The organism is Methylobacterium sp. W2, from assembly GCF_020662345.1.
GTDB lineage: Bacteria > Pseudomonadota > Alphaproteobacteria > Rhizobiales > Beijerinckiaceae > Methylobacterium.
In genome coordinates this window covers 1-54,830 of record NZ_VMOA01000026.1, presented here as the reverse complement: position 1 = coordinate 54,830, position 54,830 = coordinate 1, and the positions used below count along the sequence as shown (strand labels likewise).

Annotated in this window: 59 protein-coding genes and 1 tRNA gene (1 of these 60 running past the window's edge); 34 read left to right on the top strand and 26 right to left on the bottom strand. The window is 65.0% G+C overall.

The window, feature by feature from the left end; translation table 11 throughout:
• From FPV16_RS15505 to FPV16_RS15490, 4 genes are all read right to left on the bottom strand, one after another.
• A protein-coding gene (locus FPV16_RS15505) for a type II and III secretion system protein family protein (RefSeq protein ID WP_227439292.1) crosses the window boundary here: on the bottom strand, window positions 1–847 show its 5' portion. It extends 632 nt beyond the left edge of the window; the window shows 847 of its 1,479 coding nt (coding positions 1–847); the start codon lies at window positions 845–847; the stop codon falls past the left edge of the window.
• A 34-nt stretch (window positions 848–881) separates the two neighbouring features.
• Entirely contained in the window at window positions 882–1,688 is an 807-nt protein-coding gene (gene cpaB / locus FPV16_RS15500) for a Flp pilus assembly protein CpaB (protein WP_227439291.1), read from the bottom strand.
• A 194-nt stretch (window positions 1,689–1,882) separates the two neighbouring features.
• A complete protein-coding gene (locus FPV16_RS15495) occupies window positions 1,883–2,389 on the bottom strand; it encodes a prepilin peptidase (protein WP_227439290.1) in 507 nt (168 codons plus the stop codon).
• Window positions 2,390–2,661: 272 nt separating this feature from the next.
• The gene (locus tag FPV16_RS15490; RefSeq protein ID WP_227439289.1) at window positions 2,662–2,829 is read right to left on the bottom strand and encodes a Flp family type IVb pilin; all 168 of its coding nucleotides are present in this window, start codon (window positions 2,827–2,829) and stop codon (window positions 2,662–2,664) included.
• Between the two features lie 443 nt (window positions 2,830–3,272).
• Here FPV16_RS15490 and FPV16_RS15485 point away from each other — a divergent pair, with 443 nt between their 5' ends.
• Window positions 3,273–3,785 (top strand): pilus assembly protein N-terminal domain-containing protein, encoded by a 513-nt coding sequence (locus tag FPV16_RS15485; protein ID WP_413629307.1) that lies wholly within the window; start codon window positions 3,273–3,275, stop codon window positions 3,783–3,785.
• A 23-nt stretch (window positions 3,786–3,808) separates the two neighbouring features.
• Here the strand turns inward: FPV16_RS15485 and FPV16_RS15480 are convergent, their stop codons facing one another.
• On the bottom strand, window positions 3,809–4,348 hold the full coding sequence (locus FPV16_RS15480; protein WP_227439287.1) for a TIGR02281 family clan AA aspartic protease: 540 nt from the start codon (window positions 4,346–4,348) through the stop codon (window positions 3,809–3,811).
• A 322-nt stretch (window positions 4,349–4,670) separates the two neighbouring features.
• Here FPV16_RS15480 and FPV16_RS15475 point away from each other — a divergent pair, with 322 nt between their 5' ends.
• The 6 genes from FPV16_RS15475 to FPV16_RS15450 all read left to right on the top strand — a co-directional run bounded on the left by FPV16_RS15475 (window position 4,671) and on the right by FPV16_RS15450 (window position 9,542).
• The gene (locus FPV16_RS15475; RefSeq protein ID WP_227439286.1) at window positions 4,671–5,366 is read left to right on the top strand and encodes a 50S ribosomal protein L25/general stress protein Ctc; all 696 of its coding nucleotides are present in this window, start codon (window positions 4,671–4,673) and stop codon (window positions 5,364–5,366) included.
• Window positions 5,367–5,491: 125 nt separating this feature from the next.
• On the top strand, window positions 5,492–6,112 hold the full coding sequence (pth, locus tag FPV16_RS15470) for an aminoacyl-tRNA hydrolase (RefSeq protein WP_227439285.1): 621 nt from the start codon (window positions 5,492–5,494) through the stop codon (window positions 6,110–6,112).
• Between the two features lie 264 nt (window positions 6,113–6,376).
• Entirely contained in the window at window positions 6,377–6,823 is a 447-nt protein-coding gene (locus FPV16_RS15465) for a PIN domain-containing protein (protein ID WP_227439284.1), read from the top strand.
• 13 nt (window positions 6,824–6,836) lie between these two features.
• Window positions 6,837–7,934: a redox-regulated ATPase YchF gene (gene ychF, locus FPV16_RS15460; RefSeq protein ID WP_227439283.1), complete on the top strand. Its 1,098-nt coding sequence runs from the start codon at window positions 6,837–6,839 to the stop codon at window positions 7,932–7,934.
• A gap of 297 nt (window positions 7,935–8,231) precedes the next feature.
• On the top strand, window positions 8,232–9,227 hold the full coding sequence (locus FPV16_RS15455) for a MaoC family dehydratase (RefSeq protein WP_227439282.1): 996 nt from the start codon (window positions 8,232–8,234) through the stop codon (window positions 9,225–9,227).
• A gap of 42 nt (window positions 9,228–9,269) precedes the next feature.
• Window positions 9,270–9,542, top strand: a complete 273-nt coding sequence (locus FPV16_RS15450) for an antitoxin MazE family protein (protein ID WP_319802246.1) — start codon at window positions 9,270–9,272, stop codon at window positions 9,540–9,542.
• Between the two features lie 66 nt (window positions 9,543–9,608).
• Here FPV16_RS15450 and mtnA read toward each other — a convergent pair whose 3' ends face one another.
• The 4 genes from mtnA to trmD all read right to left on the bottom strand — a co-directional run bounded on the left by mtnA (window position 9,609) and on the right by trmD (window position 14,924).
• Window positions 9,609–10,706 carry an S-methyl-5-thioribose-1-phosphate isomerase gene (mtnA, locus tag FPV16_RS15445; RefSeq protein WP_227439281.1) on the bottom strand — a complete coding sequence of 366 codons (1,098 nt, stop codon included), beginning with the start codon at window positions 10,704–10,706 and terminating at the stop codon, window positions 9,609–9,611.
• A 360-nt stretch (window positions 10,707–11,066) separates the two neighbouring features.
• Window positions 11,067–12,659, bottom strand: coding sequence for a phosphoglycerate dehydrogenase (gene serA / locus FPV16_RS15440; RefSeq protein ID WP_227439280.1), 1,593 nt, complete (start codon window positions 12,657–12,659; stop codon window positions 11,067–11,069).
• Between the two features lie 222 nt (window positions 12,660–12,881).
• Complete coding sequence (locus FPV16_RS15435) at window positions 12,882–14,048, bottom strand: phosphoserine transaminase (protein WP_227439279.1); 1,167 nt, start codon at window positions 14,046–14,048, stop codon at window positions 12,882–12,884.
• 144 nt (window positions 14,049–14,192) lie between these two features.
• Window positions 14,193–14,924, bottom strand: a complete 732-nt coding sequence (trmD, locus tag FPV16_RS15430) for a tRNA (guanosine(37)-N1)-methyltransferase TrmD (protein WP_227439278.1) — start codon at window positions 14,922–14,924, stop codon at window positions 14,193–14,195.
• A 138-nt stretch (window positions 14,925–15,062) separates the two neighbouring features.
• Between trmD and FPV16_RS15425 the strand changes: the two genes are divergently transcribed.
• Together FPV16_RS15425 and FPV16_RS15420 are read left to right on the top strand one after the other, a co-directional pair.
• Window positions 15,063–15,803, top strand: coding sequence for a class I SAM-dependent methyltransferase (locus tag FPV16_RS15425; protein ID WP_227439277.1), 741 nt, complete (start codon window positions 15,063–15,065; stop codon window positions 15,801–15,803).
• Between the two features lie 79 nt (window positions 15,804–15,882).
• Window positions 15,883–16,674, top strand: coding sequence for a DUF4239 domain-containing protein (locus FPV16_RS15420; protein ID WP_227439276.1), 792 nt, complete (start codon window positions 15,883–15,885; stop codon window positions 16,672–16,674).
• 28 nt (window positions 16,675–16,702) lie between these two features.
• Here FPV16_RS15420 and rimM read toward each other — a convergent pair whose 3' ends face one another.
• The 4 genes from rimM to FPV16_RS15400 form a co-directional block, all read right to left on the bottom strand.
• On the bottom strand, window positions 16,703–17,389 hold the full coding sequence (gene rimM / locus FPV16_RS15415) for a ribosome maturation factor RimM (protein WP_227439275.1): 687 nt from the start codon (window positions 17,387–17,389) through the stop codon (window positions 16,703–16,705).
• Between the two features lie 12 nt (window positions 17,390–17,401).
• Window positions 17,402–17,764, bottom strand: a complete 363-nt coding sequence (gene rpsP / locus FPV16_RS15410; RefSeq protein WP_227439274.1) for a 30S ribosomal protein S16 — start codon at window positions 17,762–17,764, stop codon at window positions 17,402–17,404.
• Window positions 17,765–17,875: 111 nt separating this feature from the next.
• Window positions 17,876–19,438, bottom strand: coding sequence for a signal recognition particle protein (ffh, locus tag FPV16_RS15405; RefSeq protein ID WP_227439273.1), 1,563 nt, complete (start codon window positions 19,436–19,438; stop codon window positions 17,876–17,878).
• A 17-nt stretch (window positions 19,439–19,455) separates the two neighbouring features.
• Window positions 19,456–19,674: a glutathione S-transferase gene (locus FPV16_RS15400; protein WP_227439306.1), complete on the bottom strand. Its 219-nt coding sequence runs from the start codon at window positions 19,672–19,674 to the stop codon at window positions 19,456–19,458.
• A gap of 498 nt (window positions 19,675–20,172) precedes the next feature.
• Between FPV16_RS15400 and FPV16_RS15395 the strand changes: the two genes are divergently transcribed.
• The gene (locus FPV16_RS15395; protein ID WP_227439272.1) at window positions 20,173–20,418 is read left to right on the top strand and encodes an RNA-binding protein; all 246 of its coding nucleotides are present in this window, start codon (window positions 20,173–20,175) and stop codon (window positions 20,416–20,418) included.
• Here FPV16_RS15395 and FPV16_RS15390 read toward each other — a convergent pair.
• From FPV16_RS15390 to FPV16_RS15380, 3 genes are read right to left on the bottom strand one after another with little or no spacing between them, the layout of a single operon-like run.
• Window positions 20,406–20,792 (bottom strand): hypothetical protein, encoded by a 387-nt coding sequence (locus tag FPV16_RS15390; RefSeq protein ID WP_227439271.1) that lies wholly within the window; start codon window positions 20,790–20,792, stop codon window positions 20,406–20,408. The genes FPV16_RS15395 and FPV16_RS15390 overlap by 13 nt on opposite strands.
• Before the next feature lie 2 nt (window positions 20,793–20,794).
• Window positions 20,795–21,199, bottom strand: a complete 405-nt coding sequence (locus FPV16_RS15385; protein WP_227439270.1) for a helix-turn-helix domain-containing protein — start codon at window positions 21,197–21,199, stop codon at window positions 20,795–20,797.
• Complete coding sequence (locus FPV16_RS15380; protein ID WP_227439269.1) at window positions 21,177–21,614, bottom strand: hypothetical protein; 438 nt, start codon at window positions 21,612–21,614, stop codon at window positions 21,177–21,179. The genes FPV16_RS15385 and FPV16_RS15380 overlap by 23 nt, the downstream gene beginning before the upstream one ends.
• A gap of 171 nt (window positions 21,615–21,785) precedes the next feature.
• Here FPV16_RS15380 and FPV16_RS15375 point away from each other — a divergent pair, with 171 nt between their 5' ends.
• Window positions 21,786–22,661 (top strand): IS1 family transposase, encoded by an 876-nt coding sequence (locus tag FPV16_RS15375; protein WP_227439268.1) that lies wholly within the window; start codon window positions 21,786–21,788, stop codon window positions 22,659–22,661.
• Between the two features lie 723 nt (window positions 22,662–23,384).
• Here FPV16_RS15375 and FPV16_RS26115 read toward each other — a convergent pair.
• The 3 genes from FPV16_RS26115 to FPV16_RS15365 all read right to left on the bottom strand — a co-directional run bounded on the left by FPV16_RS26115 (window position 23,385) and on the right by FPV16_RS15365 (window position 25,426).
• Window positions 23,385–23,519, bottom strand: a complete 135-nt coding sequence (locus tag FPV16_RS26115) for a hypothetical protein (RefSeq protein ID WP_264483871.1) — start codon at window positions 23,517–23,519, stop codon at window positions 23,385–23,387.
• 440 nt (window positions 23,520–23,959) lie between these two features.
• Window positions 23,960–24,328, bottom strand: a complete 369-nt coding sequence (locus tag FPV16_RS15370; RefSeq protein ID WP_227439267.1) for a hypothetical protein — start codon at window positions 24,326–24,328, stop codon at window positions 23,960–23,962.
• Window positions 24,329–24,403: 75 nt separating this feature from the next.
• The gene (locus FPV16_RS15365; RefSeq protein ID WP_227439266.1) at window positions 24,404–25,426 is read right to left on the bottom strand and encodes an LLM class flavin-dependent oxidoreductase; all 1,023 of its coding nucleotides are present in this window, start codon (window positions 25,424–25,426) and stop codon (window positions 24,404–24,406) included.
• Window positions 25,427–25,611: 185 nt separating this feature from the next.
• On the opposite strand from FPV16_RS15365, the gene FPV16_RS15360 reads away from it, so the two are divergent.
• Window positions 25,612–26,541 carry an MBL fold metallo-hydrolase gene (locus tag FPV16_RS15360; RefSeq protein ID WP_227439265.1) on the top strand — a complete coding sequence of 310 codons (930 nt, stop codon included), beginning with the start codon at window positions 25,612–25,614 and terminating at the stop codon, window positions 26,539–26,541.
• Between the two features lie 16 nt (window positions 26,542–26,557).
• On the opposite strand, the gene FPV16_RS15355 is transcribed toward FPV16_RS15360, so the two are convergent.
• Window positions 26,558–27,259, bottom strand: coding sequence for a glutathione binding-like protein (locus FPV16_RS15355; protein WP_227439264.1), 702 nt, complete (start codon window positions 27,257–27,259; stop codon window positions 26,558–26,560).
• A 180-nt stretch (window positions 27,260–27,439) separates the two neighbouring features.
• Between FPV16_RS15355 and FPV16_RS15350 the strand changes: the two genes are divergently transcribed.
• From FPV16_RS15350 to FPV16_RS15310, 9 genes are all read left to right on the top strand, one after another.
• Window positions 27,440–27,673, top strand: a complete 234-nt coding sequence (locus FPV16_RS15350; protein ID WP_227439263.1) for a hypothetical protein — start codon at window positions 27,440–27,442, stop codon at window positions 27,671–27,673.
• Between the two features lie 156 nt (window positions 27,674–27,829).
• Window positions 27,830–28,024, top strand: a complete 195-nt coding sequence (locus tag FPV16_RS15345; protein ID WP_227439262.1) for a hypothetical protein — start codon at window positions 27,830–27,832, stop codon at window positions 28,022–28,024.
• 73 nt (window positions 28,025–28,097) lie between these two features.
• Window positions 28,098–28,349: a pilus assembly protein PilZ gene (locus FPV16_RS15340; protein ID WP_227439261.1), complete on the top strand. Its 252-nt coding sequence runs from the start codon at window positions 28,098–28,100 to the stop codon at window positions 28,347–28,349.
• Between the two features lie 130 nt (window positions 28,350–28,479).
• Window positions 28,480–28,556, top strand: a tRNA-Pro gene (locus tag FPV16_RS15335).
• Window positions 28,557–28,605: 49 nt separating this feature from the next.
• Window positions 28,606–28,917, top strand: coding sequence for an ETC complex I subunit (locus FPV16_RS15330; protein ID WP_227439260.1), 312 nt, complete (start codon window positions 28,606–28,608; stop codon window positions 28,915–28,917).
• A 526-nt stretch (window positions 28,918–29,443) separates the two neighbouring features.
• Window positions 29,444–30,940 carry a glycosyltransferase family 61 protein gene (locus tag FPV16_RS15325; RefSeq protein WP_227439259.1) on the top strand — a complete coding sequence of 499 codons (1,497 nt, stop codon included), beginning with the start codon at window positions 29,444–29,446 and terminating at the stop codon, window positions 30,938–30,940.
• A 46-nt stretch (window positions 30,941–30,986) separates the two neighbouring features.
• Window positions 30,987–31,760, top strand: a complete 774-nt coding sequence (gene rfbF, locus FPV16_RS15320; protein WP_227439258.1) for a glucose-1-phosphate cytidylyltransferase — start codon at window positions 30,987–30,989, stop codon at window positions 31,758–31,760.
• Entirely contained in the window at window positions 31,757–32,860 is a 1,104-nt protein-coding gene (gene rfbG / locus FPV16_RS15315; protein WP_227439257.1) for a CDP-glucose 4,6-dehydratase, read from the top strand. The genes rfbF and rfbG overlap by 4 nt, the downstream gene beginning before the upstream one ends.
• A 57-nt stretch (window positions 32,861–32,917) precedes the next feature.
• The gene (locus FPV16_RS15310) at window positions 32,918–33,790 is read left to right on the top strand and encodes an NAD-dependent epimerase/dehydratase family protein (protein ID WP_227439256.1); all 873 of its coding nucleotides are present in this window, start codon (window positions 32,918–32,920) and stop codon (window positions 33,788–33,790) included.
• Window positions 33,791–33,894: 104 nt separating this feature from the next.
• Here FPV16_RS15310 and FPV16_RS15305 read toward each other — a convergent pair whose 3' ends face one another.
• Complete coding sequence (locus FPV16_RS15305; protein WP_227439255.1) at window positions 33,895–34,650, bottom strand: SHOCT domain-containing protein; 756 nt, start codon at window positions 34,648–34,650, stop codon at window positions 33,895–33,897.
• Between the two features lie 211 nt (window positions 34,651–34,861).
• On the opposite strand from FPV16_RS15305, the gene glgX reads away from it, so the two are divergent.
• From glgX to FPV16_RS15290, 3 genes are all read left to right on the top strand, one after another.
• Entirely contained in the window at window positions 34,862–37,138 is a 2,277-nt protein-coding gene (glgX, locus tag FPV16_RS15300; protein WP_227439254.1) for a glycogen debranching protein GlgX, read from the top strand.
• Window positions 37,139–37,276: 138 nt separating this feature from the next.
• Entirely contained in the window at window positions 37,277–38,899 is a 1,623-nt protein-coding gene (locus FPV16_RS15295) for a histidine kinase famiy protein (RefSeq protein WP_227439305.1), read from the top strand.
• Window positions 38,900–38,934: 35 nt separating this feature from the next.
• Window positions 38,935–39,258, top strand: a complete 324-nt coding sequence (locus FPV16_RS15290) for a plasmid stabilization protein (protein ID WP_227439253.1) — start codon at window positions 38,935–38,937, stop codon at window positions 39,256–39,258.
• 287 nt (window positions 39,259–39,545) lie between these two features.
• Here the strand turns inward: FPV16_RS15290 and FPV16_RS15285 are convergent, their stop codons facing one another.
• Window positions 39,546–40,757 (bottom strand): NADP-dependent isocitrate dehydrogenase, encoded by a 1,212-nt coding sequence (locus FPV16_RS15285; protein WP_227439252.1) that lies wholly within the window; start codon window positions 40,755–40,757, stop codon window positions 39,546–39,548.
• A gap of 205 nt (window positions 40,758–40,962) precedes the next feature.
• Between FPV16_RS15285 and FPV16_RS15280 the strand changes: the two genes are divergently transcribed.
• The 3 genes from FPV16_RS15280 (at window position 40,963) to FPV16_RS15270 (ending at window position 44,745) form a co-directional block, all read left to right on the top strand.
• Window positions 40,963–41,511: a formaldehyde-activating enzyme gene (locus FPV16_RS15280; RefSeq protein ID WP_227439251.1), complete on the top strand. Its 549-nt coding sequence runs from the start codon at window positions 40,963–40,965 to the stop codon at window positions 41,509–41,511.
• A 100-nt stretch (window positions 41,512–41,611) separates the two neighbouring features.
• A complete protein-coding gene (locus FPV16_RS15275; RefSeq protein WP_227439250.1) occupies window positions 41,612–42,334 on the top strand; it encodes an RNA methyltransferase in 723 nt (240 codons plus the stop codon).
• A gap of 65 nt (window positions 42,335–42,399) precedes the next feature.
• Window positions 42,400–44,745, top strand: a complete 2,346-nt coding sequence (locus FPV16_RS15270; RefSeq protein WP_227439249.1) for a putative bifunctional diguanylate cyclase/phosphodiesterase — start codon at window positions 42,400–42,402, stop codon at window positions 44,743–44,745.
• Here FPV16_RS15270 and FPV16_RS15265 read toward each other — a convergent pair whose 3' ends face one another.
• The 3 genes from FPV16_RS15265 to FPV16_RS15255 all read right to left on the bottom strand — a co-directional run bounded on the left by FPV16_RS15265 (window position 44,746) and on the right by FPV16_RS15255 (window position 47,865).
• Entirely contained in the window at window positions 44,746–46,044 is a 1,299-nt protein-coding gene (locus FPV16_RS15265) for an O-acetylhomoserine aminocarboxypropyltransferase/cysteine synthase family protein (protein WP_227439248.1), read from the bottom strand. It lies immediately after the preceding gene.
• A gap of 32 nt (window positions 46,045–46,076) precedes the next feature.
• Window positions 46,077–46,475, bottom strand: a complete 399-nt coding sequence (locus FPV16_RS15260) for a response regulator (RefSeq protein ID WP_227439247.1) — start codon at window positions 46,473–46,475, stop codon at window positions 46,077–46,079.
• Between the two features lie 109 nt (window positions 46,476–46,584).
• The gene (locus FPV16_RS15255) at window positions 46,585–47,865 is read right to left on the bottom strand and encodes an O-acetylhomoserine aminocarboxypropyltransferase (protein WP_227439246.1); all 1,281 of its coding nucleotides are present in this window, start codon (window positions 47,863–47,865) and stop codon (window positions 46,585–46,587) included.
• 362 nt (window positions 47,866–48,227) lie between these two features.
• Here FPV16_RS15255 and FPV16_RS15250 point away from each other — a divergent pair, with 362 nt between their 5' ends.
• From FPV16_RS15250 to FPV16_RS15240, 3 genes are all read left to right on the top strand, one after another.
• Window positions 48,228–49,535, top strand: a complete 1,308-nt coding sequence (locus FPV16_RS15250) for an MFS transporter (protein ID WP_227439245.1) — start codon at window positions 48,228–48,230, stop codon at window positions 49,533–49,535.
• A 173-nt stretch (window positions 49,536–49,708) separates the two neighbouring features.
• The gene (locus tag FPV16_RS15245) at window positions 49,709–50,692 is read left to right on the top strand and encodes a hypothetical protein (RefSeq protein ID WP_227439244.1); all 984 of its coding nucleotides are present in this window, start codon (window positions 49,709–49,711) and stop codon (window positions 50,690–50,692) included.
• Window positions 50,659–51,264: an NADAR family protein gene (locus FPV16_RS15240; RefSeq protein WP_319802245.1), complete on the top strand. Its 606-nt coding sequence runs from the start codon at window positions 50,659–50,661 to the stop codon at window positions 51,262–51,264. The genes FPV16_RS15245 and FPV16_RS15240 overlap by 34 nt, the downstream gene beginning before the upstream one ends.
• 48 nt (window positions 51,265–51,312) lie before the next feature.
• Here FPV16_RS15240 and FPV16_RS15235 read toward each other — a convergent pair whose 3' ends face one another.
• The gene (locus FPV16_RS15235) at window positions 51,313–51,870 is read right to left on the bottom strand and encodes a CoA-binding protein (protein WP_227439242.1); all 558 of its coding nucleotides are present in this window, start codon (window positions 51,868–51,870) and stop codon (window positions 51,313–51,315) included.
• A 65-nt stretch (window positions 51,871–51,935) separates the two neighbouring features.
• Between FPV16_RS15235 and FPV16_RS15230 the strand changes: the two genes are divergently transcribed.
• The 4 genes from FPV16_RS15230 to FPV16_RS15215 all read left to right on the top strand — a co-directional run bounded on the left by FPV16_RS15230 (window position 51,936) and on the right by FPV16_RS15215 (window position 54,663).
• Window positions 51,936–52,364, top strand: coding sequence for a PaaI family thioesterase (locus FPV16_RS15230; protein ID WP_227439241.1), 429 nt, complete (start codon window positions 51,936–51,938; stop codon window positions 52,362–52,364).
• A 1,021-nt stretch (window positions 52,365–53,385) separates the two neighbouring features.
• Complete coding sequence (gene rplM, locus FPV16_RS15225) at window positions 53,386–53,847, top strand: 50S ribosomal protein L13 (protein WP_018042797.1); 462 nt, start codon at window positions 53,386–53,388, stop codon at window positions 53,845–53,847.
• A gap of 2 nt (window positions 53,848–53,849) precedes the next feature.
• Window positions 53,850–54,329: a 30S ribosomal protein S9 gene (gene rpsI / locus FPV16_RS15220; protein WP_027174194.1), complete on the top strand. Its 480-nt coding sequence runs from the start codon at window positions 53,850–53,852 to the stop codon at window positions 54,327–54,329.
• An 82-nt stretch (window positions 54,330–54,411) separates the two neighbouring features.
• Window positions 54,412–54,663 (top strand): hypothetical protein, encoded by a 252-nt coding sequence (locus tag FPV16_RS15215; protein ID WP_227439240.1) that lies wholly within the window; start codon window positions 54,412–54,414, stop codon window positions 54,661–54,663.
• Window positions 54,664–54,830: the final 167 nt, after the last annotated feature.

The window sequence follows — 54,830 nt, the reverse complement described above, 5'->3', positions numbered from 1 at the left end:
GCTCGGCGAGAATGCGTGAGACGCCGGCCTGCTCGAAGGCCCGCAAGGTGGCCGAGATACTCGCCCCGCCGCCTCCGTTGATCGTCGCCTTGATCTCGTTCCCAGTCGGGAATTGACCGCCATTGAGACCGAAGGGCGCGACGTTCGCGAGGTTGAGGCCGGACCAGTTGCCGCTGAGATTGACGCCGAACTGCTTCAGTACGGTCCGGGCCACTTCGACGACGGTGACGCGGAGCATCACCTGATCCTTGCCCCGGATGGTGAGGTTGTTGATGACGGCGCCCCTGCCGCCTGCTCCGCCGGCGGCACCGGCGGCTTGGCCGACGAAGGCGGTCGCGATGTCCATGGCCTGGGCCGCCTCGGCCGCGGAGCCGACAAAGCCCGACAGGATCAGCGAGTCGCCGGCGGTCCGGATGTCGAAGCGCCCGCCCGCGATGCTCTGGAGCAGGATCTGCCGCAGGGTCCCGAGCTTGAGGTCCCGCGCCACGGTGACGTCGAGGGCGGTGATCTGGCGGCCTTCGGCGTCCATGATGAAGATCGAGGTCGCACCGTCCTCCATGCCGATGACGAAGACCTTGCGGGTCGAGCGCACGACGGCGTTGGCCACCTTCGGATTGGCGACGAAGACCTCCTTGGCGTCGCGCGGCAGGTCGATCACGATGGACCGCCCCGTCGTCAACTCGAGACGGCGCGAGGTACCGGATTCGTTGCCGCCGACATCGACGATCGGGGCGGCGGTGAAACCGTCCCTCGGCGCCGCCACGGCGGAGGTGGCGGCCAGCACCAGACCGGCAAGGGCCGCGAACACGGACAGGCTGCCCACGCGGACCCGGTGTCTCGTGGTCATCGGAAAATCTTTCATCATCGCGCGGTTCGGCATCTCAGCGACGCGGTTGTTGTTTGGCGACACCGAAGCGGACGACCGTCAGGGCCGTGTCCTGCTGCGTCTCCGGCGGGGCATCCACGGTCCGGCCGGCATCCATGAGGCTGCGCAGGGAGAGGGAGAGCTGTCCCACCTTCTGGGCCAGGGTGACGGTTTCGGCTTGGGCGGGTGTCAGAGCGAGGGTGGCGGTCTCGCCGGTGACGACGTTGGTCCCGTTCCGCTCCTGAACGATCTGGCCGACCGCGAGCACGCGGATGTCGGTGAGCAAGGTCTCTGAAATCTGGACCTCGCTGCCCCCGGAGCGCGTGGATTCCTCGTCGCGATAGGTGCGGATGAGGTCCACATGATCGTTGGGAAGGATGAAGCCACCGGCCGAACTCGACCCGCGCGTATCGGTGACGATGGCGACGGCGCGCATGCCGGCGGGCAGGATCGCCGCCATGAAGCCGCCGTCGGACCGGGCGAGTTTCTGCGGCCGGATCGGCTCGCCCGCCAGGAAGGCGCTGCGGGTGATCGAGCCGATGATGGTGTCCATGCCGTTCGGCGAGGCCGTGCGCGTCATGTAGCCGACGGTGATGGCCTGGTCGGGCCAGGGCTGCCAGCGAAGGTCGGCGGCCTGGATGTTCTGCCCCATCGGCAGATCGGCGGCGGCCACCAGCACATCCGTGACCGGCAGCGGGGGAGGAGGGGGCGCCTCGACCACGGCCTGGACCGGCGGCGGCGCATCGCTGCCACTCATCAGAAAGGCGGCGCCCGAACCGGCGGCGAGCGCGATGGCGATGACGGCAAGGCGGGCTGGTTTCATCGCCGTGTTCGAACCTGACAGGACGGCCTGCTGCCGTCGCCGTTCAGGCTTCGCCGGGATTCCTCAAATTACGGTTAACGAAAACTAACTCATGCGAATTCTGGACGACCCGCGATAGGTCAGCTCGATAAAGCACCGGGTTCGACAAGCTTCGGGCCGAGCCCGGCAAGTTCAGCTCTTACGTGTATCTGGCCTCACGATGCCATCATTCTTGCCCAGGTCATCGTTTCCGGGATCACGATCAGCGCTCCGAGGGAGAGGGCGATGCCGTAGGGTACGCCGGTCTTGGAGTCGTGAAGGTGCAGGGCAAAGGGCAGGCGGCCTAGGAGACGCGGCAGGGGATGCGCCCGCGCGACGAGGATTGCCAATGTGAGCGCGCCGCCGGCAAGCGACGCGACGACCAGGTACTCGCCCAATCGGTCGAACCCGATCCACACCGCGGTGGCGGCGGCGAGCTTGGCATCGCCTCCGCCGATGATGCGAAAGGCAAAGAGGCTGAACGTCACGACCAGCGTCGCCGCTCCCGCCCCGAGATGGCCGACGAGATCCCAGCCCCACATTCCGGTCGCGCCGGCGAAGATCGCGAAGCCAAGCAGCAGCAGCAGGGACACCGCGTTCGGGATCGTCATCGTCAGCAGATCCCGAGCGGCCGCGTAGGCCATCAGGAACGGGAAGACGATCAGGAGCGTGACACTCGCCATCGGGGACGTCTCGGTCTGAAATCGGAACTCGGATCGTCACCCGGTAAAACACCCTCGCCGCAGGGTGCTCGATCGCGGCGGCAAAGGCGGTTGTCGGGAGCTCGACGGACCGTGGGGTCACCGTCCGCATGAAGCGGGAGGGATTGGACAAGCTCTGCCGGACGATCGGGTCGGACCGTCCGGCGAGGTGATCGATCCACGCACGACCTTGCGTGGATCACCGGTCGCGCAAGAGAAGGGAAACAGTCCGGATCAGGACTGTTCGAACCGGCTTACTTGCCGAGGCCGCCAGCAACCTTGCCCAGGGTCGTGTTGAGGTTGGTACCGACGGTGGTGAGGATGGTGATGACGGCGACGGCGATGAGCGACGCGATGAGGCCGTATTCGATCGCCGTTGCACCCGACTCGTCGGCGGCAAAACGCTTGAAGAGGTTCGACATATTCGTATTCCTTGAGGGTTCGTCTTGCGGAGTTGCCGTCGAGGAGCGGTGTATTTCGACCGGCGACTAAGGATGAAGATGGCCGGTTTCGTCTTGAAATTGCGTTAAGCCGGGGCTGGAAACGGCTTCAGACGCTAATCGATTGCCGTGTGGTAAAAAAACATTAAATGAAAGATAGATACTTCTTCAGTAATACCTACGCAGAGATACCTGTAGAGATCCGGGAAGTATTACAGGGTGCAACCTTTGCTCGTGCGATAAACGTTCAACACACGGCAACTGAGGTCGAGGAGGCCGGAACGACGGCGCTCAATCATACACCGGCGTTAGATCTTCGTTTACCAACACGCCGTTAAAACTGTCACGACGACAAAGCCGGCTGTCCGCTCCGGCGCTCGCGATTCTGTCGAAACCTTACCGTCGCAGCCGAGAACACCCGAGCCATGGGCCACCGGTCAATGCCGACACCGTCGTCCTTGAAAAGATGCGCTCGAGCGAGCGGGATCGCTCTCTGCCTCGCCCTCGGTGCGGCCCCGGCCCTCGCGGAGACGGTGCCGGCCATCGTGACGGTGAATGTCGACAATGCCAAAGTCATTCGCCTGCCCGACCGGACACAGACGGTGATCGTCGGCAACCCCCTCGTGGCGGATGTCGCCCTTCAGCGGAACGGGATCGTCATCCTGACCGGCAAGAGCTTCGGCTCCACCAACCTCATCGCCCTCGACGCGTCCGGCGCGATGCTCGCCGAATCCACCATCAGCGTGCAGGCCGCACAAGGGTCGATCGTCACGGTCCAGCGCGGACTCGACCGCGAATCCTATTCCTGCACCCCGACCTGCATGCCGTCGATGCAACTCGGCGACGCGACGAAGTATTTCGGAGACGTGAGCGGTCAGGCCGACACCCGCCGCAACCTGGCCACCGGCGGGGGCGGGGGCGGGGGAGGCCAGAAGTAGGTCGGCGCGACGTTGAGGCCGCCTCAGCCGCGCATCGTCAGCCGGCCGTCGGACATCTTGAAGTCGTTGAGGCGCCGCAGGAACGACATGCCGAGGAGGCTCTTGCCGAGACGTCCCCGCGGCAGGATCACGGCCTCGACGTCGCGGATGCCGATCGTCCCGATCCGCATCACCGGGATCCGAACGGTGGCGGCGGAGACGGCACCGTTGGCGGTGTCGATGCGGCGGTTGAAATCGCGCTCGTAGACATGGAGCCCCAATCGCTGCGCGTCCTCGTAGCTGAAGGCGCAGATGCTCGCCCCGGTATCCACCAGCATTCTGAGGCTGCGCCCCGCCACGTCGACCTCGGTGGAGAAATGCCCGAGGGAATCGGCCGCCAGGGTCACGGAGTTGGGTGCGAACCGGGTCGCGTTCGTCCCCCCGAGACCCGCATTGTCGAGGTTGAGGACCGTGTCGCCGCGTTCCCGTGGGCGGGAGGCATTCTCGAAGCGCGTGACCAGGGTCAGGCTGACCGTCGCCGCAAGGGAGGTGGCTCCCAACGCCCAGAGGACCGGATGCGTCATCGATGGATCCCTCGCCACACGGGGTGCGATCCTCGGCGGAGCGAGTGAACGAAGTCTTCGCTTGTCCGCGCAGCCAGGGAGCCGACCGTTCGGATGATGAACGCCGCCTTGGTGAGATGCCGGGCATTCATCGCAAACGCGTCGCGGCTCGTGTTGCGCTGCGCGGCGCTTATTGCGCTTCACGGCTCTTGCGGGTATGCACCTCACGCGCCCGCCAGACACCCTTGGAGGCACGGGCGCGTCGTGGATCGGTGAGGGCCGTCCGTTTCGGGCGGCCTTTGGCGTTGCACGGCTTTTTTCTGTTTTTTTGAAGGATCACGCCATGAGCGCAGTAAAGCCGCTTGAGGCCGTGGCACGCGACCGGGTCGGCAAGGGGGCCGCCCGGGAAGTTCGTCGCCAGGGCAACGTTCCCGCCGTCATCTATGGTGGCGGTCAGGCTCCGCAAGCCATCGCCATCGACCTCGTCCGCACCCGCACCCTGATCTACGCCGGTGGCTTCAAGACCACCCTGTTCGAGATCAATGCCGGCGGCCGCAAGACCCGCGCGATCCCGCGCGACTTCCAGCTCGACCCGGTGACCGGCGTGCCGCTGCATGTGGACTTCCTGCGCGTCGTTGCGGGCCAGAACCTCACCGTCGAAGTGCCCGTGCACTTCATCAACGAGGACGAGGCTCCCGGCATCAAGAAGAACGGCGGCACCCTCAACGTCGTGCTGCACACGCTATCGCTCGAAGTGCCGGCGGATGCGATCCCCGACGCGGTCGAGGTCGACCTCACCGGTCTCGAGATCGGCGATTCGATCCACATCGAGGCCGTGAAGCTGCCGGCCAACACGACCTTCACCGGCGAGGCCGAGGCCGTCGTCGCCAACGTCGTGCCGCCGACCGTGCTCGGTGCCGAGGTCGAGGCCGAGGAGGCTGCGATCGCCGAGGCTCAGGCCACCGAAGCCGCCGAGGAGAAGGCCGAGGCTGAGGCCGAAGAGGCCGCCGAGGCTGAAGAAGACAAGAAGGAGGATTGAGGCCCTGGGGCTTCGCGCCCCGGTCTCGTCTCTGTCAACAGGTGCTCCGGCCGCGAGGTCGGGGCACCTTTTCGTTTGACGCCGCTCGTCCGTATCGGTGACGCAGCCTTCTTGGAGTTGATGCCATGCGCCTGATCGTCGGGCTCGGCAATCCAGGGGCCCGCTATGCGGGCAACCGCCACAATATCGGCTTTCTCGCCCTCGACGAGATCGCGCGCGTCCACCGCGCGGGCCCATGGCGGCGCAAGTTCCAGGGCGAGGTGACCGAGGCGACCCTCGGCACCGAACGGGTCGTCCTGCTGAAGCCGCAGACCTTCATGAACGAATCCGGCCGCGCGGTCTCGGAGGCGCAGCGCTTCTACAAGATCGCGCTCTCCGACGTGATCGTGCTGCACGACGAGCTCGACCTCGCGCCGGCCAAGCTCCGGGTGAAGCTCGGCGGCGGCAATGCCGGCCATAACGGCCTGCGCTCGATCACCGCCCAATGCGGCAACGATTACCGGCGCGTGCGCCTCGGTATCGGTCATCCGGGCGACAAGGCCCTGGTCCATGCCTACGTCCTGAACGATTTCGGCAAGGGCGAGCGGGCCTGGGTCGAGGATCTCTGCCGCACCGTCGCGGACCATGCTGCGCTGCTGGCGGCGGGCGAGGATGCGAGCTTCCAGAACAAGGTCCACCTCGCCATGGCGGGCCGCGGCTGGGACGACGTCAAGCAGCTCAACGCCGCGGCCACCGGCCGTGATTGACACGAAAACACGGGGACACGATATCTCGGCCATCGCGAGGATCGCTCATGAAGAACCTCACCATCACCCTCGACGACGATCTGTTCGCCTGGGCTCGCGTCGAAGCGGCTAGGCGCGGTCAGAGTCTGTCGCGTTTCGTCAGCCATGCTCTCATCGAGCGCAGGGCCCCGGACGTCGCCGACCAGTTGGCGGCCCTCAACGTCTTCCTCGACGGTCCGGGATGGCCCGGCGTGACCGAGAATCTGCCGTCCCGCGAGGATCTCTATGACCGGCCGGCTGTTCTTCGACACGAATCTGCTGATCTACGGGATGGACCCGAAGGATGGGGCGAAGCGGGCCCGGAGCGTGCGGCTTCTGAAGCAGGCCTTCGGTCAGAGCCGGATGGTGATCAGCCCGCAGATCCTGAACGAGTGCTACGCCGTCCTCGTCCATAAGCGTCGGCTCGTCTCGGCCTTCGAGGCGGCATCATATCTCGCAGCGCTGTATCCGGCCTGCACGGCGCCCCTCGACGCGCAGACGCACCGGGCGGCGATCGTCATCGAGGAGCGCTATCGCTTCTCGTGGTGGGATAGTGTCGCCATAGCCTCCGCGCTCCAGGCCGGATGCCACTTCTTCGTGTCCGAGGACATGAGCGACGGCCAGACCGTCGATACGCTTCACATCGTCAATCCCTTCACGCCACACGCCAGCGCAACGCTGGCCCTCACCTGACGGACACGCGATCATGGGCTTCAAATGCGGCATCGTCGGCCTGCCGAACGTCGGCAAGTCGACCCTCTTCAACGCGCTGACGCAGACCGCGGCGGCGCAGGCGGCGAACTATCCGTTCTGTACCATCGAGCCGAATGTCGGCGAGGTGGCGGTGCCGGACCCGCGCCTCGACGATCTGGCGCGGATCGCCACGTCGAAGGAGATCATCCCGACCCGGCTGACCTTCGTCGACATCGCCGGCCTCGTGCGCGGCGCCTCGAAGGGGGAGGGGCTCGGCAACCAGTTCCTCGCCAACATCCGCGAGGTCGATGCCATCGCCCATGTGGTGCGCTGCTTCACCGACGGCGACGTGACCCATGTGGAGGGCAAGGTCGACCCCAAGGCCGATATCGAGACCATCGAGACCGAGCTGATGCTCGCCGACCTCGACAGCCTCGAGAAGCGCCTGTTCGCCCTGGAGAAGAAGGCCAAGGGCGCCGACAAGGAGGCCAAGGAGATGCTTGACCTCGTCAACCGCGCCCTGCCGCTCCTGCGCGAGGGTAAGCCCGCCCGCCTGGTGAGCCGCAAGCCGGAGGAGGAGAAGCTGTTCCAGACCCTCGGGCTGATGACGGCCAAACCCGTCCTCTACGTCTGCAACGTGGACGAGGGCGATGCCGACAAGGGCAACGCCTATTCCGAGGCGGTGATCGCCCAGGCCAAGGCCGAGGGTGCGCGCGCGGTGGTGGTCTCGGCCAAGATCGAGAGCGAGATCGCGGTGATGCCGCTGGCCGACCAGGGCGACTTCCTCGAAGCGGTGGGGCTCGTGGAGCCGGGTCTCAATCGCGTCATCCGCGCAGGCTACGAGCTGCTCGGCCTCATCACCTACTTCACCGTGGGGCCGAAGGAGGCGCGCGCCTGGACCATCGAGAAGGGCACCCGCGCCCCGGCCGCGGCGGGCGTGATCCATACGGATTTCGAGAAGGGCTTCATCCGCGCCGAGACCATCGCTTTTGCCGACTACACCGCCCTGAAAGGCGAGAGCGGCGCCAAGGAAGCCGGCAAGTTCCGCCTCGAGGGCAAGGAGTACGTGGTGCAGGACGGCGACGTGCTGCATTTCCGCTTCGCCAATTGAGGAGCGGATACTTCCTCACCTCCGCGGAACCGAGGGCGCACATCCCCTCTCCCCGCGCGCGGGGAGAGGGCCGCGACGACCTTGTCGTCGGCGCGGCGAGGCGGCAGCCGGGGGTGAGGGGGCTCGTCCGCGTAAGCCTCCTCCGGACCGGCCCCCTCACCCTCGCTCCGCTCATCACAAGCACGACAAGGTGCTTGTGATCCTCTCCCCGCAAGCGGGGAGAGGCGGGCCGCCCCTGTAGCTAGCGCGGCGCCATCCTTCGATCCGAAACTCTTCGACCCGAAGACAAGAGGTTCAATGACCGGCATCACCTTCGAGGATTTCACCCCCGGCGACGTGATCGAAGGCGGCCCGCTCGTGGTCACCCGCGACGAGATCGTCGCCTTCGCGACGGAGTTCGATCCGCAGCCGTTCCATCTCGACGAGGAGGCCGCCAAGGCGACGCTCGCCGGCCGATTGATCGGCTCAGGCTGGCAGACGGCCGGGTTCGGCATGCGTCTGCTCCAGGCCCATGTCTTTCGCGGCGCCACCTCCATGGGCTCGCCCGGCATCTCGCAGCTGCGCTGGCTGCGCCCCGTCCTGCCGGGCGACGCGCTGCGGATCGTCACCAAGGTGGAGGAATGCCGCGCCTCGAACTCCAAGCCGGATCGCGGTTTCGTCCGCTTCACCCTCACGGTCCTGAACGGCCGCGACGAATCGGTGATGATCCAGGCCTTCACGGTGATGTTCGCCCGGCGCGGGGCCGATCCCCTGCCGCCGCGCGCAGTGGTTCCGGGCGAGCCCTCGGCCGTCGTCGAGGGCGAGGATGCCGAGACGCTGCTCTTCCTCAAGGAAGCAAAGCTCGGCACGATCCGCGATCTCGGCCGGCACGTCTTCACGCCGGAGGCGATCACGGCCTTCGCGCGGGCCTACGACCCGCAGGCCTTCCATCTCGACGCGGACGCCGCCCGCAAGACCCATTTCGGAGCGCTCTGCGCCTCCGGCTGGCACACGGCGGCGGTCTGGATGAAGCGCCTGCACATCACCCGCCAGCGGGACATCGAACGGACGGAGCGCGACGGCCCGGTGCCACAGCTCGGCCCCTCGCCGGGGTTTCGCGACATGCGCTGGCTCGCCCCGGTCTATGCCGGCGACACGATCGCTTACGCCTGCACCCTCCTCGACAAGCGCGAATCGACCTCGCGCCCCGGCTGGGGTGTGGCCACCCACCACAACACCGCGCAGAACCAGCGCGGGGAGCGGGTGTTCGAGTTTACGGGGTCGGTGTTCTGGCAATGGCAGGCGCCCGTCTGATCGACGACGCTCGGGCACCGAAGGCAGAGGCCTTTGGCATTCGTGCTCCGGCGAGGCAGCAGCATAGCCTGTGAAGCTCGGAGGTGTGCCTTGACCGCTTCACCGAAGACCGGACCGACCACCGAAACCATTCGTCTGCGTCACGCTCGCCTGCGCCGCCAGGGATTGCGGCCGGTAAGGGTCTGGATTCCAAACCCAAGCTCCGCTTCGTTCGCCGCGGAAGCGCATCGGCAATCGGCAGCTGTCGCCACGAGCCATCACGCCGAGGACGATCAGAATTTCATCGATGCCGCGTCGCATTGGGACGAGGGGTGAATCGATATCGCTCGAGGCGAAAGAGGCTCTGACCCGCGTGGGGAAAGGCGGCGTGTCGTCCCTCGGCTACGCCGCCGGACGCCGCTCTGGATACAGCGACAGCAACCCCTCCGCATTCGCCGAGGCCACGCCGCGCTCGGTGATGATGCCCGTCACCAGCCGGGCCGGGGTCACGTCGAAAGCGGGGTTGGCCACCGGGCTGCCCGGCGACACCACCTCGATCGTGGCGAAGCCGCCATCGGCGAGGCGGCCGGTGAGGTGCGAGACCTCGCGGCCGTCGCGCTCCTCGATGGGGATCTGCGCGACGCCGTCGTCGAGGGTCCAGTCGATGGTGGAGAAGGGCAGGGCGGCGTAGAACGGCACGCGGTTGTCGGAGGCCGCCAGCGCCTTCAGGTAGGTGCCGATCTTGTTGCAGACGTCGCCCGAGGCCGTCGTGCGGTCCGAACCGACGATGCAGACGTCGATCTCGCCATGCTGCATCAGATGGCCGCCGGCATTGTCGGCGATGACCGTATGCGGCACGCCGTGCGCGTTGAGCTCGAAGGCGGTCAGCGCCGCGCCTTGGTTCCGCGGCCGGGTCTCGTCGACATAGACGTGGACCGGGATGCCGGCCTCGTGCGCCACGTAGATCGGCGCGAGGGCGGTGCCCCAATCGACGGTGGCGAGCCAGCCGGCGTTGCAATGGGTCAGCACGTCGAGGCGCCGCCCCTTGGCTTTATGCAGATCAGCCAGGATCGCAGCACCATGGCGTCCGATGGCGTGGCAGCTCTCGACATCCTCCTCGGCGATGCGCCCGGCCTCGGCGAAGGCGAAGGCGGCGCGCTCAGGAAGCGCGACCTCGCGCAGCTTGGCGGCGACACGGTCGAGGGCCCAGCGCAGGTTGATCGCGGTGGGGCGGGTGGCAGCCAGGGTCTCGACGGCGTGGTCGATCCCGGCATCGGAGGCGTCCCGGCGAAGGCCCAACGCCAGCCCGTAGGCCGCCGTGACGCCGATGAGCGGCGCTCCCCGCACGATCATGGTGCGGATGGCGACGGCCGCTTCATCGAGGGTGGCGAGCCGCTTCAGTTCGAAAGCGAAGGGCAGGCGGGTCTGGTCGATGACCTCGACGGAAGCGCCGTCGGCGGCGGGCAGGATGGTGCGATAGGGTTTGCCGTCGATGTTCATGGGCGGGCCTCTCGCATGTTCCGGGCGGCGGGGCCAGCCCATAGGTCGCGCGCGCACCTAAGACGTGCGCCGTCGCGCAGGTCATTCATGCTGCGATGTGGAAGGCCAGCCAGTCGACATCCCGCCTGACCTTCCATTGCCTGTTCGCCAAACGTCACGGGACGCTCGCCGCCTTCGCCTGAGACAAAGGCCGCAAACCCTCTCCCCTCTGCGGGAGAGGGTGGCCTTCGCGTCAGCGAAGGTCGGGTGAGGGGAGCGCCCTCTCCGGAAGGACCTGTGCCGGCCCCTCTCCCGCCTGCTCCGCAGGCACCCTCCCCCGCGAAGGGGAAAGGGGGAGACCGAAACCGAGGCTCGTTCCGGTCAGAAGCTCACCGGCCGCGCCCGCTTCACCTGCGGGATCGTCTCGATCTCCGCCCGCACGCTCTCCGAGATCGGCGCATCCACGGCGCAGAAGCAGATGGCGTTGCCGCCCTCTTCCTCGCGGCCGAGGTTGAAGGTCGCCACGTTGACGCCAGCCTCGCCGAGGATGGTGCCGAGCCGGCCGATGAAGCCCGGCTTGTCGTGGTTGCGGACGTAGAGCATGTGCGGCGCGAAGGCGGCGTCGATGGCGATGGAGCGGATCTCGATGATCCGCGGCTTGCCGTCATGGAACACCGTGCCGGCGGCGTCGCGCGGCATGTCCTCGGCATCCACGGTGATGCGGATGACGGATTCGTAGTCGCTCGCCCCGCCCTCGCGCTTGATCTCGTCCACCACGATGCCGCGCTCGCGCGCCAGGGCGGGGGCGGAGACCATGTTGATGTCCTGCAGGAACGGCCGCAGCGCCCCGGTCACCGCCGCCGCGGTGAGCGCGCGGGTGTTCATGCCGGCGACGGCCCCTTCGTAGGTGATGCGGATGCCCTTGATCGGCGCGTCCGTCAGCTGGCCGAGGAACGAGCCGAGCTTTTCGGCCAAAGCCACGAACGGCTTCAACCGGGGAGCCTCATCGGCAGAAATCGATGGGAAGTTGATCGCGTTGGTGATCGCCCCGGTCATCAGGTAGTCGGACATCTGCTCGGCAACCTGCAGCGCCACGTTCTCCTGGGCCTCGTTGGTGGAGGCGCCGAGATGCGGCGTGCACACGACGTTCGGGTGGCCGAAGAGCGGGTTGGCGGTGGCGGGCTCCTCGATGAACACATCGAAGGCCGCCCCGGCCACATGGCCCGAATCGAGGGCCGCACGGAGCGCCACCTCGTCCACGAGGCCGCCACGGGCACAGTTGACGATGCGCACGCCGGGCTTCGTCCGGGCGAGGTTCTCGGCCGACAGGATGTTGCGGGTCTTGTCGGTCATCGGCACGTGGAGCGTGATGATGTCGGCCCGTACCAGCAGCGCGTCGAGCTCGACCTTCTCCACGCCGATCTCGAGGGCGCGCTCGGGGGAGAGGTAGGGGTCGTAGGCCACGACCTTGAGCTTCAGGCCGATGGCGCGGTCGGCGACGATGGCGCCGATATTGCCGCAGCCGATGATGCCGAGCGTCTTGCCCGTGAGCTCGACGCCCATGAAGCGGTTCTTCTCCCACTTGCCGGCCTGGGTCGAGAGGTCCGCCTGCGGGATCTGCCGCGCGAGGGCGAACATCATCGCGATGGCGTGTTCGGCGGTGGTGATGGAATTGCCGAACGGCGTGTTCATCACGATGACGCCGCGCGCCGTGGCGGCCGCGACGTCGACGTTGTCGACGCCGATCCCCGCCCGACCGATGACCTTCAGCCGCGAGGTCTGGGCCAGCACCTTCTCGGTGACCTTGGTGGCCGAGCGGATGGCGAGGCCGTCGTAATGGCCGATGACGGCCGCGAAGCGCTCCTTGTCCTTGCCGAGGTTGGGGAAGAAATCGACGTCGATTCCACGGTCACGGAAGATCTGGACGGCCGCGTTCGAGAGGGAATCGGAAATGAGCACCTTGGGAGCAGCCATGATGGCCTCCGGCTCTTGAGGAAGGGGGATTACTTCGGAGATGAGGCGCGACAGCGCGGCAGATCTCGACCCTCCCCCCATTGCGGGGGAGGGTGGTCGCGGAGCGACCGGGAGAGGGGACGACCTCTCCGGACAGCGCGCTCCCCTCACCCGACCCGCTGCGCGGGCCACCCTCTCCCGCAGGGGGGGAGAGGGGGAGGAGCGTCGAGCGTCAGGCCGACGTCACGCAGCCTTGGCGAGCTTGGCCTTCTGGGCGGCGTAGGACCAGTCGAGCCATGGCATCAGGGCCTCGAGATCCGAGGTCTCCACCGTGCCGCCGCACCAGATGCGCAGGCCGGCCGGCGCGTCGCGATAGGCACCGATGTCGAAGGCGATGCCCTCGGAATCGAGCGTATCGGCAATACCCTTGGCCACAGCCGCCACGGTGGAGTCACCCTTGGCGAGGACGTCCGGATCGGTGATGACGAGGCAGACGCCGGTGTTCGAATACGTCGCCGGATCGACGGCGAGGTGGCCGATCCACGGGGTCCGCGCCACCCAGTCGTGGACGACCTTGGCATTGGCGTCGGCACGGGCATGGAGCGCGTCGAGTCCGCCGATGCTCTGCGCCCAGCGCAGGGTGTCGAGGTAATCCTCCACCGCGAGGAGCGAGGGCGTGTTGATCGTGTCGCCCTTGAAGATGCCCTCGATCAGCTTGCCGCCCTTGGCCATGCGGAAGACCTTGGGGATCGGCCAGGCGGGGGTGGTGTTCTCGATGCGCGCGACCGCGCGGGGCGAGAGGATCAGCATGCCGTGCGCGGCCTCGCCGCCCATCACCTTCTGCCAGGAGAAGGTGACGACATCGAGCTTGGCCCAGTCCAGCGGCATGGCGAAGGCGGCCGAGGTGGCGTCGCAGATGGTGACGCCTTCGCGGTCGGCGGCGATCCAGTCGCCGTTCGGCACGCGGACGCCGGCGGCGGTGCCGTTCCAGGTGAAGATGACGTCGTTGTGCCGGGTGTCGATGGCCGACAGGTCCGGCAGCACGCCGTAGGCGGTCTGGTGGACGATGGGCGAGATCTTCAGTTCCTGCAGCGCGTCGGTGACCCATTCGGAGCCGAAGGCTTCCCAGGCGGCGACCTCGACCGTCTTCGGTCCGAGCATCGACCACATGGCCATCTCGACGGCGCCGGTATCGGAGGCGGGGACGATGGCGATGCGGTAATCGGCGGGCACGCGCAGCACGGTGCGGGTCAGCTCGATGGCCTCGACCAGCTTGGCCTTGCCGGCGGGGGAGCGGTGCGAGCGGCCGAGAGCGGCGTTCTGAAGGGCCTGCAGGGTCCAGCCGGGACGCTTGGTGCAGGGGCCGGACGAGAAGTTCGGCACGCGGGGGCGCGTGTTGGGACGTGTCATGATGAAAAGTCCATCCTTACAGATGAATGCTCCTCGTTGGGGAGGAGTGGCCCGGCGCTGCCAATGAACCTGTCTCGGCAACTTAGCAAGATGCTCGGGCAAGAAATTCAGTCCCGCCGAGCACAAAGGCATCGGTTTTTCCGATCAAGTCTTTGAGAGTCGGGCCTTTGTCGGATGAGATTTATCCGTGTCCAACAGGTCGGGCCGGCGCTCGCGGGTGATCCGTTCCGCCTCGTCCCGGCGCCAGCGGGCGATGGCGCCGTGGTTGCCGCCGGTGAGGATGTCGGGAATCGCACGGCCCTCCCACTCCCGCGGCCGGGTGTAGTGCGGGTATTCGAGGAGCCCGCCCTCGAAGCTCTCCTCGTCGCCCGAGACCGCCTTGCCCATGACGCCGGGCAACAGGCGCACGCAGGCATCGATGGCGACGAAGGCCGCGACCTCGCCACCCGACAGGATGTAGTCGCCGATGGAGACCTCCTCGAGTCCCCGCGCCGCGATGACCCGCTCGTCGACCCCTTCGAACCGGCCGCAGACCACGACGATGCCCGGCCCCTCCGCCAGTTCACGCACGCGGCCCTGCGTCAGGGGGCGGCCGCGCGGGCTCATGAGCAGCCGGGGGCGGGTATCACCGGGGGAGGCGGCGGCATCGATGGCCGCCCCCAGCACGTCGCAGCGGAGCACCATGCCGGCGCCGCCGCCGGCCGGGGTATCGTCCACCGCGCGGTGGCGGCCGATCCCGTGCTCGCGGATCTGCCGGGCCTCCAGGGTCCAGGTTCCGCGCGCGAGCGCGTCGCCCGACAGCGACATCCCGAGGAGACCGGGAAACATCTCCGGGTAGAGGGTGAGGATCGTGGCGGACCAGGGCGCGCTCGTCATGCCGCTTGATGGCGCGTGTGGTGAGGGCGGGTCAACAATCCCCTTCCGGTCTCACGCCGCGACGGGCTCCGCCGAGGATCGCCGTCATGCCGCAACCGGGGGAGGGCACTTCCGGGCGGGCCGCCTCGTTGTCCCGCCATGTCTCCTCGTCTCGCCCTCGCGGCCTTCCTCGCCCTCATCGTCCCGGCCTTCGCCGCAGAACCGCTGGCACCTCCCGGCGCTCCTGCTTCCGCCTTTCCGAAGCCGGACCGGCCGGTGGCCGAGATCATCGCGCCGCTCTGGGCGTCGGAATCCCAGCGCGACCAAGTCGACGAGGTCGGCCAGGTCGCCCGGCTGATGCGGATCGCGCCCGGGGAGACGGTGGCCGATATCGGGGCCGGCAGCGGCTATTACACGGTACGCCTCGCCGAGCGGGTCGGGCCGCAGGGGCGGATCCTCGCCGAGGACATGACGCCGCGTTATCTCGCCGACCTGACGGCGCGCATCACGCACGCCAAACTCGACAACGTCACCGTGGTGCGGGGCGAGCCGCACGATCCGAGGCTCCCGTCCGGCTCCCTCGACGCGGCGTTACTGGTCCACATGTACCACGAGATCAGCCAGCCCTACGGCCTCCTGCACAATCTCGCCGCCGCGATGAAGCCCGGCGGCCGTGTGGGGATCGTCGATGCCGACGCGATTCCCTCGCGGCACGGCACGCCGCCCGCGCTCCTACGGTGCGAACTCGCAGCGGCCGGCTACCGCGAGACCGGGTTCTCGGTGCTGGAGGGCGGGGTCGGCTATCTCGCGATCTTCGAGGCTCCCGCAGCCGATGCGGGTCCCGCCCCCTCCGCGATCACGCCGTGCAAGGATGTGGCGACACGATCCGACCGGCGATGAGCGTGCCCGGATTCACGGTTCGGTAGCGGCGAAGCGCTAGGGTGGCCCCGCCTCGAACACCGAGCGGGAGAATGAGTGCGTGGTCCTGACGTTTTGGCTCGATCAGCCTGTCTGGCTGATGTTCGTCCTTCTGAGCGCGGTCTTCGCCGTCTGCATGGGCGTCCTCAGCATCCTCTCCACCTGGTCCGCGACCCGGCCGGGCATGCACAAGCTCGGGGTCGGCGTCGTCGCTCCCTATTTCAACGCCATCTCGGTGATGCTGGCGCTGCTCACGGGCTTCGTGGCCAACGATGCCTGGGAGCGCCAGCGGCAGGCGACGAAGATCGTGCAATCGGAGAAGACCAATCTCCTCGCCGTGCATGATCTCAGCCTCGCCACGGCCTCCGACATGTCCGCGATCCGCGCCAGGCTGCTCGCCTACGCGAATGCCCTGATCGACGACGAATGGCCGAAGATGACGGTGGGCGAGGCGTCGACGAACGCCAACGAGGCGCTCGGCCAATTGATGCAATCCGTGGCCGATCCCCGGCACAGCACCGAGGCGGGAGCTGCCGCGCATGGGAGCCTCCTCGACGCGGTGATGAACCTGCGGGCGGAGCGCGGCACACGCCTCGGCCTCAGCGACGTACACGGCGACCAGTCGAAATGGCTGACGCTGATGGTGCTGGCGCTGCTCACCCTCGTGTCCATCGGATTGATCCACGTGGACAAGCCGGTGCCCCAGGCCGTCGCGATGATCCTGTTCTCGGCCGCCACGGTGACGACGTTGGGCATGATCGGACTGCACGAGCGGCCGTTCGACGGGCCGATGCCGGTGACGGCGGCGCCGCTGGAGATGGCGCGGACGGCGATGACGAGCGTCAAGCCCTGACCGGTTCCCCGGTCCGGGCGCTCTCGCCTCAGGCCGGCTCGTCGGGCGGCTTCGGCCCGGCGGGCGCGAACAGGTCGTCCGGCGGATCGACGACGACCCGGCCGTTGGCGACGTCGAGGGTCGGGACGAAGACCTTGGTGAAGGGCAGGAGCGCGGTGGGACCGCCCAGCGCCGGCTTGATCTCGAGGAGATCGCCGCCGCCATAATTCGGCACGTCGGTGACGGTGCCGAGGAGCGCGCCGGACAGGTCGACCACGTCGAGGCCGACGAGGTCGGCCGTAAAGAACTCGTCTTCGTCCTCGACATTGCCGAGGCGTTCGCGCGGCAGGTAGATGGCGAGGCGGTTCAGGGCTTCCGCGCCGGTCCGGTCGGAGACGCCCTTCACCCGCACCACGAGGAGGTCGGGCGAGGCACCGCCGGCGCGGCGCACGTCGGTGAGTTCGATGCGCTGGCCGCCGGCGCCGATCAGCGGCCCGTAGGAGCCGATCGCCTGTGGATCGCCGGTATAGGATTTCAGGCGGATCTCGCCGTTGAGCCCATGCGCACGGCCGAACTCGCCCATCTGGACGAGGCTCGGATCCGTGGACGGGAGCGGGACCTCCGGCATCGGCCGGGGCCGATGCGCGGAGGTCGCCGAGCCCGAGCCGATACGGCCCGGGCGGTCGCGACGGCCGCCATCGCCGGTGGGATTGCTGCCTCCGGGACGGCGCGCCATCGCGGGATCGCCTTAGGCCGCGGCGTCTTCGGCGGGGGCAGCGGCCTTCTCGGCGCGCTTGGCGGCGCGCTCCTTGGCCTTCTCGCCCGGCTCGGCCTTCTGCGGGTTGTTGCGCGCGGGGCGCTTGGCGAGGCCGGCGGCGTCGAGGAAACGCAGGACGCGGTCGGTGGGCTGGGCGCCCTTGGCGAGCCAGGCCTGGATCTTCTCGGATTCGAGCACGATGCGGGCCGGATCATCCTTGGGCTTCATCGGGTCGTAGACGCCGACCTTGTCGATGAAGCGGCCGTCACGGGGCGCGCGGGCATCGGCGACGACGATGCGGTAGTACGGGCGCTTCTTGGCGCCGCCACGGGTGAGACGGATCTTGAGGGACATGGTGTGCTCCTAGGGTGTGATGGTGTGGTCGTTCTTGGCGGATAGCGAGTAGTGAGTAGCGAACAGAGTGAGACGGCACCCTCTTCGCTATTCGCTACTCCCCATTCGCCCCTACTTCTTCTTCCCGAATGGGAAACCGCCGAGGCCCGGCAGACCGCCCGGCCCCTTCGGTCCTCCGAGCCCGGGCAGGCTCGGCATCTTTCCGCCGCCGAAGCCCGGCGGCAGGGGCGGCAGCTTGCCGCCCATCTGCTTCTGCATGGCCTCGATCTGCTCCGGCGTCGGCTCGGGCATCCCGGGGGGAAGGCCGGGCATGCCGCCCATCCCGCCGCCGCCCAGACCGAACATCGAGCCGAGCGCCTGGCCGATGCCGCGCTTGCCCGAGCCCATCGCCTTCATCATGTCGGCCATGGTCCGGTGCATCTTGAGGAGCTTGTTGAGCTCCTCCACCTTCGTCCCCGACCCCGCCGCGATGCGCTTCTTGCGGGAATTCTTGAGGATGTCGGGATTCTTGCGCTCCTGCGCCGTCATCGAGGAGATGATGGCGCGCTGGCGCTTGAACATGTTCTCGTCGAGATTGGCGCCCTCGACCTGCTTCTTCATGGCGCCCATGCCGGGCAGCATACCCATCAGGCCGCCGATGCCGCCCATCTTCTCCATTTGGGCGAGCTGCATCGACAGGTCGTCGAGGTCGAACTTGCCCTTGCGCATCTTCTCCGCGGTGCGGAGCGCCTGCTCGTGGTCGATGGTCTCGGCCGCCTTCTCCACGAGGGAGACGATGTCGCCCATGCCGAGGATGCGGTTGGCAACGCGGGAGGGGTGGAACTCCTCCAGCGCGTCGACCTTTTCGCCGGTGCCGACGAGCTTGATCGGCTTGCCGGTGACGGCGCGCATGGAGAGGGCGGCGCCACCGCGCGAATCGCCGTCCATGCGGGTCAGCACGATGCCGGTGACGCCCAGGCGCTCGTCGAAGGCGCGGGCGGTGACCACCGCGTCCTGGCCGGTGAGCGCGTCGGCCACCAGCAGGACCTCGTGCGGGTTCGTCGCCGCCTTGACCTCGGCGGCCTCGGCCATCAGCGCCTCGTCGAGGGTGATGCGGCCGGCGGTGTCGAGCATCACCACGTCGAAGCCGCCGAGGCGCGCGGCATCCATGGCGCGGCGGGCGATCTGCACCGCCGACTGGCCCTCGACGATGGGCAGGCTGTCGACGCCGACCTGCTTGGCCAGGATCGCCAGCTGCTCCATGGCGGCCGGGCGGCGGGTGTCGAGGGAGGCGAGCAGCACCTTGCGCTTGTCGCGGTTGGTCAGGCGCCGGGCGATCTTGGCGGTGGTGGTGGTCTTGCCCGAGCCCTGCAGGCCGACCATCAGGATGGCGACGGGGGCGGGCGCGTTGAGATCGATGAGGCCGGCCTCGGAGCCGAGCATGGCCACGAGTTCGTCGTTGACGATCTTCACGACCATCTGGCCGGGCGTCACCGACTTGACGACGACAGCGCCTACCGCCTTCTCGCGGACCTTCTCGGTGAAGCCGCGCACCACTTCGAGGGCGACGTCGGCTTCGAGCAGCGCGCGCCGCACCTCGCGGAGCGCCGCGGTGACGTCGGCTTCCGTGAGCGCACCCCGACGGGTGAGCCCGGAGAGGATCCCGGACAGGCGGTCGGACAGGCCTTCGAACATCGCGTGTGTCTCCGAACCTACTGGAACAGGCCGGCAGACGAGACGCGGCGCGCCTGCAGCGCGGCCTCGAAACCGTTGATCGCCGCCGCGAACTTGTCCCGGCATTCCGGGTTGCAGAACCCGACCACGGCGCCGTTGTAGAGCGTCAGGGAATCGGCCGCGATCGGCTTGCCCGACCAGGGGCAGACCTCGTTGACCGCATCCTCGATGCGAAGGGTTTCATGGACTTGCGACAGGGCGGGTCTCGATCGTCAGATTCGGCGGGGCGACGGCCTGTCTCCAACGCGAAACTCGCCCGAGGGCGCATCGCGCTGTCGGGCGTTGACCTCCGGCCTCACAGGGCCGGTCGGCGTTCGAATTGACGACATGTCGTCGAATGAAGTGTGAGGCGGTTAGTCCGATGGCGGTGGCAAGTCAAGTTTTTGCGCTTGCGGGTAGTGTCTCAGTTTGAAATCTGATCCTGAACGGTTGAGCCTCGCGTTCCCGTTTCGGTCCCTCGCGCGAGACCTCCGGCTGGCGTATGCTTAGCGCCAAGCAGGGAGGCTGAACATGGTCGGGTGGGAGCAGATCAAGGCGATGTTGACACCAACATCTAATATGACGACCCGCGACATCGCGAAGGCGATCAATCTCTCAGCAGGCCACACCCGCCGGGTGCTCGTCCACATGCGTGATGTTGAGGGCTGGGCCGTTGGCTCAGGTAGCCCGGCGCGTTGGTCAAAGAAGAAGTAGCCATGCCCACCGGACCTAAAGGCCAGAAACGCCCCGCCGACGCTATCGGCAACGCCGTGAAGGTGATGCGCATTGCCACCGAGGAGGAGCCGGAGGATTACGGCTCCGTTCCCGAAAAGAACGAAGCCGCAGCCGAGATGGGAAGGAAGGGCGCTGCGGCGAGGGCCGCCAACCTTAGCCCCGAGAAGCGCGCCGAGATCGCAAGGGCGGCTGCCACAAAACGATGGAAAAAAGATCAGGATTGCTGAAAAATTTTCTTTTTCAATATTTCCTTGTCTCTGTACCCGTCAGAACTTGCGATAACATTTAGATATGTGTCTTTTTGAACCGAAACAGGGAATGAAGGAATTACTATTGTACCTACTTCTTCTAGCTTCTTGGGGCTAACCTTGCCTGTGATTTGCCCAATCATTTCTTTTTCGAGGAAAACGTTTAATAAAATATCAATTTCTTGAAGAGTGTCTGGTTTGAACTCTGCAAAAAATCCAAATAGTAGAACGTTCGGAAGTTCTTCGACAATCACGTCGCCTGAAAAAACATTTATAAGCGTATGCTTACTGCGGTCACCCGCAATAACGTGTTCGCATAGCACGACATTTCCAAAATTTAAGTTTTTTGCCATGGTCATAACGCCGGCTTAAGTTTTGACATTGTTGTTTTAGCTACAGACGAATATGTTTTGACGGGTGATGTGGTGAGATTGATTTGATACGATGCAGGAATAGTTTCTGGTCCCAACGGATGATTGATTTCAGGCCTTTCTGTTGGATCATATATATCAATATCAATACAGCAACCAAGCGCCCACACAAGGTCCGCGACCGATTCCAGTGTCATATTTGTTTGGCCAGTAAGCCTCCTATTAATAACAGATCTATTTACCCCAATTTTATCCGCAATACTTGATTGAGTTTCAGTGCGCGCATGGGATTTCTTTGCAAACTGATCCCGGAGCTGTGATTCGACTGAGCCGGATAGCGCCAAGAATATGTCCCTGCGCTTGTCATTATTTTCTCGGAAAAAGCTCATTCAACCCTCCTCTAAGCACCGTCTGCTCCAACTCGTGATCCTGTATAAATTTAATAACCTCATCGCGCTTGTCGTTAATTAATTTCATATTGCCACTGGGCATTTTCAGACAAGGTACAACAGCAACAAACTCATGTGGTGCTGAGCACCAACCCAATACGCGAGAGCCAAACGGTTGAAACTTTAGAATCCCATCACTTGTTGGATTAACCCTGCGAATTTCACCTGCCCCAGGGTGATCTGCACAGCAGAAATCGCAGAACATTTGCTCTAAATGCTCAGCCCTAACCCTTCTGCCTCGACCTAATTCTTTTGACCACATTTCATCGGTCGTCTTCACCCAATCAATCAAGCTTGGCGCCACATAAAGCGGTCTAATCGATTGTCGCGTTTCCCAGCGAGGAAGCTTGAACATGACCAGGTGACCATCCGCAACCGCACTTCCGATCGTTGCCATATAAGTCAACATGGGCTATGTGTGAAGTGGTACTCTTGTCACATTGCTGATCAAACCGCGCCAACGCAAGCTATAGCGAAATGATCAAATTGCTTTACGCCAAGCACAAAGTTCACTATCATGTTTGGCATGAACAAGCTTCCTCTCGCAAAGCGCGTCCAAATCCTGAGCATGCTCTGCGAGGGCTCCTCCATGCGGTCGATCAGCCGTGTGGTGGACGTGTCGATCAACACGGTGTCGAAGCTGCTTGAGGATGCCGGTAAGGCGTGTGCCGCCTACCACGATCAGAACGTGCGCGGTGTCGCTGCCGAGCGCGTCCAGTGCGACGAGATTTGGTCCTACTGCTACGCCAAGGCGAAGAACGTAGCTGCCGCTAAAGCGGCTCCTGAGGGCGCTGGCGACGTGTGGACGTGGACGGCGCTCGACGCCGATTCAAAGCTGATCGTGTCCTACCTCGTCGGCGGCCGCGACGCCGAGTACGCCGACGCCTTCATGGGCGATCTGGCGGGTCGCCTGACGAAGCGCGTCCAGCTCACCACGGACGGGCACAAAGCTTACCTCGAAGCCGTCGAGGGTGCGTTCGGTGCCGACGTGGACTACGCCATGCTGGTGAAGCTCTACGGCCCGGCTCCCGGCGGCACCACGGGCCGCTACAGCCCCGCCGAATGCACCGGGATCAAGAAGACCACCGTGACCGGATCGCCCGACGAGGCGCACGTCTCGACCTCCTACGTGGAGCGCCAGAACCTCACGATGCGGATGCAGATGAAGCGCTTCACCCGCCTCTCAAACGCCTTCTCGAAAAAGTTCGAGAACCACGCTCACATGGTCGCGCTCTACACGGTCTGGTACAACTTCGTGAAGATGCACAAGAAGCACCGTATGAGCCCGGCGATGGCCGCTGGCGTGTCGGATCGGCTTTGGAGCATGGAAGATGTGGCGGCACTGGTAGAAGCCGCAGCGCCCGCGCCGGGCAAGCGTGGGCCATATCGAAAGAAAGCATAAGTTATCATGCTTATTATGCGATTAATATAATATGAGATTTATATAGTCATCGTTTGATTAAGTGTCGAACAATCCGGCGTTGATATCGTTCTTCTTCGACAATACGGAGGAAAATCAATGCGAATTTCTACACTCGCGCTTGCTGCGGTTCTCGGATGTGCGTTCGCCGCGCCGGTGGTGGCGCAAGATAAGAATGCGACACCGGAAAATAGCGCATCCCCTGCGAAAGAGGCGGATAAGATGAAGTCGGGCGATAAGGCGGGCTCAGCGCCTAACTCATCGAACCCCGGCGCCAACTCAGCCGCCGATGGTAACGCCACTCAGGACTCGCGTACCACGAAGACTAAGGAACGCTGATCGGGCAAACCACGATATTGTGGTAGCTTTGGAAGCCCAGGCATCGGCCTGGGCTTTTTGCTGCCCGCTTAACGGTACAAGCGTTCACCCATAAACCGTGATCCGAAAATGTCCGACGTATCAATGGTGGAATTTGCTCGCAGAAAATGGGGCTCTAAATCGCCTTATGCAGGCACGTCCACTGCAGCCCTGAAACGTAAGATTGCCACTGGCGCCCTTTCGGCACAAGCCCTCCACGCTGCAGAAACGGAGTTGGCTGTACGCGAAGGGCCGCTGCGGAGAAATTCAAACTGAGACACTACCCGCTTGCGGACTGGCTTTCCCTTCGACCGCCGGCATCGTGGCGAACTCGGATGGGCGGATCGATCATACGTCCGGAACGACATTGGCCGGGGCGTCATGGAAGACGGGAACGATGGGTGACAGGAACGATGCCGGCTCCCAACTCGTCGCGAACGAACGCGCGAAATGGACGGCGACCTGCGTGAACGGGGTCGCCATCGCCGTCCTGGCGGTCGGAGGTCTGGCACCGCTCTTTGCCCAACGCGCCATCGCGGCGGGTCCGCCCGGACAGCCTTGGCTGACACCCGTTCTCTCGCTGCTTTGCATCTGCGTCAGCGGAGTCCAACATTGGGCTGCAAGAGGTTTTTTGCGGGAACTCCGGTAATGGACACCCACACCCTGACACTACTGCTGTTTCCCATCGGCGCCCTGGCGCTGGGGCTCGGAACGCTGTGGTTCGCGCGTCGCGCACACTGAGGGGCGCAACCCTACGGACCTCTCCACCGTCGGATGACCAGACGTCCCCGGCAGCGTCTCGAGCGCACGATCCGATGACGCCGTGGCTTGAATCGGATCGCTCATGCGGCTTGCCAATGGGTCGTCGCGCCGAGGATGCACCCGGGGCGCTCGCGCACTGAATCAGAGCGCCGTCGGCACGATCACCGATCCTCGAATTTCGGCTTCCTCAGTTCCGCCTGAAGCTTCAAGACCTCGTCGATGCTCATGGAGCGGCTGCTCCAGTTCGTCTCCATGATGTTGATGGCGGTGAAGCTGTAATGGGCCTTGCCGCCATAGGCGTCGAAGGCCGTCCCGTCCGGGTCCGGCGCCACCGGCTTGACGTAATCGACCCGGTAGGACGGGTGACCACCCTTGCCGGTGACGGCGATGCGGACCGAGGCGTTGCCGTGCCGCTTCTGGCAGAAGCGCATGTTGGTGAGCAGCCGGCTCAAATAGGCGTCGGCCTCCTCCAGGTTCGGAACGACGTCCGCGAGAGTCGCGTCGGAGGGGAGGTTCGTCTTCTTGATCATGTCGGCCCGTGGGGTTGGTGGCGCACCATAGGCACACCCTCCCTTCGATGCGAGACCCCGCCCGGCCGAGCCGGGTCAGCCGGCGACGAGTTCCCGCGCCGGCGCGGTCCGGATCGGAGACGCCGCCACATCCGCCAGGATCTCGTAGGAGCGCAGGCGCGCGGCGTGGTCGTGGATGGCGCTGGCGACCATGAGTTCGTCCGCCCCGGTCTCGGCGATCAGGTCGGCGAGCCCCCGGCGCACGGTCTCGGGCGAGCCGACGATGGCGCGGGCGAGCATCCCCGAGGCCTGCCGCTTCTCGGAGGGCGACCAGTAGGTCTCGATATCGTCGATGGGCGGCGGCAGCAGGCCCCGCGTGCCCCGGAACATGTTGGCGAATTGCTGCTGCGCCGAGGTGAACAGGCGCCGCGCCTCGGCGTCGGTCTCGGCCGCCACGACGTTGACGCCGACCATGGCATGGGGCGCCGTCGACTGTTCGGACGGGGTGAAGCGCTCGCGATAGACGGCAAGCGCCTGGAGCAGCGCATCCGGCGCGAAATGCGAGGCGAAGGCGTAGGGCAGGCCGAGCATCGCCGCCAGTTGCGCCCCGAACAGGCTGGAGCCGAGGATCCAGAGCGGCACCTTGGTGCCCGTCCCCGGCACCGCCTGGATGACTTGTCCCGGCTGTGCGTCGCCGAGCAGGGCCTGGAGTTCGAGCACGTCCTGCGGGAACTGGTCCGATGTCTCGGGCGAACGCCGCAGGGCGCGCAAGGTGCGCTGGTCGGTTCCGGGCGCCCGGCCGAGGCCGAGATCGATCCGGCCCGGATACAGGGTTTCCAGGGTGCCGAACTGTTCGGCGATGACCATCGGCGAGTGGTTCGGCAGCATGATTCCGCCGGCCCCGACGCGGATGCGGCTCGTGCCCGAGGCCACATGGCCGATGACCACGGAAGTCGCCGCACTGGCGATGCCCACCATGTTGTGGTGCTCGGCGAGCCAGAACCGCCGGTAGCCGAGGCGTTCGGCGGCCCTGGCGAGGTCGAGGCTGTTGCGCAGGGCGTCAGCGGGCGTCGCGCCCTGCGGCACGAAGGCGAGATCGAGAACGGAGAGAGGGATCATGAATCGCGTGTCCGTTTGCATGAGCGACCGGCTCGCGCCGGCCATGAACGTCCCCACCCGGAAGAGATCGCGACGCCGCCGCCGCTTCGCAACCGGGCCGCCCGGCGCGGGAGCCATGCGTTCGGTCCGGCTCCAAAACGATCCTCTCGTCATCCGACCCGCGACAGCCTCGCGGTACGACCTATATGGCTGGGCCTCGACCTCCCGCCCCGAACCCGAGCAACGCCACCGTGTCTCCCGGATACCTGCCCTTCGCCGGCGCCCTCGATCTCCCCGCCTATACCTGTGACAATTGCGGGTTTTGGCAGCGCCATTTCGCGCCGCCGCCCTCGTGCCCGATGTGCCTCGACGCACGTCACGTGGTGCCGCAGAAGGGCTGGCAGTTCTGGAGCGAGCGCGAGGCGCAGGAGCGCTTCCCCTGCCATTGGGAGGAGCTGGAGCCGGGCATCTGGCGCTTCTGGAACGATCCCGTCTCGGGCATCGGCCCGAGCGCCTACCTGATCCAGACGCCTAACGGGAATATGGGCTTCGAGGCCTGCCCGGTCTTCAGCGAGGCGGCGCTGAAGCACATCGCGTCGCTTGGCGGGATGCAGGTGCTCTCGTCCTCGCACCCGCATGCCTACGGGGCGCTGGTGCAGTTGCAGGACCGGTTCGACCCGGAACTCTGCCTGCCGGCCGCCGACTTCATCTGGAGCGCGGCGTTGCAGGTGTCCTGGCCCTACGATGATTTCCTCGAACCGCTCCCCGGCCTCGAACTGCACCGCACGGCAGGGCATTTCGACGGCCACGCGGTCCTGTTCGACCGATCGCGAAAAATCCTGTTCTGCGGCGACGCCCTGAAGTTCGAGCTCGACCCGAAGGATTTCCGCCGGGCCGAGACGATCTCGGCCCACAAGGCCTTCGTGCGCGGCGTGCCGCTCACCACCAACGAGTTGCGCCGCTACCGCGACGTCTTCGCCCAGCTCGACTTCACCCAGACCTGGACGCCGTTCGAACCGGCCGCCAATTGCGGCCGGGCGGAGGTGCTGGCCCTCATCGACGGCATGCTGGCGACCCGCCCGCATGCCGCCCCGGTGAGGCTCGACAGCCTCCGGCGACAGGTCGCCCCCGCGTAGGTCAGCCGCGCATGGATCAGGAACGCTTGGCGGTCTGGCCGAACATCACCTTCTTGGCGTCCTCGCTCATGGTCTTGCCGTGGTCGGGGTTGACCTCTGGCGCGCGGGCATAGGCCGCCTTCGTGCCGGGACGCTCGGCGATGGCCGTGAACCAGCGCTTAAGGTTGGGGAAATCGTCGAGTTTCTGGCCCTGTTTCTCCCAGGGGACGATCCAGGGGTAGGAGGCCATGTCGGCGATGGAATAGGCCGGCCCGGCGACGAACTCGCGGTCGGCCAGGCGCCGGTCGAGGACGCCGTAGAGCCGGTTCGTCTCCTTGACGTAGCGGTCGATGGCGTAGGGGATCTTCTCCGGCGCGTATTGTGAGAAGTGGTGGTTCTGGCCGAGCATGGGGCCGAGCCCGCCCATCTGCCAGAACAGCCATTGCAGCACCTCGGCCCGCCCCGGCAGGTCGGCGGCGATGAAGCGCCCGGTCTTCTCGGCGAGGTAGAGCAGGATCGCGCCCGATTCGAAGAGGGTGATCGGAGCGCCGCCCCCCGGCGGTTCGTGATCGACGATGGCCGGCATCCGGTTGTTGGGGGCGATGGCGAGGAAATCCGGCTTGAACTGCTCGCCCTTGCCGATGTTCACCGGCGTGATCGTATAGGGGAGCCCGGCCTCCTCCAGGAACATCGTCACCTTGTGGCCATTCGGCGTCGGCCAGTAATGCAGATCGATCATCGAAATTCCTTTCAGCGCGCCGCGATTGCCGGGCCGCGCCGAAGGTCGAGTTGGCGACCGGTGGCACCGAGGTCAAGCCGCGCCGTTCGCTCGAATGCGACGGATTCTTAGGCCGATCGATTCATGGTTCCCGTGCTTGCATGATCGGACGCGGCGACACACCAGAGGGAGACCGGCCGGATGATCAGCGCGACGTCGATCAGCAGCGGCGGGATGGCGGCGGCCTCCCAACGCTTCAGCAACGCGGCGGAACAGATCGCCACCATCGGCACGAGCCTGCCCAGCCCGACGCAGGTGGACTTGTCGAGTTCGGCCGTCCAGCTGATCGAGAGCAAGGCGGATTTCGAGCTCAACACGGCGGTGTTGAAATCGACCCTCGACACCGAGAAGCGCGTCCTCGACATCCTCGTGTAGCGTCCCGCGCCGCCAAGCAGGCTTCGCAGAAGTGCCCCCCGGTTCTGCGACAAAAACCTGCGACACAGCAAAGAGCTAAGCAGGGTGAAGCGTTGGCCTGCCAACGTGGAGCTGCTTAGGCATCGCAACCCCATTCATCGACGGAGGCCCCTCCCGATGACGATCACGGTTTCGCTGAACTCGCTCGGAGTGCTGAAAGCCCTCGACGTGGTGACGACCGCCCGCATGGAGGCCCTGCGCAATCGGGAGACAGAGCCGAAGCTCGTCTCCGTCAATGTCGGCGCGCCCACCGCACCGACGGTGACCGCCCGTCCGACAGGTCAGGACCGTATCGTCGACGTGATGGTCTGATGGTGTACCGATAGCCTGAAAATTAACCGGCCATGATGCCAAGTCGGCGGCAGGTTAGAGCGAGATCCAAGACGTGACCATCAATCGTCGCAGCGCCTCGCGGAAAGGTGCGTTTCGCATCGGGGCGCTTTCCTTCGCGGGCGAGCGGTCGGATATCGATTGCCTGGTCTGGGACCAGTCCGAAACCGGTGCCCAGATCGAAGTCGAGCTTCCGGACGAGGTTCCGGACACATTCATCCTGGTGATGACCGCCTACGCCAAGCCGCGCCTCTGCACCGTCGTCTGGAGACGGGAGCGCAAGCTCGGCGTCGCCTTCTCCGTCTGATCCGCATCGCCGTTCGACAGGGGAGGGGCCGCGGATTTCGGCTCTCATCCACCAATCGTGGCGCTTATCGCTGCGCCGCGCTTGCTGTTTGCTCCCAAAAACCGTACCTCCGCTCTGCGCGCGAGCGTGTCGGGGTGTAGCGCAGCCTGGTAGCGCATCTGGTTTGGGACCAGAGGGTCGTAGGTTCGAATCCTATCGCCCCGACCAATCGCGAGCGTATCGGCCGTTCCCTCCTCCAGGAGCTATCGACCCCACGATGCCGAGTGCCCGAATCTTCCAGCCCGCCAAGGATGCCTCGCAATCCGGTACGGCCCGCACCAAGGCCTGGCTGCTGGAATTCGACCAGAGCTCTCCGCGCGACACCGACCCCCTGATGGGCTGGACCGGATCGTCGGACATGCTGCAGCAGGTCAGGCTGTCGTTCGAAACGCAGGACGAGGCCGTCGCCTACGCCACCCGCAACGGCATTACCTACCGGGTCGAGCAGCCCCAGAAGCCGGCCATCCGCAAGGGCTTGTCCTATTCGGACAATTTCAAGTTCAACCGCACGGCTCCCTGGACGCACTGACAGTGCCGGCGCGCCGTGGTTCGGGCGCTCCGCTCAGAGCTGAATCAGGATCGTGACCGCGCCGAAGATCAGGACCGACGCGACGGCGACGGCAAGCAAAATCAGTGCGGCGCGGGATTCGCGCATGTCATCTTCGGTCATTGAGCCCATGCTACAACATCGGGTGACAATCTGGGAGTGAGCCTGAGAGGGCTGATGGTCGATCGATAGCGGCATGAGACCTGCTTTTCAGATCGGAATGGACGACATCCCTCACATGCTATAGCGGACCTTCCTATGGGTGATGTCGTGATCGCGGCGCAGAAAAACTCAAGGGATCGTGCAGCCATGACATTGGGAGTGGTTGCACATACGATCCAAAGGACGATCGGATTGATTGCAGGTTTCGTAAGCGTCATTCGTTCCCATACCGACTATTGGGCCCCGGGGATCAACTGGGGACGATAGCCCCATCTATTCATCAAGGTGTCATATTCTAGAACTGTTAGGCGACAGTCGATCAATTTACGCCGTAAGGTTATGACAGATGGGTCTCGATACGAAATTGATGAACACTTCGATTAGTACGGAAGCCACTGCATCGCCTGCCAATGAGAGCTATCGCCGGACAATGCGCAAGCTGAAAGGTTTCGCTTCTGCGGGGCGCTGGCTCAAACTGCTCCTGGCCGCCAAGAGGAGCCAGAGCCCAGTCGATCATCCCTATTTTCTCGATTATCAATTGCGCGCTGCCCTCGAGCTCGGCGATGAAGCAGAGATTAAACGTTGCTGTGCCGGGAGCCGACAGATCGACGATGCCGATCGCGTTATCAAACTCGCGTCACTGATCACGAAGTGGAAGCGACCACTCGACGCCGCTGAAATCCTAAATGGGCTTCCTCCTGATTTTAAATCAGACAAGGCCCAGCAGCTCGCGGTGCGCCTCAAGAAGATGCCGCAGGACCGCGTCACACGCCGCGAAGTCCGTCGGCTGATCTCAAGATTCATAGCGCCGCGAGCTGCACGAACCGAAACCGTGACACATCGTTTCCCCACCGACTCGGAAAATTTCAGTGTGCCCCCGTCGCGTATCGAGGTCGTGCGCCTCAAAGGGATCGAACCGGAGATCGAGGAACTCGTCAAGACGCTGTTTACCAAGTTCGAAGTGCGTCTCGAACAAAAGAAATTTCCCGTCGTCACGGAATACAGAGACGTTTTCACCAACGAATTGGGAATGATCTGGTCGGCGGACGGAAGCGTCTTCCAGGCAACGACCGGCGCTGGACCAAGCGTGACCGACCCGACATCCGTCCCCCTCTTCGAAACAGCCTTCAGCTGCGCCGGCCGGCACAAAGGCTATTTCGAGTGGATCGTGCGACGGCTGAGCGGCCTCGCCTGGCGCCTCGACCCCAGCACGCCCGACTGCCCGATCCTGCTCCGGAAGCAACATCTGAGCTTGGCCAAGGACGCGCTCGGAGCGCTCGGCATTGCAGAAGAAAAGATTATAGCAATTGAGGGCCCGGTATTCTGTCGTCGGCTGTATGTGGGATACGGGGAGATCGGCGTACTGCCTCGAAGGGATGCCTTCCAGAGCACATACGGTGCCCTTATCGCCGCGGCGGAACACCAGAACGATCGCGAGATGCCCCGCCGCTTCTATATCTCCCGCCGCGATTCGGCACGCCGGTCCATGGCCGGCGAACTGGAATTCGAGACGGCTCTCGCCGAACGCGGCATCACACCAATGGTGCTCAGCGAGCTTGGCTTGCTCGAGAAAATCAATCTCTTCCGCGACGCGGAACTGGTCGTCGGCGCACATGGCGCCGGTTTGTCACATCTTGTCTTCGCTAAGCCGGGCGTGAGGGTCCTCGAGATCGTGCCCACGACGCTGGCCAAATCCAAGATGCTGGGCGTACAGACGTGCTTCACGCGGTTGTCGGCCGTCTACGGACATCATCATACGTTCGTGCTTCAGCCCATGAACGCAGCAACGTCCGAGTGGTCGCCCAATATCGCGGATATCGATAGGGTGCTGGCCGCCGGCTGATATCACTCAACAACCTTTCTGTTCAGACATATTTCGAGGAGTGACTATGAAGGCGATCATTCTTGCCGGCGGGCTCGGCACCCGTCTCAGCGAAGAAACATCGGTGAAGCCGAAACCCATGGTGGAGATCGGCGGCCGGCCGATCCTGTGGCACGTCATGAAGATCTATGCCGCCCATGGCGTGAATGATTTCGTGATCTGCTGTGGCTATAAAGGCTATGTCATCAAGGAATACTTCGCCAACTATGCACTCCACAATTCCGACATGACCATCGATCTGTCGAGTGGCGAGATGGTGTTCCATCGCCGCTGGGCCGAGCCGTGGCGTGTGACGCTGGTCGATACCGGCGAGGAATCGATGACGGGCGGCCGGTTGCTGCGGACGGCGGACCATATCCGCGACGAGGAGGAATTCTTCTTCACTTACGGCGACGGGCTGGGCGACGTGGACATCACCGCCAGCCTCGCCTTCCATCGCGAGCACGGCCGCCAGGCGACGCTCACCGCCGCCTACCCGCCGGGTCGGTTCGGTGCCCTGGGCATCCACGACAAGGTCGTGACGAATTTCGAGGAGAAGCCCAAGGGCGACGGATCGATGATCAACGGCGGCTTCTTCGTGCTGTCGCCCAAGGTCATCGAGCGCATCGCCGACGACCTGACGGTCTGGGAGCAGGAGCCCCTGCGCGGCCTCGCCAGCGACGGGGAACTGATGGCGTTCGAGCATCGCGGCTTCTGGCAGCCGATGGATACGCTCCGCGACAAGCACATGCTCGAAGGCCTGTGGGCGTCCGGCAAGGCTCCGTGGAAGGTGTGGGCATGAGCGCCGCAGCCAGCGCCGCAGCCGAACGCGGTGGCGCCGCGTGGTGGCGCGGCAAGCGTGTCTTCGTCACCGGCCATACCGGCTTCAAGGGCGCGTGGCTGTCCCTGTGGCTTACCCGCTGGGGAGCCGAGGTGACGGGCCTGTCCCTCGCCCCGCCGACACAGCCGAGCCTGTTCGACGAGGCGGAGATCGCCAAGCGGATGACGTCGCATATCGGCGACATCCGTGACGCCGAACTCGTCAAGCGCCTGGTCGCCGAGGCGCAGCCGGAGATCGTGCTTCACCTGGCGGCCCAGCCCCTGGTGCGGTTGTCCTACCGCGAGCCGGCCGAGACCTACGCCACCAACGTCATGGGCACGATCCATGTGCTGGAGGCCGTCCGGGCCACGCCGTCGGTGAAGGCGGTCGTCTCGGTGACCAGCGACAAATGCTACGAGAACCGCGAATGGCCCTGGGGCTATCGCGAGAACGACCCGATGGGCGGTCACGATCCCTACAGCAGCAGCAAGGGCGCGTGCGAGATCGTCATCGCGTCGTGGCGCAAGTCGTTCTTCTCGACGCCGGATTCGGCCCGGGTCGCCTCGGTGCGTGCGGGCAACGTCATCGGCGGCGGCGACTGGGCGGAGGATCGCCTGGTCCCCGACATCCTGCGGGCCTTCGAGGCGGACAAGCCGGCCGTGATCCGCAATCCGGGCGCGACCCGGCCGTGGCAGCACGTGCTCGAACCGATCGGCGCCTATCTCCGCATCGCCGAGCACCTGTACGAGGACGGCCATGACTGGGCCGAAGGCTGGAACTTCGCCTGCGATGGCGACGACATCCGCCCGGTCGGCTACATCGTCGACCGGATGGTGAAGCTGTATGGCGGCTCGGCAGGCTGGGAGCTGGACAAGGACGGGCATGTCCACGAGGCGCATGCCCTGTCGCTGGATTGCTCGAAGGCCCGCCAGCGCCTTGGCTGGCGGCCCACATGGCGCCTGGACCGGACCCTGGAGCGGATCGTCGACTGGTCGCAGCGTCGGCTGGCGGGCGAACCGGTCGGTGCCTTGAGCGAGGCCGAGATCGACCTGTTCCTGGCCGATATGGCCGCGCGCCCGTAACGCGGTGCGGCTCCGTTCGGATATGGCGAGGTTGGATGTGGCAAGGAGGCCGGCACGGTGCGGGTAGCGATAACCGGAGCGTCCGGCTTCCTGGGCAGGAGGGTGACGGCCGCCCTCGTGGCGCGGGGCGACGACGTCGCCCTCCTGGCCCGGCCCTCCTCGGTGCTCGAAGCCGACGGAGCCTCGATCGCCCGCTTCGCCAATGCGGATGAGGCGGCACGGCATCTGGGTACGCTCGCGCCCGACGTGCTGATCCATCTCGCCGCCGCTCAGGGGCGGCGGGGCGAGAGCGCGGCGACGATGGTGGATGCCAACGTGACGTTAAGCGCGGCGCTGCTCGGGGCGATGGGTGCCGGAACGCTGTTCATCAACACCGCGACGACCCTGCCGCCCGCGGTGAACCTCTACGCTCTGACCAAGCGCCAATTCGTCGATCTCGCCCGCCTGCTCGTGACGCAGGGTCGAACCGGCGTGCATGTGGCCAATGCGGAATTGCAGATGATCTATGGTCCGGGCGACGATCCGGACAAGTTCGTTCCCGGTCTCGCCCTGCAACTGGTCGAGAACCTGAAGCCGCTCGTGACCACGCCGGCCACGCAGCGCCGCGATTTCGTGCATGTGGACGATGCCGTGGCGGCCATCCTCGCCCTGATCGATGCCCGTGGGCGGCTTGCCCCATGGCAGGATGTACCCCTGGGATCCGGTGTCGCGGTGCCCCTCGGTGACTTCATCGAGCGCGCCATCCGGGCGAGCGGCTTCGATCGGCCGTGGCAGCGGTCGCTTCCTCCCCGCGCGGGGGAGCCGCCGGAAATGGTGGCCGATACCTCCGTCCTGCGAGATCTGGGCTGGACCCCTCGCATGGCTCTCGACGACGGGATCGCCCAATTGATTGCCGACGCACGCCGCCGCTTGGGCGCCGCCGGGGCCTAAGCAGGTTTCGCAGAAGTGGCCCCCGGTTCTGCGATAAAAACCTGAGCCACCCCGGGAGCCGGGACGGGACTGCCGGGGCGGACCCGTCCCGGCGCACGAAATCCTTACAACCGCGCCAGAAGTTCGGCCTTCTTGGTCGTGAATTCCGTCTCGGTCAGCACGCCCTTGCGATGGAGTTCGGACAGGCGCTCGAGGGTCGAGATCACGTCCCCCGCGGGGGCTCCGCCCTGATGGGATTCCGGCTCCGGCGAGGGGCGCGGGCGGTCTTCGGTGCGGGTCGGCGCCGCGATCGGGTCGGGGTGGAACGGCTTTGGTTCGAGGGAGCGTTCCGGGGTGGGGGCCACGCTGACCCGCTGGAGCGATTCGAGGTCGACGTAACCGTTGCGGCCACTGAAGCGGAGGCTCTGGGTATCACCCTGCTGCTGCGAGACGCCGGAAATGTCGTAATGCCCGGTATCGTAGAGCACGAGGGTTCCGGCCGTCTCCACCGCGAGCAACCGGCTATCCGGGAAATAGGCGTAGCGCATGCTGTTCTGCGAGCCCGACGTCGCGGGTCGCCCCAGTTCGGCGGGCCACCAGTTCGCGGATGACGAGCCGTCGTCCCAGCCGCCGGGGGGCAGGGATTGAGCCAGATCCGAGCAGATCGCGGCCACCCGCGACTTGAGAGTGGCGTCGAACATGTTGCCGATCATGGTCATGCCGCCGGACGACCATTGGCCGAACCCTCCGAGTTCGGGATGGTTGAACTGGGCCATGGTGCCGTTGCCCGCTTCCAGGGCGCGCATGAGATGGCGCACGGCGTCGATGCTGACGCCGTGCCGGTCGGCGACGGTCTGCAGAACGGAAGATCTGTCGGGCATGGGCTGGCTCCGGGACGGCGACGATGTCGAACGCGGCAAAGCGACTCGTTCATAGTAGGCACCTGCATAGTACGGCACCTGCGCGAAAAGGCGTCTCGCACCGCAAAAAGTTTCCGCGCCGGCGGACCCTACGGTCAAGCATGAACGTTCACTCGCCAGAATTCATGCCGTCGGGCTCCGCCTCAGGCAGCGAGCCCCCCCTGGAGTGATCATGGTCGCCAAGAACCCCCCGATGACGCAGGCTGCCGCGCAGACCAAGGCGGTGCGATCGCGCATCAAAGAGGGATCGCCCTATCCGCTGGGTGCCAACTGGGACGGCCTCGGCGTCAACTTCGCCCTGTTCTCGGCCCATGCCACCAAGGTCGAGCTCTGTCTGTTCGACGATGCCGGAGAGCAGGAGCTCGAGCGGATCGAGCTGCCCGAATACACCGACGAGATCTGGCACGGCTACCTGCCCGACGCGCGGCCCGGCACGATCTACGGCTACCGGGTCCACGGCCCCTACGAGCCCAAGGCCGGGCATCGGTTCAACCCCAACAAGCTGCTCATCGACCCCTACGCCAAGGGTCTCGTCGGCTCCATCACCTGGAACCCGGCCCTGTTCGGCTACCAGATGGAGACGGGTGACGACCTCACCTTCGACGAGCGCGATTCCGCGCCCTTCACCCGTCGCAGCCGCGTGATCGACCCGGCCTTCACCTGGGGACGGGACCGCAAGCCGCATGTGCCGTGGGAGAAGACGATCTTCTACGAGACCCATGTGAAGGGCTTCACCAAGCTGCATCCGGCCGTGCCCGAGAAGCTGCGCGGCACCTATGCCGGTCTCGGCAACCCGGCGGTGCTCGACTACATCAAGAGCCTCGGCGTCACCTCGGTGGAGCTGCTGCCGGTCCATGCTTTCGTGCAGGACGATTATCTCCAGGAAAAGAACCTGGTGAATTACTGGGGCTACAACACGATCTCGTTCTTCACCCCGGCGCGGCGCTACGCGGCGGTTCCGGACTTCGCCTTCTCCGAGTTCAAGGAGATGGTGGCCCGGATGCATGGCGCCGGCCTCGAAGTGATCCTCGACGTGGTCTACAACCACACCGCCGAGGGCAACGAGAAGGGTCCGACCCTGTCGTTCAAGGGCGTCGACAACGCCTCCTATTATCGCCTGATGCCGGGCGACGAGCGCTACTACATCAACGATACCGGCACCGGTAACACCTTCAACCTGTCACATCCGCGCGTCCTGCAGCTGGTGACCGATTCCCTGCGCTACTGGGCGACGGAGATGCGGGTCGACGGCTTCCGTTTCGATCTCGCCACCATCCTCGGTCGCGAGCCACACGGATTCGATGAGGGCGGCGGCTTCCTCGATACCTGCCGGCAGGATCCGGTGCTGAACTCGGTCAAGCTCATCGCCGAACCGTGGGATTGCGGTCCGGGCGGCTATCAGGTCGGCGGCTTTCCGCCGGGCTGGGCCGAGTGGAACGACCGGTTCCGCGACGACGTCCGCGGCTACTGGCGCGGGGATTCCGGCCTGTTGCCGAGCCTCGCCTCGCGCATCACCGGATCGGCCGACAAGTTCAACAAGCGCGGGCGCAAGCCCTGGGCCTCGGTGAACTTCCTCACCGCCCATGACGGCTTCACCCTGAACGATACGGTCTCGTATAACGAGAAGCACAACCTCGCGAATGGCGAGGACGGGCGGGACGGCCATTCCCACAACCTCTCGAACAATTACGGCGTTGAGGGACCGACCGACGACGAGGCGATCCGCGCCGTCCGCACCCGCCAGATGCGCAACATGATGGCGACGCTGTTCCTGTCGCGGGGAACGCCGATGCTGCTCGCTGGCGACGAGTTCGCCCGGAGCCAGGGCGGCAACAACAACGCCTATTGTCAGGACAACGAGATCTCCTGGCTCGATTGGGAGGGGATCGATGATGCGGGTCGCGACCTCGCCGAGTTCACGCAGCGCCTGACGATCCTGCGCGAAGCCCTGCCGATCCTCACCCGCGGCCGCTTCCTCTCCGGCGCCTATGACGAAGACCTCGGCGTCAAGGACGTGACCTGGCTGAGGCCCGACGGCGAGGAGATGTCCACGGAGAACTGGACGGATGGCGGCGCGCATTCCATCGCCGTCCTGCTCGACGGCCGCGCCCAGGCCTCCGGCATCCACCGCCGGGGAGGCGATGCGACGCTCCTGATCCTCTACAACGCCTATAGTGACCTCGTCTCGTTCACCCTGCCGGGTTCCGTCGGCGGCGTCGGCTGGACGCGGCTCCTCGACACCAACCTGCCCGACAGTCAGGAAGTCGGCACCTGGGCCATCGGCGATCGCTACGAGGTCACCGGACGCTCGATGCTGATGTTTGTCTTGAAGCCCGAGGAGACCGGGGACGGCGAGGCCACGGAGATGGAGCGCTCCTACCAGCACGTGATGCAGGCCTTCGAGCGCGCCAATATCGAGAGCGTGCGCTTCGCCCCGCCGGCGAAATAGACCTTCCATGCCGGTGACGACGCAGGTGGATGATGTGCCTGCGTCGTCATCACGGGAATCGTCAAGGAAACGGATGCGATGCGAACCGTTGTTCTATGCTGACCGTCCCGACTTCCATGGCCAATCAATCGACCGATGATGATCAACCCTCCCGAGACACGCCCCGCAGGTGATCCGCCGCGCGCGAGAACCGGGGCGGTCTCGGAGATCGCCGACCAGACCAGCGACATCTTCTTTACGGCGGTCGAAGCGACCCGCATGCCGATGGTGGTCACCGACCCGCGGCAGGACGACAACCCGATCATCTTCGTCAACGACGCCTTCGTGGCCATGACGGGCTATGGCCGCGAGGAGATGGTCGGCCGCAATTGCCGCTTCCTCCAGGGGCCCGAGACCGACTCCGCGACCGTGGCGCAGCTGCGCGAGGCGATCCGAGGCAAGAGGGAACTCGCCATCGAGATTCTCAACTACCGCAAGGACGGGTCGACCTTCTGGAACGCGTTGTACGTGGCGCCGATCTACGACGCGGCCGGAGAACTGGTCTATTTCTTCGCCTCGCAGCTCGACGTCTCCCGGAGGCGGGATGCCGAGGAGGCCCTGGGCCAGGCGCAGAAGATGGAGGCGCTCGGCCAGTTGACCGGGGGCATCGCCCACGATTTCAACAACCTTCTCCAGGTCATCGTCGGCTACGTCGATATTCTTAGCACCGGTCTCGATCAGCCGGACGCGGACCGGAACCGCCTGCGGCGGGCCACCGACAACATCCGGACCGCCGCAGAACGGGCCACGACCCTCACCCAGCAGCTCCTCGCCTTCGCGCGCAAGCAGCGTCTCGACGGCCGCGCGGTCAATCTCAATGCCCTGGTGACGGGCATGGAGGACTTGGCCCGGCGGACCTTCGGAGACGCGGTCAACCTGCGCCTCGACCTGCGCGAGGGTCTCTGGAATTGCAGGGTCGACCCGGCGCAGGCGGAGGCTGCCCTTCTCAACATCCTCATCAACGCCCGGGACGCCATGCCCGATGGCGGTGACCTTGTCATTTCCACGGACAACCAGGACATCTCCGCAGACCCCTCACGCGGGTCGGGGCCCCTGAGCGAGGGGCGCTACGTCACCGTGACCGTCACCGATACCGGAGCGGGCATTCCACCCGCGATCCTGGCCCGGGTGATGGAGCCGTTCTTCTCGACCAAGGACGAGGGCAAGGGAACCGGTCTCGGTCTGTCGATGGTCTACGGATTCGCCAAGCAATCCGGCGGCGCGGTCCAGATCGACTCGGTGGAGGGCAAGGGCACGAGCGTGCGCCTGTCCTTCCCGGCCGCCGCCGAGGACGACCGGCAGCCCGCGCGCGTAGTGCCGCAGCCGGCCGACCGCCAGGGCACCGAGACCATCCTCATCGTCGACGACCGGGAAGACGTGGCCGAACTGGCGCGCACCATCCTGCGGGATTTCGGCTACACCCTGTTCATGGCCCGGAACGGCCGCGAGGCCCTGGACATCCTCGATTCGAACGGCTCGGTGGATCTGCTATTCACGGACCTCATCATGCCGGGCGGGATGAACGGCATCGTGCTCGCCCGCGAAGCCAGGCAGCGCCAGCCCCACCTGAAGATCTTGCTGACCACCGGTTACGCCGAGGCGAGCCTGGAGCGAACCGATGCCGGGGGTTCGGAGTTCGATCTCCTGAACAAGCCCTATCGCCGGACCGATCTGATCCGCCGCGTTCGCGCCATCCTCGACGGTCCGGGCGGCGACAGCTGAGGCAGCGGCGCGGGGCCCGATACGGGAGGCTCGCCATGCCGCAGGGTGACAAGTCGAAATACACCGACAAGCAGATCCGCAAGGCCGATCACATCGCGGAGTCCTACGAGGCGCGCGGCGTGCCGGAGAAGGAGGCCGAGGCCCGCGCCTGGGCGACCGTCAACAAGGACGATGGCGGCGGCAAGCATCCGGGCGGATCGGGGAGGGGGAAGTCGAGCGCCCATCCGGCGGCCCACAAGGGCGGCGACAAGGGCGGCAAGGCGTCCGTCTCCCGCACCACCGAGCAACGCTCCGCCTCAGCGAAGAAGGCCGCCGCGACCCGCAAACGGAATGCCGAGGCGGCGAGGTCGGCCTCCTGACGGGGAAGGGGCCGTACGACACCGATATCTCAGCGATGACTGTCCGTCTCGCTCCGGCCAGTGCGCATTCGCTCTCCACGCAAGCGGGGCTGCGCTGTTCACACATCTCGCGGCCAGCGCGGGCTCCCTCTCCTGGAAGGAGAGGGAGCCCCGTCGCGTCTCGTGTCGAACCCTCTCGGATAGGGGAATGACCGTCGAACAGATGTATAAATCCGTAGACCTACATGGAGAGGGGGGAGCTCTCACATCGTCCGGCTGCATGCCGCGGGACGATGCGCACATCATCCTCACGCCATGGCGGTCTTCAGGTTCGCGTCGACCTTGTCGAGGAAGCCGGTGGTGGAGAGCCAGCGCTGGTCGGGGCCGACGAGGAGGGCGAGATCCTTGGTCATGAAGCCGGCTTCCACCGTGTCGACGCAGACCTTCTCAAGGGTGTTGGCGAACTTGGCGAGGTCGGCATTGTCGTCGAGCTTGGCGCGGTGGGCGAGGCCGCGACTCCAGGCGAAGATCGAGGCGATGGAGTTGGTGGAGGTCTCCTTGCCCTTCTGATGCTCGCGGTAATGGCGCGTCACCGTTCCGTGCGCGGCTTCCGCCTCCACGGTCTGGCCGTCCGGCGTCATCAGCACCGAGGTCATCAGACCGAGCGAGCCGAAGCCCTGGGCGGCGGTGTCCGACTGCACGTCGCCGTCGTAGTTCTTGCAGGCCCAGACGTAGCCGCCCGACCATTTCAGGCAGGAGGCGACCATGTCGTCGATGAGGCGGTGCTCGTAGGTGATACCGAGCGCCTGGAACTTCGCCTTGAACTCGGCGTCGAACACCTCCTGGAACAGGTCCTTGAAGCGCCCGTCATAGGCCTTGAGGATGGTGTTCTTGGTGGACAGGTAGACCGGATACTTGCGGGCGAGACCATAGTTCAGCGAGGCGCGGGCGAAGTCGCGGATCGAGTCGTCGAGGTTGTACATCGACATGGCGACGCCGGCGCCGGGGAACTTGAAGACTTCCTTCTCGATGACGGTGCCGTCGTCACCCTCGAACTTGATGGTCAGGCGGCCCTTGCCGGGCACCTTGAAGTCGGTGGCGCGGTACTGGTCGCCATAGGCGTGGCGGCCGATGACGAAGGGCTGGGTCCAGCCGGGAACGAGGCGCGGCACGTTCTTGCAGATGATCGGCTCGCGAAAGATCACGCCGCCGAGGATGTTGCGGATCGTGCCGTTGGGCGAACGCCACATCTCCTTGAGCTTGAACTCCTCCACCCGCTGCTCGTCGGGGGTGATGGTGGCGCATTTCACGCCGACGCCGTGGCGCTTGATCGCCTCGGCCGCATCGACGGTGACCTTGTCGTTGGTCTCGTCGCGGTGTTCGACGCCGAGGTCGTAATAATCGAGGTCGAGGTCGAGATAGGGGTGGATGAGCTTCGATTTGATCTCGCTCCAGATGATCCGGGTCATCTCGTCGCCGTCGAGTTCGACGACCGGGTTCGCCACCTTGATCTTCGACATGATCCTCAGAACCTTTCTCATCACGCGGCCGGGGACGGCCGCGCTCCCGCTGCGGCGGTCATAGCGCGCTGCACCAGGACGCGAAAGCCGTGCCCCTTACAGAACGCGCGGGGCGTCGGCGGGCTCGAAATTCGCCGATCCCCCTGGACATCCGGCGATGGGGCGGGAATGTGCGGGCCATTCCGACATCGAGAAGGACATGTCCATGAGCGAACGCATCATCCTGCGGGCCGGCGAGGCCCTGGTCGCCGGCGGCCCGCCCAACACCGCCTCCGAGCCGGAGGTGATCATCGGTGAGCTCGACGGTCCCGTGGGCACGGCTTTGGCCACCCTCACCGGCGATCAGGTGGTGGGCCATTCCCGCGTCTTCGCGCTCCTCAACACCGACATCATGGTGCGGCCGGTGACGCTCTGCGTCTCCAAGGTCAGCGTCACGGAAGCCAAGTACACCTCGATCCTGATGGGGACGGTGCAGTTCGCCATCGCCAACGGCGTCCTCGACGCCGTGCGCCTCGGCTACATCCCCAAGGAGAAGGCCAACGACCTCGGCATCATCTGCTCGGTCTGGCTCAGCCCCGGCGTGATCGAGGCCGAGACGGTGGACCACAAGGCCCTGTTCGAGATCCAGCGCAAGGGCATGACCGAAGCGATCCGCAAGGCCATGACCAACGAGCCCTCCATCGACTGGCTCCTGGAGAACCAGGACAAGATCATCCACAAATACTACCAGATGGGCCTCGACGGTAAGATCTGAGCGAGTCTACGAATCGCGGAGGAGCCGAAGCGCTCGCGGCTCCTCCCATCTTGTCGAAGACGGACTATGCGGCCGGGCCGCTCCATGGCAGAGGGCGACGATGATCGCCCCCGTCGTCATCCTGGTCGAACCGCAGCTGGCCGAGAATATCGGCATGGTCGCCCGCGCCATGGCCAATTTCGGCCTGTCGGAGCTCCGCCTCGTCGCCCCCAAGAACGGCTGGCCGAAGAAGGGCGTGCGCGAGGCCGCCTCCGGAGCCACGCATGTCCTCGACGGCGCCACCGTGCACGCCACGGTGCCGGAGGCGATCGCCGACCTGAACTATCTGCTCGCGACCACGGCCCGCGAACGCGGGCAGATGAAACGCGCCCATGCCCCCGACGAGGCCATGGCGGATGTAGCTGCACGGGCGGGACAGCGTGTGGGCGTGATGTTCGGCCGGGAGCGGATCGGGCTGACCAACGACGAGGTGTCGTTGGCCGATGCCATCGTCACCTTTCCCGTCTCCCCCGATTTTCCGTCCCTCAACCTCGCGCAGGCGGTGCTCCTCGTCGGCTACGAATGGCGCAGGGCCTCGGGCCAGGCCCGACTTCCCTTCAGCGGCGAGATGCAGTCGCCGCCCGCCACGCGGGAGGCGATGGCCTCCCTCGTCGCCAGCCTGGAGGCCAGCCTCGACGCAGGTGGATTCTACCCGCCCGAGAAGCGGGACGTGATCGCCCGCAACATGCGCGACATGCTCCATCGCATGGCCATGACGGAGCAGGATGTCAGAACGTTTCGCGGGGCGTTGCGGGCCTTGACCCGAATGAAGGCGCAGAACTGACAAATGTTGGCAATCTAGTCGGTTCTTAACGCCTGTGCGACGATTGCGTGCGAGGGTCAGGCGCCATGTGGAAGCATCGACTCAACGCCATCGGCGGCGAATTCGTCTCGGTCGAACGGGAAGCCGCATTCCAAGCGGAGCGCTTCTCCGAAACCCTGCGCCATGCCCGGCTGGTCTTCCTCTGCGGCGTCTTCCTCAACACGCTCTTCCTGCTGAGTGACTGGCGCTTTGCGGGGCAGACCCATTTCTGGGTCGCCGTCCCGGCCCGGGTCTGCGTTATCCTGATCTCCCTCGTCTGCCTGCTGGCCTCCAGGAACATCACCCGCTTCGGCAGGCTCCAGGCGTTGATGGTGACGTGGGAGATCATCGTGGCCGGATGCGTCGCGGCCCTGTGCTCGTCGCGGTCCGACATCGCACTCTTCGTCATGCTCCTGCTGCCCGCGATCTACATGATCGTCGTGCCGACGCGTTTCCTCTGGAGCGTGACGACCAGCGCCATCGCGTCGGTCGCGCTGACGGCGGGCTATCTCCTGCCGGGGCCCCTGCCGTCCACGGCGTTCGGGATCTGCCTGGCGGTTCTGGTGTCCAACGTCGCGATGTTGCTGTTCGTGGTGCGGTCGAACCGCCTGAGGCGCCTGGAATGGACGGCGACCCAGGCAGAGCGTCGCGCCAATACCGAGTTGGCGGAAAGCCGGCGCCTGTTCGAGACGATGTTCAAGGCGGTGCCAATTCCGATCGTGGTCTCGCGTGCGGATGACGGCCAGATCGTCGATGCCAACGACGCCGCGAGCCGCTTCTACGGGCTCGACGACGGCGAAGCGCTGACCCGCTACAACACGCGCGACCTGGTCGACGGACCGACCCGGCGCGTGATCCAGGCGGAACTCGACCGGAACGGAACGGCCAACGAAATCGAGATCACCACGGGCGCCGCCGGCCGGGTGCGGCGGGACGCCTTGTTGTCGGCGGTGACCGTGGAGATGGACGGCGCGACCCGGGTGATCTCCAGCCTGGTCGATATGACGAGCCGCAAGGCGGTGGAGGAGCGTATCCGCCTCGCTGCCCAGCGGGACGTCCTCACCGGCCTGCCGAACCGCGCTCTGTTCCAGACGACCCTCGACGCCGCGCTGAGCAAAGCGGAGGCGTCCGGCCAGCGCGTCGGCCTGATCCTCATCGATCTCGATGCGTTCAAGGAGGTCAACGACACCCTCGGCCATGACGCGGGCGACGCCCTGCTGAAAGAGGTGGCCCGACGCCTCGGCAACACCATTGGCGAGCACGATCTCGTCGCCCGGCTCGGCGGCGACGAGTTCGTCGTCATCGCCCTCTGCGAAAAGGATCGCCACCAGTCGAGCCGGCGCATCCACGCCCTGTCCCGGGCGATCCTCGACGTCCTGAAACCGGCGATGGCCGTCTCAGGGCGCGCAGTCTCGCCCCGCGCCAGTCTCGGCCTCGCCCTGTTTCCGGAACACGCCACCAATCCGACGGATCTCTTCACCAACGCGGACCTTGCCCTCTACGCGGCCAAGGCGGCCGGACGAAACCGCGCGACGCTGTTCGTTCCGGCGCTCCGGGCGGATATCGAACATCGCGTCTCCGTCGCCCGCGAGATGCGGTTGACGCTCGAAGTCGGCGGTCTGATTCCGTATTACCAACCCAAGATCAGCCTCGCCACCGGTCGCATCGTCGGCTTCGAAGCACTGGCCCGGTGGCAGCACCCGACCCGCGGCCTCCTGTCCCCGGCGAGTTTCTCGACGGTCTTCGACGATGCGGAGATCGGGATCGCGGTCGGCCATGTCCTCGCGCGCCAGATCTTCGCCGACATGGCCGGATGGATCGCGCAAGGGTACGAACCCGGCCGGATGTTCCTGAACCTGTCCTCGGCGCAGTTCGCGCAGGAGAATCTCGCCGAAAGCCTGATCGCCGATCTCTCCGCCGCGGGGCTGGCCCATGACAGGATCGGCGTGGAGGTGACGGAGACGGTGCTCCTCGGCGGCCATGGCGACCGTGTTTCGGCGGTCCTGGCGACCCTGCACCGCGCCGGCATCCGCGTCGCGCTCGACGATTTCGGAACCGGCTACGCCTCCCTCACCCACCTGAAGCAATATCCGGTGGACGAGATCAAAGTCGACCGCAGCTTCGTCCGCGATCTCGAACGGGATGCCAACGACGCTGCCATCGTCACGGCAGTCGTGCAGCTTGGTCAGAGCCTCGGCCTCGACGTCACCGCCGAGGGCGTCGAAACCGAAGCCCAGGCGGCTTTCCTGCGCGAGCAGGGCTGCGTCTATGCGCAGGGCTACCTGTACAGCAAGCCCATGCCGCAGAGCCGGGTGCCGTGGTTTCTCAACAAGCATGGCGGCAGGGCCGCCTCCCTGGGAGCGGCGACCTCGACCGAGCTCAGATTCGCCTGATCAGGCGGCGGCCTGATCGAGGGCCTGGGCGATATCGGCGATCAGGTCCTCGACATTCTCCAGACCGATGGAGAGACGGACGGTCTCCGGACCGACCAGGGCCGCTGCCTTGTCGGCCGGGCTCAACTGGCGATGCGTCGTGGTGGCCGGGTGGATCGCCAGGGATTTGATCTCGCCGATATTCACGAGATGCGAGACGAGCTCCAGGCTCATGATGAACTTCACCGCCGCCGCCTCGCCGCCCTTCAGCGCGAAGGTGAAGATCGAGCCCGGGCCCTCCGGCACGTAGCGCGCGGCGAGTTCCTCGCCCGTCTGGCCGGGGAGGGCCGGATAGCTCACCCAGTCCACGGCCGGATGGTCCTTGAGGAAGCCGGCCACCGCCTTGGCGTTCGAACAATGCCGCTTCATCCGCAGAGGCAGGGTCTCGATGCCGGTGAGCGTCAGGAACGCGTTCATCGGCGACAGGCCGGGGCCGAGATCGCGCAGGCCAAAGAGTCGACAGGCCACGGCGAAGCTGAAATCCGGGAAGCGGTCCGAGACGACGAGGCCGTCGTAATCGGCCCAGGGCTCGGTGATGAGGTTGTAGCGCCCCACCGCCGCCGGCCAGTCGAACGTGCCCGCGTCGCAGATGATGCCGCCGATGGTCTGACCGGAGCCGCCGAGGAACTTCGAGGTCGAGTGAAAGACGATGTCGGCCCCGTGCTCGATCGGCCGGATCAGGGCCGGGGAGGCGAGGGTGTTGTCCACCACCAGGGGCAGGTTGTGGCGCTTGGCGACCTCGGCGATGCCGGCGATGTCCATCACCGTGGCACAGGGATTGACGATCGACTCGCAGACGATGGCCTTCGTCTGCGGCGTGATCGCCGCCTCGAAATCGGCCGGGGTCAGGCCCTTGGCGAAGAGCGGCTTGAGGTCGTAGCGCGCATCGAGGCGGTTCATCAGGCCCAGCGAGCCGCCGAACAGGCGCGGCGAGGCGACATAGGCGTCGCCACTCTTCATCAGCGTCATCAGCACGAGGAGGAGGGCGGACTGGCCCGACGAGACGGCCACCGCCGCCTTGGCGCCTTCCAGCGCGGCGACCCGGCGCTCCAGGGCGGCCACGGTGGGGTTCGAGCCGCGCGAATAGGAGAAGCCGGTGCGCCGCATGGCGAAAATGTCGGCGGCCTGCTCGGTGGATTCGAACACGAAGCCGTTGGTGAAGTAGATCGGCTGGACCCGCGCGCCGGTGGCGGGGTCGGGCGCCGCGCCGGCATGGACGGCCTGGGTGGCGAAGCGGAGCGGGCGGGTCTCGGTGGCCATGATGGGCGTCGCGATCTTCAAGAAGAGAGAGGTCAGGCAGCGCGCCTGGCGAAGGCCCGCAACGTCCGGACCAGGGTGGTGGGCGCGTAGGGTTTCGGGATGAACCGCGCGCCGTCGGGCATGTCGTGCGGCCCGGGCGTGCCCATGCCGGAGACGACGAGGACGGGAATCGTCGGCCAGCGATGGGCGACGAGGCGGGCCAGCGCGAACCCGTCCATGGAGCCCTGCGGCATGTCCACGTCGGTCATCAGCAGGTCGATCTCCGCGTTGCGTTCGAGGATCGTCAGGGCCTTGTCGGCCTGCGGCGCTTCGAGGACACGGAAGCCCGCATCGACCAGGGTATCGGCGGCCTCCATCAGGAGAAGGCCGTCGTCTTCGACGAGAAGAATGACCGGGGGCTCGCCGGAGGGCTCGAAAGGTTCATGCGTCATGCGAAGCGAACGATCTCGATGGGGGATTGGTTCGCGGGGTAATCCCCGCCACCGTGAGGGTCAAGCGTCGCAGGCGCAAGGCTGCCACGCACGACCATCTCCAATGAAATCAAGCGCTTAACGCCGCGTCGAGATCCTCGATCAGATCCGCCGGGTCCTCGATGCCGATGGAAAGCCGCACCACTTCCGGCCCGGCGCCGGCGGCGGATTTCTGCACGTCGGTGAGCTGGCGGTGGGTGGTGGAGGCCGGGTGGATCACGAGCGAGCGGGTGTCGCCGATATTCGCCACATGGGAGAACAGCTGCAGGTTGGCCACCAGCTTCACCCCGGCCTCGTAGCCGCCCTTGAGGCCGATGGTGAACACCGCGCCCGAACCCAACGGCGTGTAGCGCCGGGCGAGCTGATGATACTTGTCGGTCTCCAGCCCCGGATAGCTCACCCACTCCACCGCCGGATGGGTGCTGAGATGGGTGGCAACCTCCAGCGCGTTGTCGCAATGGCGCTGCATCCGCAGGGGCAGGGTCTCGATGCCGTTGAGGATGAGGAAGGCGTTGAACGGCGACAAAGCCGGGCCGAGATCGCGCAGACCCAGCACCCGGATGGCGATGGCGAAACCGAAATTGCCGAAGGTCTCGGACAGCACCATGCCGGAATATTCCGGGCGCGGCTGCGACAGCATCGGGTAGCGGTCGTCGCCGGCCCAGGGGAAGGTGCCGCCGTCGACCACGAGGCCGCCGATGGAATTGCCGTGGCCGCCCAAAAACTTCGTCGCCGAATGCACGACGATGTCGGCGCCGTGCTCGAACGGCCGGATCAGGTACGGCGTCGCCATGGTGTTGTCGACGATAAGCGGGATGTTGTGGCGCTTCGCGATCACCGACAAGGCGGCGATGTCCGTGATGACCCCACCAGGATTGGCGATGGACTCACAAAAAATCGCCTTGGTGCGCGGCGTGATCGCGCGCTCGAACGAATCCGGATCGTCGGTATCGGCCCAGACCACGTTCCAGCCGAAGCTCTTGTAGGAATGGTTGAACTGGTTGATCGAGCCGCCATAGAGCTTGTTGGCCGCCACGAACTCGTCGCCCGGCTGCATCAGCGCGTGCATGGTCAGGAATTCGGCGGCATGGCCCGAGGCCACCGCCACGGCGGCGGTGCCGCCCTCCAACGCCGCGATGCGCTCTTCGAGCACCGCGTTGGTAGGGTTGGTGATGCGCGAATAGATGTTGCCGAAGGCCTGCAGCCCGAACAGCGAGGCGGCATGGTCCACGTCGTCGAAGACGAAGGACGTGGTCTGGTAGATCGGGGTCGCGCGGGCGCCCGTGGTGGCGTCGGGGGCGGCGCCCGCATGGATCGCCAGCGTGTTGAAGCCGGGGATACGGTCGGTCATGGACATCCTCCAGGGGCCGGCGGCACGAACGGCTTCCGTTCTAGCGCCTGTGCCGGGCCAGACGGAAGAGGAGACACAGCCTCGTTCCGCTTAAACGAACAGAAGTTCTTTATGGCGGACGATGGGCGTGGGTCAAGGGTGAGCGGTGTCGCGAGCGGTGTGCGAGCGTCCCTCCCCCCTCTGCGGGGGAGGGTGGTCGCGGAGCGACCGGGAGAGGGGACAACGCGTCCGGATAGGGCGCTCCCCTCATCCGACCCGCTAACGCGGGCCACCTTCTCCCGCAGAGGGGAGAAGGGGATGCGCAGGCACGATCCTGCACGAATTCGCATGGCACTCGCCCGCACCTGCGGTTATAGCGCCGCATGCTCCAGCCTGCTCCGCCCCCGCCCGTCTCCGCCGCGAAGATCCTCATCGCCAGCTTCGTCGGCACGGCGATCGAGTTCTATGATTTCTACGTCTACGCCACGGCCGCCGCCCTGGTGATCGGGCCGATCTTCTTCTCGGCCGACGATCCCTCGGTGCAGACGCTCGCGGCTTTTGCCACCTTCTCCATCGCCTTCATCGCGCGGCCGCTGGGGGCGGCGTTCTTCGGGCATTTCGGCGACCGGGTCGGGCGCAAGGCGACGCTGGTGGCCTCCCTGATGATCATGGGGGTCTCCACCGTGCTCATCGGCTGCCTGCCGACCTATGCCACCGCCGGATGGTGGGCACCCTTCGCCCTGTGCGTCCTGCGCTTCGGCCAGGGCATCGGCTTTGGTGGCGAATGGGGCGGCGCGGCCCTGCTGGCGGTGGAGAACGCCCCGCCGGGGCGACGCGCCCTCTACGGCATCTTCCCGCAGCTCGGCGCGCCGGTGGGCTTCATCACCGCCAATCTCGGCTTCCTCGGCCTCGCGCTGGCCCTGACCCCGGCCGATTTCCAGGCCTGGGGCTGGCGCATCCCGTTCCTCGCCTCGGCCGTGCTCGTGGGCGTCGGGCTCTATGTCCGGCTGAAACTCACCGAGACGCCGGTGTTCAAAGCGGCGATGGAGAAGGCCGGCCCCGAGCGGGTGCCGCTGGCCGTCATCTTCACCAAGTACCTCCGAGCGACCCTGCTCGGCACCTTCGCCATGGTGGCCTGCTACGCGGTGTTCTACCTCTCCACCGTCTTCGCCCTGAGCTACGGCGTCTCGAAACTCGGCTTCGACCGCCCGACCTTCCTGCTGTTCGAATGCGTCGCCGTGCTGTTCATGGCGCTGGGCATCCCGCTCTCGGGCTGGGCCGCCGACCGCTACGGCCGCCGCCCCGTCCTCCTCACCGGCCTCGCCTTCACCGCCTCGCTCGGCCTGCTCCTCGGCCCGATGCTCGGAAGCGGGCAGGGCGGCCTGGTGCTCGGCTTCCTGTGTCTGGGCCTTTTCGCCATGGGGTGGTTGTTCGGGCCCATGGGCGCCCTGCTGCCCGAGCTCTTCCCCACCCGCGTCCGCTACACCGGCGCCTCGGTGACCTACAACCTCGCCGGCATCCTGGGCGCCTCCGCCGCGCCGTATCTGGCGCAGCGGCTGAGTGAGTGGGGCGGGATCGGTTGGGTCGGGTTGTATCTCGCTGTGGCGGCTGGGGTTAGTTTTGTGGCTGTGGCGCTGATGGAGGAGACAGGTGGAATGTCATTAAAGACCGAAGCACGAAATAATAATTAACTTCAGCCGCACTTATTCAAAAAAATTTACCCCACAGATATATCTCACAGAAAATCATACAGTTAGGAGTTCGCTCGCTTTCAATTACAACCTATTACGTTATATTGCTATCCACGGCTGCGTGAACACGAAACCGACTGGTGGCCGCAAAAGCATAATTGGTAGGGAATAGCATGTCCAACCGTCACCAATTACTGACCGCTATTTCTTCAGAAATAGCGGATTATAGGAACGGAGAGATTAAAAGGCTAGACACTGAGCATGTAGACCGATGGGTTCGTCAATTCCCAGATAGCGCGCAAGATCCTATACTTTTAGAAATGAAACATGTTTTAGAAAATACTTACATAAATAAAAAGAACTTCAAAGATTTCATTTCATCTGTAATATCCAATAAAAATCTTGCAGGCGATGATCCATCTATTTTTTGGCGCGGGGTAAAGTTTCTAGCTTTACAAACTGCAGGTAACAGCCAGCGAGTTATGCTTGAGATGTTTGATAATACGCTGCAATCCAAATGTGGGTTTGGAATTTCGGAATGCGGCGAGGAACCCCATACCTTTTTATATCTGGACGATCTAGTATATTCTGGAGGTCGAACAAAAACGGATATAACCAGATGGATACGGGAGGAATCCCCCAAAGAAGCAAAATTGGTTATCTTAACACTTGGAATTCACCTACTTGGTAAATATTTTGCGGAAACTGATATCAATAAAGCTTCAAAGGATTCCGGAAAAAGTATAAAACTAGATTGGTGGCACGCAAAAAGCATCGAAGATCGCAAAGCGTATATGAATAATTCAGATGTGTTAAGACCCACCACTATTCCAGCAGACATCGAGACAAATAAGTACATTACAGAACTTGGCCTTGACCCTGTTCTTAGGGCGCCTGGACAGGTTGGCGGCAATAAATTCTTCTCATCAGAAGAAGGTCGTTTTTTGCTTGAACAGCAATTTTTAATTAAAGGAGTGCAGATTAGAAAGCAGTGTCCATACTTAAATGAGTATATGCGCCCCCTGGGTAACAGCATGCTGAAAACTACAGGCTTTGGCACTATGGTCGTGACTTTTAGAAACTGCCCAAACAATGCCCCACTAGTACTCTGGGCTGGCGATCCATGGTATCCACTATTCCCACGCAAGACAAATTAAACATGCCCCCATCTAGATTTAGAACATACATTCGTCACGAAGCCATATGCTTCCGAAAGACCTCGGAAGCATATGGCGGTCTATCTAACATGGCGCCGGGCTTTCCTATAAAGATTAATGACATTAGTATTCGAACTTCTGAAGCACTTTATCAGGCATGCAGATATCCTCACATGCCCGAGGTTCAACGTACAATTATTTCTGAGGCCAGCCCGATGACTGCAAAAATGCGGTCTAAACCATTCAGGAAGGATTCGCGAAGGGATTGGGAAGAAGTAAAAGTACCAATAATGAGGTGGTGCCTGCGTAAAAAGCTATTTTGCAATTGGGATAAGTTTTCTAGACTTCTAATATCTACTGACAATAAACCGATAGTCGAAGATTCCTCAAAGGACAGTTACTGGGGCGCTATACCTATAAACGGAAACATTCTAGAGGGCGAGAACGTCCTTGGAAGATTGTTGATGGAAATTCGAGAAAAAATAAACAATAACCCGGATTATTTTACTACAATTCTTACACCACAAGTTTCGAATTTTGTTCTTCTCGGAAATAAGATTGAAGATCAATAGCAGACGAACACAACCAATGAACTGCCAATCAGATAAATAGGTCAGTATTCACCCCCGTTCAATCGTCAACCGCTGAACCCCCTTACCCCCCAAAACCGGCCGCTTCGAACTCAAGATCCGGGAATTCACCCCGGTCCAGCCGATCTCGCCCGAGATCCGCCCGTACTCGATCTTGGGGCAGCGGTTCATGATCATCGTGATGCCCGCCGCCTCGGCGCGGGCGGCGGCTTCATCGTCGCGAACGCCGAGCTGCATCCAGACGATCTTCGGCCGCACCGGCAGGGCGAGGGCTTCGTCCACGAGGCCACCGGCCGCGTCGGAATTGCGGAAGATCTCGACCATGTCGACCGGGCCGGGGAGGTCGGCGAGGCGGGCGACGACGGCCTTGCCGAGCAGCATCTGCCCGGCGAGGCCGGGATTGACCGGGATCACGTCGTAACCCCGTGAGAGCAGGTATTTCAGCACGATCCAGCTCGGCCGGGCCGGGTTCGCGGACGCACCCACGAGGGCGATGGTCTTCGTCTCCGTGAGGAGCCGGCGGATCAGCGCATCGGGGTAGCGGTCATGGCGCGAAGGATCATGGCGGACGGCGACGGGGTCGGTCATCGGGACTCTTGCGTGACGGGCTCGCAGACTTGTCCGCCATCGCGCCCCGTGCTGCAAGGCGAGCCATGACGACTGCCATGTCCCTGCCTGAGACCATCGCCTTCCTGGAGCGGGACTTCCCGCAGATGAACCATGACGGGCGCGTCTTCCACCTGGAGGCGGTGGGGCCGCTCTCCGCGCGGATGCGCCTCGACCATCACGAGCGCTTCCTGCGCCCCGGCGGCACGATCTCCGGCCCGGCCATGATGGCGCTCGCCGATTACGCCCTCTACGCGGCGATCCTCGCCAATATCGGCCCGGTGGGCCTCGCCGTGACGACGAACCTCTCCTTCAACTTCCTCAGGAAACCCGGCCCCACCGGCCTCGTCGCCGAGGCCACGCTCCTCAAGCTCGGCAAGCGCCTCGCGGTGGGGGAGGCGCAGCTCTTCGCCCCCGGCTCGGACGACCTCGTCTGCCACGCCACGGGGACGTATTCGATCCCGCCGGAGCGGTGAGTTCTCGCGTGACCTCATGATGAGCGCGGGCCCCCTCTCCTGGAAGGAGAGGGACAGGGTGAGGTGTGTGACCTTTTCGGAGATGGACCACACCTCACCCCAACCCTCTCCTTCCAGGAGAGGGAGCCCGTCGCGCCTCTGCATCGACGCTTCACGGTCAAGGGAACGGCCTTGGGGCAGACATGCGTATCCGGTCCATGCACGCGGAGCAGGCGGGAGAGGGGGCGATCTCGCCGGAGATGGTGCTCCCCTCTCCCGACCCTCGCTCACCTCGTTCCTTCTCGCGGGCAGCGCGGGTCCCCTCTTCTGGAAGGAGAGGGACAGGGTGAGGTGTGTGACCTCTCCGGAGATGGACCACACCTCACCCCAACCCTCTCCTTCCAGGAGAGGGAGCACGTCGCGCCTCTGCATCGACGCTTCACGGTCAAGGGAACGGCCTTGGGGCAGACATGCGTATCCGGTCCATGCACGCGGAGCAGGCGGGAGAGGGGGCGACCTCTCCGGAGATGGTGCTCCCCTCTCCCGACCCTCGCTCACCTCGTTCCTTCTCGCGGGCAGCGCGGGTCTCCTCTCCTGGAAGGAGAGAGACAGGGTGAGGTGTGTGACTCTTCCGGAGATGGACTACACCTCACCCCAGCACTCTCCTTCCAGGAGAGGGAGACCGGCGCGCCTCTGCATCGACGCTTCACGGTCGAAGAAACGGCCTTGGGGCAAACATGCGTATCTGGTCCATGCACGCGGAGCGACCGGGCGAGGGGGTGACCTCTCCGGATAGGGCGCTCCCCTCACCCGACCCGCATTCGCGGGCCACCCTCTCCCGCAGAGGGGAGAGGGGTTATCCGTTGCGGTATCCTGGTACCGCAACGTCGAAATGCTTCATCCGCTTACGGTTTTTGCCATTCTGGCTGCATCGAAACACCTTGACGACTCACCCGTTGCGCCGTATTGCAGCCTCCAACGCCGCTGCGTGTCTCACGTGGCGGCGCATCGTTTTGCAAGACATCATACGGAACGCCACGGGATGAAGACCTTTTCTCTGAAGCCCGCCGACGTCGACAAGAAGTGGATCATCGTCGATGCGGAGGGTCTGGTCGTCGGCCGGCTCGCCACCATCATCGCGATGCGCCTGCGTGGAAAGCACAAGCCTTCCTACACGCCCCACGTCGATTGCGGCGACAACGTCATCGTCATCAACGCCGAGAAGGTGAAGTTCACCGGCCGCAAGCGCGAGCAGAAGGTGTATTACCACCACACCGGCTACCCGGGCGGCATCAAGGAGCGGACCGCGAAGTTCATCCTCGACGGCCGGTTCCCCGAGCGCGTGGTCGAGAAGGCCGTGGAGCGCATGCTCCCCCGTGGACCGCTGTTCCGCCAGATCATGGGCAACCTCCGGGTCTACAAGGGCACCGAGCATCCCCACACCGCCCAGCAGCCGCAGGCGCTCGACGTCGGCAGCCTCAACCGCAAGAACGTGAGCGCTTGATCATGGCGACCCTCCAGTCCCTCTCCGACCTGAACCGCGCCAACGTCGAAGATCCCGAGAACGCGGCTCCCGTCCACGTTCAGAAGCTCGACGCGCAGGGCCGCGCCTATGCCACCGGCAAGCGCAAGGACGCGGTCGCCCGCGTCTGGATCAAGCCCGGCAACGGCACCGTCGTGGTCAACGGCCGCGCCGTCGAGACCTACTTCGCCCGTCCGGTGCTGCGCATGATCCTGCGCCAGCCCCTCACCATCGCCAACCGCGTCGACCAGTACGACATCACGGTCACGGTGCATGGCGGCGGTCTCTCCGGCCAGGCCGGCGCCGTGCGCCACGGCCTGTCGAAGGCGCTCACCTATTACGAGCCGGAGCTGCGCGCGCCGCTGAAGCGCGAAGGCTTCCTCACCCGCGACAGCCGCGTGGTCGAGCGCAAGAAGTACGGCCGCAAGAAGGCCCGCCGCAGCTTCCAGTTCTCGAAGCGCTGAGCGTTTCGGTTCTCTCAGATTTTGGAAAGGGCGGCCTCGTGCCGCCCTTTTCGTTTGTCGCGACACAGTCAGAGGTCATCCGATGCCCAACGTCTTCCGGCGCGTTCACGCCCCCGTCGTCACCGCGGTCACGCTCTGCCTGTCGAAGGTCGGCGACGAGGTGAAGGGCGAGGTCAAGCTCGCCGACGGACGCCAGTTCAGCACCACCGGCGTGATGCCCATCGCCCAGGCCTTCGGCATCGCCGTCCATGTGGCCAACGAGGGCGGCATGGAAATCGTGGTGATCGATCCGCAAAGCGCCTGGAAGCCGAGCTGGGGAACGCTCGAGGGCTGATGGCGGTCGAAACCCCGCTGCGTACCGCATGAAGCCCCGTCGCGTACCGCTCGAAAGCCCGTCGCGTACCGCATGAAGCGGGGGTCCGATTCCGCAGGGCGGCCGTCGCCAATCCGGTGGAAACACCGTAGTTTCGCGGCATGAGCCAGCCGACGACCCCCTCCTTC

Coding starts and splice junctions, on each gene's coding strand:
- cpaB (WP_227439291.1), bottom strand. CDS start 1,688: ATGAAACCAGCCCGCCTTGCCGTCATCGCCATCGCGCTCGCCGCCGGT.
- FPV16_RS15495 (WP_227439290.1), bottom strand. CDS start 2,389: ATGGCGAGTGTCACGCTCCTGATCGTCTTCCCGTTCCTGATGGCCTAC.
- FPV16_RS15490 (WP_227439289.1), bottom strand. CDS start 2,829: ATGTCGAACCTCTTCAAGCGTTTTGCCGCCGACGAGTCGGGTGCAACG.
- FPV16_RS15485 (WP_413629307.1), top strand. CDS start 3,273: ATGGGCCACCGGTCAATGCCGACACCGTCGTCCTTGAAAAGATGCGCT.
- FPV16_RS15480 (WP_227439287.1), bottom strand. CDS start 4,348: ATGACGCATCCGGTCCTCTGGGCGTTGGGAGCCACCTCCCTTGCGGCG.
- FPV16_RS15475 (WP_227439286.1), top strand. CDS start 4,671: ATGAGCGCAGTAAAGCCGCTTGAGGCCGTGGCACGCGACCGGGTCGGC.
- pth (WP_227439285.1), top strand. CDS start 5,492: ATGCGCCTGATCGTCGGGCTCGGCAATCCAGGGGCCCGCTATGCGGGC.
- FPV16_RS15465 (WP_227439284.1), top strand. CDS start 6,377: ATGACCGGCCGGCTGTTCTTCGACACGAATCTGCTGATCTACGGGATG.
- ychF (WP_227439283.1), top strand. CDS start 6,837: ATGGGCTTCAAATGCGGCATCGTCGGCCTGCCGAACGTCGGCAAGTCG.
- FPV16_RS15455 (WP_227439282.1), top strand. CDS start 8,232: ATGACCGGCATCACCTTCGAGGATTTCACCCCCGGCGACGTGATCGAA.
- mtnA (WP_227439281.1), bottom strand. CDS start 10,706: ATGAACATCGACGGCAAACCCTATCGCACCATCCTGCCCGCCGCCGAC.
- serA (WP_227439280.1), bottom strand. CDS start 12,659: ATGGCTGCTCCCAAGGTGCTCATTTCCGATTCCCTCTCGAACGCGGCC.
- FPV16_RS15435 (WP_227439279.1), bottom strand. CDS start 14,048: ATGACACGTCCCAACACGCGCCCCCGCGTGCCGAACTTCTCGTCCGGC.
- trmD (WP_227439278.1), bottom strand. CDS start 14,924: ATGACGAGCGCGCCCTGGTCCGCCACGATCCTCACCCTCTACCCGGAG.
- FPV16_RS15425 (WP_227439277.1), top strand. CDS start 15,063: ATGTCTCCTCGTCTCGCCCTCGCGGCCTTCCTCGCCCTCATCGTCCCG.
- rimM (WP_227439275.1), bottom strand. CDS start 17,389: ATGGCGCGCCGTCCCGGAGGCAGCAATCCCACCGGCGATGGCGGCCGT.
- rpsP (WP_227439274.1), bottom strand. CDS start 17,764: ATGTCCCTCAAGATCCGTCTCACCCGTGGCGGCGCCAAGAAGCGCCCG.
- ffh (WP_227439273.1), bottom strand. CDS start 19,438: ATGTTCGAAGGCCTGTCCGACCGCCTGTCCGGGATCCTCTCCGGGCTC.
- FPV16_RS15395 (WP_227439272.1), top strand. CDS start 20,173: ATGCCCACCGGACCTAAAGGCCAGAAACGCCCCGCCGACGCTATCGGC.
- FPV16_RS15390 (WP_227439271.1), bottom strand. CDS start 20,792: ATGGCAAAAAACTTAAATTTTGGAAATGTCGTGCTATGCGAACACGTT.
- FPV16_RS15385 (WP_227439270.1), bottom strand. CDS start 21,199: ATGAGCTTTTTCCGAGAAAATAATGACAAGCGCAGGGACATATTCTTG.
- FPV16_RS15380 (WP_227439269.1), bottom strand. CDS start 21,614: ATGTTCAAGCTTCCTCGCTGGGAAACGCGACAATCGATTAGACCGCTT.
- FPV16_RS15375 (WP_227439268.1), top strand. CDS start 21,786: ATGAACAAGCTTCCTCTCGCAAAGCGCGTCCAAATCCTGAGCATGCTC.
- FPV16_RS26115 (WP_264483871.1), bottom strand. CDS start 23,519: ATGGCGACCCCGTTCACGCAGGTCGCCGTCCATTTCGCGCGTTCGTTC.
- FPV16_RS15370 (WP_227439267.1), bottom strand. CDS start 24,328: ATGATCAAGAAGACGAACCTCCCCTCCGACGCGACTCTCGCGGACGTC.
- FPV16_RS15365 (WP_227439266.1), bottom strand. CDS start 25,426: ATGATCCCTCTCTCCGTTCTCGATCTCGCCTTCGTGCCGCAGGGCGCG.
- FPV16_RS15360 (WP_227439265.1), top strand. CDS start 25,612: ATGGCTGGGCCTCGACCTCCCGCCCCGAACCCGAGCAACGCCACCGTG.
- FPV16_RS15355 (WP_227439264.1), bottom strand. CDS start 27,259: ATGATCGATCTGCATTACTGGCCGACGCCGAATGGCCACAAGGTGACG.
- FPV16_RS15350 (WP_227439263.1), top strand. CDS start 27,440: ATGATCAGCGCGACGTCGATCAGCAGCGGCGGGATGGCGGCGGCCTCC.
- FPV16_RS15345 (WP_227439262.1), top strand. CDS start 27,830: ATGACGATCACGGTTTCGCTGAACTCGCTCGGAGTGCTGAAAGCCCTC.
- FPV16_RS15330 (WP_227439260.1), top strand. CDS start 28,606: ATGCCGAGTGCCCGAATCTTCCAGCCCGCCAAGGATGCCTCGCAATCC.
- FPV16_RS15325 (WP_227439259.1), top strand. CDS start 29,444: ATGGGTCTCGATACGAAATTGATGAACACTTCGATTAGTACGGAAGCC.
- rfbF (WP_227439258.1), top strand. CDS start 30,987: ATGAAGGCGATCATTCTTGCCGGCGGGCTCGGCACCCGTCTCAGCGAA.
- rfbG (WP_227439257.1), top strand. CDS start 31,757: ATGAGCGCCGCAGCCAGCGCCGCAGCCGAACGCGGTGGCGCCGCGTGG.
- FPV16_RS15305 (WP_227439255.1), bottom strand. CDS start 34,650: ATGCCCGACAGATCTTCCGTTCTGCAGACCGTCGCCGACCGGCACGGC.
- glgX (WP_227439254.1), top strand. CDS start 34,862: ATGGTCGCCAAGAACCCCCCGATGACGCAGGCTGCCGCGCAGACCAAG.
- FPV16_RS15295 (WP_227439305.1), top strand. CDS start 37,277: ATGATCAACCCTCCCGAGACACGCCCCGCAGGTGATCCGCCGCGCGCG.
- FPV16_RS15290 (WP_227439253.1), top strand. CDS start 38,935: ATGCCGCAGGGTGACAAGTCGAAATACACCGACAAGCAGATCCGCAAG.
- FPV16_RS15285 (WP_227439252.1), bottom strand. CDS start 40,757: ATGTCGAAGATCAAGGTGGCGAACCCGGTCGTCGAACTCGACGGCGAC.
- FPV16_RS15280 (WP_227439251.1), top strand. CDS start 40,963: ATGAGCGAACGCATCATCCTGCGGGCCGGCGAGGCCCTGGTCGCCGGC.
- FPV16_RS15275 (WP_227439250.1), top strand. CDS start 41,612: ATGATCGCCCCCGTCGTCATCCTGGTCGAACCGCAGCTGGCCGAGAAT.
- FPV16_RS15270 (WP_227439249.1), top strand. CDS start 42,400: ATGTGGAAGCATCGACTCAACGCCATCGGCGGCGAATTCGTCTCGGTC.
- FPV16_RS15265 (WP_227439248.1), bottom strand. CDS start 46,044: ATGGCCACCGAGACCCGCCCGCTCCGCTTCGCCACCCAGGCCGTCCAT.
- FPV16_RS15260 (WP_227439247.1), bottom strand. CDS start 46,475: ATGACGCATGAACCTTTCGAGCCCTCCGGCGAGCCCCCGGTCATTCTT.
- FPV16_RS15255 (WP_227439246.1), bottom strand. CDS start 47,865: ATGACCGACCGTATCCCCGGCTTCAACACGCTGGCGATCCATGCGGGC.
- FPV16_RS15250 (WP_227439245.1), top strand. CDS start 48,228: ATGCTCCAGCCTGCTCCGCCCCCGCCCGTCTCCGCCGCGAAGATCCTC.
- FPV16_RS15245 (WP_227439244.1), top strand. CDS start 49,709: ATGTCCAACCGTCACCAATTACTGACCGCTATTTCTTCAGAAATAGCG.
- FPV16_RS15240 (WP_319802245.1), top strand. CDS start 50,659: ATGGTATCCACTATTCCCACGCAAGACAAATTAAACATGCCCCCATCT.
- FPV16_RS15235 (WP_227439242.1), bottom strand. CDS start 51,870: ATGACCGACCCCGTCGCCGTCCGCCATGATCCTTCGCGCCATGACCGC.
- FPV16_RS15230 (WP_227439241.1), top strand. CDS start 51,936: ATGACGACTGCCATGTCCCTGCCTGAGACCATCGCCTTCCTGGAGCGG.
- rplM (WP_018042797.1), top strand. CDS start 53,386: ATGAAGACCTTTTCTCTGAAGCCCGCCGACGTCGACAAGAAGTGGATC.
- rpsI (WP_027174194.1), top strand. CDS start 53,850: ATGGCGACCCTCCAGTCCCTCTCCGACCTGAACCGCGCCAACGTCGAA.
- FPV16_RS15215 (WP_227439240.1), top strand. CDS start 54,412: ATGCCCAACGTCTTCCGGCGCGTTCACGCCCCCGTCGTCACCGCGGTC.